The 57671-nt window shown below is 30.9% G+C and carries 48 protein-coding genes, 1 tRNA gene and 2 pseudogenes (1 of these 51 running past the window's edge); 25 read left to right on the top strand and 26 right to left on the bottom strand.

Annotated features, from left to right (window positions below; translation table 11 throughout):
* The 5 genes from accC to AC1XJX_RS10480 all read left to right on the top strand — a co-directional run.
* A protein-coding gene (gene accC, locus AC1XJX_RS10500) for an acetyl-CoA carboxylase biotin carboxylase subunit (protein ID WP_482003939.1) crosses the window boundary here: on the top strand, positions 1 to 850 show its 3' portion. 503 nt of this gene lie to the left of the window's left edge; the window shows 850 of its 1353 coding nt (coding positions 504–1353); its start codon lies off the left edge, out of view; it ends in the stop codon at positions 848 to 850.
* Between the two features lie 238 nt (positions 851 to 1088).
* Complete coding sequence (locus tag AC1XJX_RS10495; protein ID WP_482003938.1) at positions 1089 to 2201, top strand: NAD(P)/FAD-dependent oxidoreductase; 1113 nt, start codon at positions 1089 to 1091, stop codon at positions 2199 to 2201.
* Between the two features lies 1 nt (position 2202).
* Positions 2203 to 2913, top strand: a complete 711-nt coding sequence (gene mtgA, locus AC1XJX_RS10490; RefSeq protein ID WP_482003937.1) for a monofunctional biosynthetic peptidoglycan transglycosylase — start codon at positions 2203 to 2205, stop codon at positions 2911 to 2913.
* Positions 2894 to 3352, top strand: a complete 459-nt coding sequence (locus tag AC1XJX_RS10485; RefSeq protein ID WP_482003936.1) for a 3-oxoacyl-ACP synthase — start codon at positions 2894 to 2896, stop codon at positions 3350 to 3352. Before mtgA ends, AC1XJX_RS10485 begins: the two co-directional genes overlap by 20 nt.
* Before the next feature lie 8 nt (positions 3353 to 3360).
* Positions 3361 to 5613, top strand: coding sequence for an efflux RND transporter permease subunit (locus AC1XJX_RS10480; protein ID WP_482003935.1), 2253 nt, complete (start codon positions 3361 to 3363; stop codon positions 5611 to 5613).
* A gap of 1 nt (position 5614) precedes the next feature.
* On the opposite strand, the gene AC1XJX_RS10475 is transcribed toward AC1XJX_RS10480, so the two are convergent.
* The 6 genes from AC1XJX_RS10475 to AC1XJX_RS10450 form a co-directional block, all read right to left on the bottom strand.
* The gene (locus tag AC1XJX_RS10475) at positions 5615 to 6526 is read right to left on the bottom strand and encodes an ABC transporter ATP-binding protein (RefSeq protein WP_482003934.1); all 912 of its coding nucleotides are present in this window, start codon (positions 6524 to 6526) and stop codon (positions 5615 to 5617) included.
* Positions 6527 to 6598: 72 nt separating this feature from the next.
* Entirely contained in the window at positions 6599 to 8749 is a 2151-nt protein-coding gene (locus AC1XJX_RS10470) for a prolyl oligopeptidase family serine peptidase (protein WP_482003933.1), read from the bottom strand.
* A 95-nt stretch (positions 8750 to 8844) separates the two neighbouring features.
* Positions 8845 to 9834, bottom strand: coding sequence for an aspartate-semialdehyde dehydrogenase (locus tag AC1XJX_RS10465; protein ID WP_482003932.1), 990 nt, complete (start codon positions 9832 to 9834; stop codon positions 8845 to 8847).
* Between the two features lie 136 nt (positions 9835 to 9970).
* Complete coding sequence (gene mscL, locus AC1XJX_RS10460; protein WP_482003931.1) at positions 9971 to 10372, bottom strand: large conductance mechanosensitive channel protein MscL; 402 nt, start codon at positions 10370 to 10372, stop codon at positions 9971 to 9973.
* A gap of 62 nt (positions 10373 to 10434) precedes the next feature.
* Positions 10435 to 11541: an alanine racemase gene (alr, locus tag AC1XJX_RS10455; protein WP_482003930.1), complete on the bottom strand. Its 1107-nt coding sequence runs from the start codon at positions 11539 to 11541 to the stop codon at positions 10435 to 10437.
* Entirely contained in the window at positions 11534 to 12181 is a 648-nt protein-coding gene (locus AC1XJX_RS10450; RefSeq protein WP_482003929.1) for a thymidine kinase, read from the bottom strand. The genes alr and AC1XJX_RS10450 overlap by 8 nt, the downstream gene beginning before the upstream one ends.
* Positions 12182 to 12288: 107 nt before the next feature.
* On the opposite strand from AC1XJX_RS10450, the gene AC1XJX_RS10445 reads away from it, so the two are divergent.
* From AC1XJX_RS10445 to AC1XJX_RS10435, 3 genes are read left to right on the top strand one after another with little or no spacing between them, the layout of a single operon-like run.
* Positions 12289 to 13032 (top strand): hypothetical protein, encoded by a 744-nt coding sequence (locus tag AC1XJX_RS10445; protein ID WP_482003928.1) that lies wholly within the window; start codon positions 12289 to 12291, stop codon positions 13030 to 13032.
* A complete protein-coding gene (gene rsmI / locus AC1XJX_RS10440; RefSeq protein WP_482003927.1) occupies positions 13032 to 13703 on the top strand; it encodes a 16S rRNA (cytidine(1402)-2'-O)-methyltransferase in 672 nt (223 codons plus the stop codon). Before AC1XJX_RS10445 ends, rsmI begins: the two co-directional genes overlap by 1 nt.
* 9 nt (positions 13704 to 13712) lie before the next feature.
* Positions 13713 to 14057: a HopJ type III effector protein gene (locus AC1XJX_RS10435; protein ID WP_482003926.1), complete on the top strand. Its 345-nt coding sequence runs from the start codon at positions 13713 to 13715 to the stop codon at positions 14055 to 14057.
* A gap of 118 nt (positions 14058 to 14175) precedes the next feature.
* On the opposite strand, the gene AC1XJX_RS10430 is transcribed toward AC1XJX_RS10435, so the two are convergent.
* Positions 14176 to 14958 (bottom strand): toxin-antitoxin system YwqK family antitoxin, encoded by a 783-nt coding sequence (locus AC1XJX_RS10430; RefSeq protein WP_482003925.1) that lies wholly within the window; start codon positions 14956 to 14958, stop codon positions 14176 to 14178.
* 24 nt (positions 14959 to 14982) lie between these two features.
* Complete coding sequence (locus tag AC1XJX_RS10425; RefSeq protein ID WP_482003924.1) at positions 14983 to 15573, bottom strand: carboxymuconolactone decarboxylase family protein; 591 nt, start codon at positions 15571 to 15573, stop codon at positions 14983 to 14985.
* Positions 15574 to 15633: 60 nt separating this feature from the next.
* Here AC1XJX_RS10425 and AC1XJX_RS10420 point away from each other — a divergent pair, with 60 nt between their 5' ends.
* Genes AC1XJX_RS10420 through AC1XJX_RS10410 form a run of 3 tightly spaced genes read left to right on the top strand, consistent with a single transcriptional unit; the run spans position 15634 to position 19047 of the window.
* Positions 15634 to 16056: an OsmC family protein gene (locus AC1XJX_RS10420; RefSeq protein ID WP_482003923.1), complete on the top strand. Its 423-nt coding sequence runs from the start codon at positions 15634 to 15636 to the stop codon at positions 16054 to 16056.
* A gap of 30 nt (positions 16057 to 16086) precedes the next feature.
* The gene (recJ, locus tag AC1XJX_RS10415) at positions 16087 to 17778 is read left to right on the top strand and encodes a single-stranded-DNA-specific exonuclease RecJ (RefSeq protein ID WP_482003922.1); all 1692 of its coding nucleotides are present in this window, start codon (positions 16087 to 16089) and stop codon (positions 17776 to 17778) included.
* Positions 17779 to 17781: 3 nt separating this feature from the next.
* On the top strand, positions 17782 to 19047 hold the full coding sequence (locus tag AC1XJX_RS10410) for an MFS transporter (RefSeq protein ID WP_482003921.1): 1266 nt from the start codon (positions 17782 to 17784) through the stop codon (positions 19045 to 19047).
* On the opposite strand, the gene AC1XJX_RS10405 is transcribed toward AC1XJX_RS10410, so the two are convergent.
* Both AC1XJX_RS10405 and AC1XJX_RS10400 read right to left on the bottom strand, forming a co-directional pair.
* Entirely contained in the window at positions 19044 to 19802 is a 759-nt protein-coding gene (locus AC1XJX_RS10405; RefSeq protein WP_482003920.1) for a UDP-2,3-diacylglucosamine diphosphatase, read from the bottom strand. The two genes, AC1XJX_RS10410 and AC1XJX_RS10405, sit on opposite strands and share 4 nt — an antisense overlap.
* Before the next feature lie 145 nt (positions 19803 to 19947).
* On the bottom strand, positions 19948 to 20400 hold the full coding sequence (locus tag AC1XJX_RS10400) for a 6-pyruvoyl trahydropterin synthase family protein (RefSeq protein WP_482003919.1): 453 nt from the start codon (positions 20398 to 20400) through the stop codon (positions 19948 to 19950).
* A 108-nt stretch (positions 20401 to 20508) separates the two neighbouring features.
* On the opposite strand from AC1XJX_RS10400, the gene AC1XJX_RS10395 reads away from it, so the two are divergent.
* Complete coding sequence (locus AC1XJX_RS10395) at positions 20509 to 21135, top strand: 2OG-Fe(II) oxygenase (protein WP_482003918.1); 627 nt, start codon at positions 20509 to 20511, stop codon at positions 21133 to 21135.
* Between the two features lie 98 nt (positions 21136 to 21233).
* On the opposite strand, the gene AC1XJX_RS10390 is transcribed toward AC1XJX_RS10395, so the two are convergent.
* Together AC1XJX_RS10390 and AC1XJX_RS10385 are read right to left on the bottom strand one after the other, a co-directional pair.
* Positions 21234 to 22568, bottom strand: a complete 1335-nt coding sequence (locus AC1XJX_RS10390; RefSeq protein ID WP_482003917.1) for an MATE family efflux transporter — start codon at positions 22566 to 22568, stop codon at positions 21234 to 21236.
* Entirely contained in the window at positions 22565 to 23065 is a 501-nt protein-coding gene (locus AC1XJX_RS10385; RefSeq protein ID WP_482003916.1) for a GNAT family N-acetyltransferase, read from the bottom strand. The genes AC1XJX_RS10390 and AC1XJX_RS10385 overlap by 4 nt, the downstream gene beginning before the upstream one ends.
* Positions 23066 to 23123: 58 nt before the next feature.
* On the opposite strand from AC1XJX_RS10385, the gene AC1XJX_RS10380 reads away from it, so the two are divergent.
* The 3 genes and pseudogenes from AC1XJX_RS10380 (at position 23124) to AC1XJX_RS10370 (ending at position 26767) form a co-directional block, all read left to right on the top strand.
* Positions 23124 to 23918 (top strand): universal stress protein, encoded by a 795-nt coding sequence (locus AC1XJX_RS10380; protein ID WP_482003915.1) that lies wholly within the window; start codon positions 23124 to 23126, stop codon positions 23916 to 23918.
* Positions 23919 to 23923: 5 nt separating this feature from the next.
* Positions 23924 to 23997, top strand: a tRNA-Ala gene (locus AC1XJX_RS10375).
* Positions 23998 to 25322: 1325 nt separating this feature from the next.
* A pseudogene (locus AC1XJX_RS10370) lies at positions 25323 to 26767 on the top strand (SLC13 family permease).
* 47 nt (positions 26768 to 26814) lie between these two features.
* On the opposite strand, the gene AC1XJX_RS10365 reads toward AC1XJX_RS10370, so the two are convergent.
* A complete protein-coding gene (locus AC1XJX_RS10365; protein ID WP_482003914.1) occupies positions 26815 to 27657 on the bottom strand; it encodes an alpha/beta hydrolase family protein in 843 nt (280 codons plus the stop codon).
* A gap of 71 nt (positions 27658 to 27728) precedes the next feature.
* Between AC1XJX_RS10365 and AC1XJX_RS10360 the strand changes: the two genes are divergently transcribed.
* Positions 27729 to 28613, top strand: coding sequence for a carbohydrate kinase family protein (locus tag AC1XJX_RS10360; protein WP_482003913.1), 885 nt, complete (start codon positions 27729 to 27731; stop codon positions 28611 to 28613).
* A gap of 7 nt (positions 28614 to 28620) precedes the next feature.
* On the opposite strand, the gene AC1XJX_RS10355 is transcribed toward AC1XJX_RS10360, so the two are convergent.
* The 7 genes from AC1XJX_RS10355 to AC1XJX_RS10325 all read right to left on the bottom strand — a co-directional run bounded on the left by AC1XJX_RS10355 (position 28621) and on the right by AC1XJX_RS10325 (position 42025).
* Positions 28621 to 30276, bottom strand: a complete 1656-nt coding sequence (locus tag AC1XJX_RS10355) for an alpha-amylase family glycosyl hydrolase (protein ID WP_482003912.1) — start codon at positions 30274 to 30276, stop codon at positions 28621 to 28623.
* Positions 30277 to 30278: 2 nt separating this feature from the next.
* Positions 30279 to 32585 carry a glycoside hydrolase family 65 protein gene (locus tag AC1XJX_RS10350; RefSeq protein WP_482003911.1) on the bottom strand — a complete coding sequence of 769 codons (2307 nt, stop codon included), beginning with the start codon at positions 32583 to 32585 and terminating at the stop codon, positions 30279 to 30281.
* 10 nt (positions 32586 to 32595) lie between these two features.
* Complete coding sequence (gene pgmB / locus AC1XJX_RS10345) at positions 32596 to 33255, bottom strand: beta-phosphoglucomutase (RefSeq protein ID WP_482003910.1); 660 nt, start codon at positions 33253 to 33255, stop codon at positions 32596 to 32598.
* Positions 33256 to 33351: 96 nt separating this feature from the next.
* Positions 33352 to 36105, bottom strand: a complete 2754-nt coding sequence (locus tag AC1XJX_RS10340) for a PD-(D/E)XK nuclease family protein (RefSeq protein WP_482003909.1) — start codon at positions 36103 to 36105, stop codon at positions 33352 to 33354.
* Between the two features lie 75 nt (positions 36106 to 36180).
* Positions 36181 to 37551 carry an OmpA family protein gene (locus tag AC1XJX_RS10335; RefSeq protein WP_482003908.1) on the bottom strand — a complete coding sequence of 457 codons (1371 nt, stop codon included), beginning with the start codon at positions 37549 to 37551 and terminating at the stop codon, positions 36181 to 36183.
* A gap of 124 nt (positions 37552 to 37675) precedes the next feature.
* Positions 37676 to 38869: a glycine C-acetyltransferase gene (gene kbl / locus AC1XJX_RS10330; protein WP_482003907.1), complete on the bottom strand. Its 1194-nt coding sequence runs from the start codon at positions 38867 to 38869 to the stop codon at positions 37676 to 37678.
* 21 nt (positions 38870 to 38890) lie between these two features.
* Positions 38891 to 42025 carry a UvrD-helicase domain-containing protein gene (locus tag AC1XJX_RS10325; protein ID WP_482003906.1) on the bottom strand — a complete coding sequence of 1045 codons (3135 nt, stop codon included), beginning with the start codon at positions 42023 to 42025 and terminating at the stop codon, positions 38891 to 38893.
* A gap of 125 nt (positions 42026 to 42150) precedes the next feature.
* Between AC1XJX_RS10325 and AC1XJX_RS10320 the strand changes: the two genes are divergently transcribed.
* Positions 42151 to 42759 (top strand): superoxide dismutase, encoded by a 609-nt coding sequence (locus AC1XJX_RS10320; RefSeq protein WP_482003905.1) that lies wholly within the window; start codon positions 42151 to 42153, stop codon positions 42757 to 42759.
* An 809-nt stretch (positions 42760 to 43568) separates the two neighbouring features.
* Here AC1XJX_RS10320 and AC1XJX_RS10315 read toward each other — a convergent pair.
* From AC1XJX_RS10315 to purN, 4 genes are all read right to left on the bottom strand, one after another.
* The gene (locus AC1XJX_RS10315) at positions 43569 to 45467 is read right to left on the bottom strand and encodes an amidophosphoribosyltransferase (protein ID WP_482003904.1); all 1899 of its coding nucleotides are present in this window, start codon (positions 45465 to 45467) and stop codon (positions 43569 to 43571) included.
* Positions 45468 to 45556: 89 nt separating this feature from the next.
* Positions 45557 to 46483, bottom strand: a complete 927-nt coding sequence (locus AC1XJX_RS10310) for a PfkB family carbohydrate kinase (protein WP_482003903.1) — start codon at positions 46481 to 46483, stop codon at positions 45557 to 45559.
* A 199-nt stretch (positions 46484 to 46682) separates the two neighbouring features.
* Positions 46683 to 47324 carry a ribonuclease H1 domain-containing protein gene (locus AC1XJX_RS10305; protein ID WP_482003902.1) on the bottom strand — a complete coding sequence of 214 codons (642 nt, stop codon included), beginning with the start codon at positions 47322 to 47324 and terminating at the stop codon, positions 46683 to 46685.
* Positions 47317 to 47883: a phosphoribosylglycinamide formyltransferase gene (purN, locus tag AC1XJX_RS10300; protein ID WP_482003901.1), complete on the bottom strand. Its 567-nt coding sequence runs from the start codon at positions 47881 to 47883 to the stop codon at positions 47317 to 47319. The genes AC1XJX_RS10305 and purN overlap by 8 nt, the downstream gene beginning before the upstream one ends.
* Before the next feature lie 187 nt (positions 47884 to 48070).
* On the opposite strand from purN, the gene AC1XJX_RS10295 reads away from it, so the two are divergent.
* The 5 genes from AC1XJX_RS10295 to pyk all read left to right on the top strand — a co-directional run bounded on the left by AC1XJX_RS10295 (position 48071) and on the right by pyk (position 52430).
* Positions 48071 to 48304 (top strand): acyl carrier protein, encoded by a 234-nt coding sequence (locus tag AC1XJX_RS10295; protein ID WP_007647141.1) that lies wholly within the window; start codon positions 48071 to 48073, stop codon positions 48302 to 48304.
* A gap of 12 nt (positions 48305 to 48316) precedes the next feature.
* Positions 48317 to 49567 (top strand): beta-ketoacyl-ACP synthase II, encoded by a 1251-nt coding sequence (fabF, locus tag AC1XJX_RS10290; RefSeq protein ID WP_482003900.1) that lies wholly within the window; start codon positions 48317 to 48319, stop codon positions 49565 to 49567.
* Positions 49568 to 49665: 98 nt separating this feature from the next.
* Positions 49666 to 50406: a ribonuclease III gene (rnc, locus tag AC1XJX_RS10285; RefSeq protein WP_482003899.1), complete on the top strand. Its 741-nt coding sequence runs from the start codon at positions 49666 to 49668 to the stop codon at positions 50404 to 50406.
* Between the two features lie 108 nt (positions 50407 to 50514).
* Positions 50515 to 50994, top strand: a complete 480-nt coding sequence (locus AC1XJX_RS10280; RefSeq protein ID WP_482003898.1) for an IPExxxVDY family protein — start codon at positions 50515 to 50517, stop codon at positions 50992 to 50994.
* Positions 50994 to 52430, top strand: a complete 1437-nt coding sequence (pyk, locus tag AC1XJX_RS10275) for a pyruvate kinase (RefSeq protein ID WP_482003897.1) — start codon at positions 50994 to 50996, stop codon at positions 52428 to 52430. The genes AC1XJX_RS10280 and pyk overlap by 1 nt, the downstream gene beginning before the upstream one ends.
* Before the next feature lie 302 nt (positions 52431 to 52732).
* Here pyk and AC1XJX_RS10270 read toward each other — a convergent pair whose 3' ends face one another.
* Together AC1XJX_RS10270 and dinB are read right to left on the bottom strand one after the other, a co-directional pair.
* On the bottom strand, positions 52733 to 54109 hold the full coding sequence (locus AC1XJX_RS10270; RefSeq protein ID WP_482003896.1) for a S41 family peptidase: 1377 nt from the start codon (positions 54107 to 54109) through the stop codon (positions 52733 to 52735).
* A gap of 125 nt (positions 54110 to 54234) precedes the next feature.
* Positions 54235 to 55332, bottom strand: coding sequence for a DNA polymerase IV (gene dinB, locus AC1XJX_RS10265; RefSeq protein WP_482003895.1), 1098 nt, complete (start codon positions 55330 to 55332; stop codon positions 54235 to 54237).
* A gap of 84 nt (positions 55333 to 55416) precedes the next feature.
* Here dinB and AC1XJX_RS10260 point away from each other — a divergent pair, with 84 nt between their 5' ends.
* From AC1XJX_RS10260 to AC1XJX_RS10250, 3 genes and pseudogenes are all read left to right on the top strand, one after another.
* Positions 55417 to 55896: a CYTH domain-containing protein gene (locus AC1XJX_RS10260; RefSeq protein WP_482003894.1), complete on the top strand. Its 480-nt coding sequence runs from the start codon at positions 55417 to 55419 to the stop codon at positions 55894 to 55896.
* 4 nt (positions 55897 to 55900) lie between these two features.
* Positions 55901 to 56452: a YciI family protein gene (locus tag AC1XJX_RS10255; RefSeq protein WP_482003893.1), complete on the top strand. Its 552-nt coding sequence runs from the start codon at positions 55901 to 55903 to the stop codon at positions 56450 to 56452.
* Between the two features lie 296 nt (positions 56453 to 56748).
* Positions 56749 to 57671, top strand: a pseudogene (locus tag AC1XJX_RS10250) (T9SS type B sorting domain-containing protein); the annotation flags it as partial.

Below are 57671 nucleotides of genomic sequence, written 5' to 3'. Positions count from 1 at the left end.
GCGTGCTGTTTGGAAACCAGAAGATTTAAAAGCGGCATGGGATTCTGCAAGACAAGAAAGTAAAGCAGCTTTTGGTAATGATGATATGTACATGGAAAAGCTTATCGAAGAACCTCGCCATATCGAAATTCAGGTGGTTGGAGATTCTCGAGGTAAAGCGTGCCACTTATCTGAAAGAGATTGTTCTATTCAACGTCGTCATCAAAAACTTACTGAAGAGACCCCATCTCCATTCATGACAGATAAACTTCGTGATGATATGGGTAAAGCAGCTGTAAAAGCAGCTGAATACATAAACTACGAAGGCGCTGGAACCATTGAGTTTTTAGTAGATAAACATCGTAATTTTTACTTCATGGAAATGAATACACGTATTCAAGTTGAGCATCCAATTACAGAACAAGTTATAGATTTCGATTTAATACGCGAACAAATTTTAGTAGCAGCAGGTGTGCCAATTTCAGGTAAAAACTATACGCCAAAATTACACTCAATAGAATGCCGTATTAACGCGGAAGATCCTTATAATGGGTTTAGACCTTCACCTGGTGTTATTACCACGCTCCATGCTCCAGGCGGTCACGGTGTGCGTTTAGACACCCATGTTTACGCAGGTTATGCCATTCCGCCTAACTACGACTCAATGATAGCGAAGTTAATCACAACAGCTCAAACTAGAGAAGAAGCTATAAACAAAATGAAGCGTGCATTAGACGAGTTTGTGATTGAAGGTATAAAAACAACTATTCCTTTTCACAGACAACTTATGGATCATCCTGATTATATTGCAGGGAATTATACAACGAAATTCATGGAAGATTTTGTTATGGAAAAACAAAAAGAAGATTAAATATTTAAAATCCCGATGTAAGTTGGGATTTTTTTTGCGTTACCACAAGGGTCGGGCTTTCTACTATATCTTTTGTTTTTGTCATTTTTGTATATGCATGAATCGATAACCTAATCAATAGCCTACCCAGAATAGTTTTTACATTCATAAAAAACAAAAGGATGCCGATACAATCCCTAACGCAATCCAGAAATTCAATTTAAAATTTCATTATTTTTACATCAACCAATAACCAACAATGAAATTATCATACTGGGAAATAAAATCATGGCTATCCAACATACATTATACTGTAGTTGGTAGCGGAATTGTTGGTTTAAATTGTGCTCTGGCATTAAAAAATCGTTTTCCAAAAGCCAATATTTTAATACTAGAAAAAGGGATGTTACCCCAAGGCGCTAGTACAAAAAACGCTGGGTTTGCATGTTTTGGTAGCCTAAGCGAAATTATAGACGATTTAAACACACACTCTGAAGAAGAGGTTTTACAATTAATAAATAAAAGGGTTGATGGTTTAAAATTGTTAAGAGCATCATTAGGTGATAAAACGATTGATTATAAAAATTATGGTGGTTTCGAATTGTTTTTGAAAAATGAAACGTTGATACAAGATTGCTTAGAAAAAAAGGAAATGATAAATACCTTACTTAAACCTATTTTTAAAAAAGACGTTTTTACAACAAAATCGAATGTCTTTAATTTCAAAAATGTAGAGTCAACCTATATTCTTAACAAGTTTGAAGGACAAATTGATACGGGAAAAATGATGGAGGCTTTACTAAAAAAAGTATATACTAATGGTATAAAAATCTTGAATAACACCTTTGTTGAACGTTATTCAGAAGATTTAAATACAGTTAAAATTGAAACAAATGCCTTTGAGTTTTCTTCGTTAAAATTATTAATTGCTACCAACGGTTTTGCCTCTCAACAAAATATTAGTGAAGTAAAACCAGCACGTGCACAAGTGCTGATTACAAAACCTATTGATAGTTTAAAGATTAAAGGAACTTTTCATTTAGATAAAGGCTACTATTACTTTAGAAATATTGATAATAGAATTTTATTTGGAGGCGGAAGAAACCTCGACTTTAAAGGTGAAGAAACCACAGTTTTTGATCAAACTAGTTTAATTCAAAACAAATTAGAATCACTTTTAAGAACCACTATTTTACCAAATACAGATTTTGAAATAGAACATCGATGGAGTGGTATTATGGGTTTGGGTCATCAGAAAAAGGCTATTGTAAAACAACTTTCAAACAATGTTTTTTGTGGAGTTCGATTAGGAGGTATGGGAGTTGCTATTGGTAGTCTAATAGGTAAAGAGTTGTCTGATTTAATAGTTTAAAATGGTTAGAAAAGTAGTTAGGTTTTTTTGGAAATGCTTTTTGTGGTTTTTTGCAATTTCAATTGCTTTAGTGATTATTTTTAGATGGGTACCAGTACCAGTAACACCCTTAATGGTTATTAGAACCATACAACAAAAAAACAATAATGAGCCATTTGCTTGGAAACACGATTGGGAACCTAAGGGTAACATTTCTAAACATTTAAAATTAGCAGTTATATGTAGCGAAGATCAAAATTTCTTAACCCATAATGGTTTTGATGTTGAAGCCATAGAAAAAGCTATAGAGTATAATAAAAAAGGAAAAAGTACACGAGGCGCAAGTACTATTAGCCAACAAACAGCAAAAAATGTTTTTCTATGGCCACAACGTAGTTGGTTTCGTAAAGGATTAGAGGTTTATTTTACTTTTTTAATTGAAATTATCTGGTCTAAAGAGCGCATATTAGAAGTCTATTTAAACAGTATTGAAATGGGTAATGGTATTTATGGAGCAGAAGCAGCATCTCAATATTGGTTTAAAAAACCGGCAGTAAAACTTACTCAAAGTGAGGCAGCAGCTATCGCTTCTATACTTCCTAATCCGTTAAAGTATAGAGCAAATCCCGCCACTTACTATATTCAAAAAAGAAAAGGATGGATTGTTCGTCAAATGGGCTATTTCGGAACTTTAGATTTTAATAAAAAGCAAGATGAGCGAAAAAAAAACTAAGCTACAATTATATCAAGCTTGTTTAAATTTTATTGAAAATAGGTTTCAAACGGTTCAAAACACAATTAATGAAATTCAAGAATCTCTGCTTTCCGAAACCAAAAGTAGTGCTGGTGATAAGCATGAAACTGGCAGGGCGATGTTACAATTAGAACGGGAAAAAGCTGGAAATCAACTTGCAGAAATTGAAAAAATAAAACAAATACTTTCAAAAGTAAATATTCAAAACACACATAAAAAGGTTGCTTTTGGGAGTTTGGTTCATACAACTAAGTTTAATTATTTTATTGCAATTAGTGTTGGAGAAGTCATGCTTGATAATGAAAAATTTTATGCTATTTCTTCCTCAACGCCTATCGCCAAACTGCTATTAACTAAATCAATTGGTGATAAAATTCAGTTTTTAAACGATACCTTTGTTATTACAAAAATTGAGTAGTAATGGTAATGAAAAAGCTAGAACAGATTATTGATAAAATAATAAAATTTAGAATTTCAATCATTGTATTGATTTCAATTTTAATGGCTATTTCGGGGTATCAAACACTTAAAAAATTGCGTATAGATAATTCTCTTTCTATATGGTTTTTAGAAGAAGATCCTAGCTATAAAGCCTACATCGATTTTCAAGAAAAATTTGGCTCCGATGAGATTTTCATAGCGATGCTACCAGTAAAAAACGCGATTGGAAACGATGAAAAAAAGCAATTACTTAAATTACATAAAGCTATAGACAACTTACAATATGTAAACACGTCTTTTAGTTTAGCCAAAGCAAAGTATCCTATTTATGCTAACAACACAATTATTTTTGATGAACTTTATAATACTGAGAGAAGCCAAAAAGGTTTAAAAATTCTATTATCTAAGCTTCCAAATATCAGTGCTCAATTGGTGTCGGAGGATTTTAGAAATCAGTTTTTTTATATTCAGTTGAATCCAACGCCTACCATTGAAACTAAACGAAAAGATATTTTAGGTGAAATATCCGCTATCATTCAACAAAATTATGACAACTATTATTTAACCGGACCACCTGTTTTAAATGAGGCATACAGTAAAGGAATCTATAAAGAAAGTCTAATTTTTGGAGTTTTAACGGTTTTGGTTATCACATTAATGCTCGTGTTTTTGTTACCAAGTAAGCGCTATTTAATAATTTCTTTATTATCAGTAGCAGTACCTGTCTCCATATTATTTGGCATTATTACATCTTTAGGGCATGCTTTAAATATGATTTCGATGTTGATTCCAACTATTTTGATGGTTTATAGCGTTAGTGATGCCGTGCATATAATTAATATTTATCATAAAGAGGGGCTTTTAAATAAATCTGTAACAAAAATTCAATTATTAGCTGTAGCTGTTCGAAAAAGTTTTACACCTTGTTTTTATACCACACTAACTACTTTTGTTGGATATTTTGCATTGTATTTATCGCCATTACCAGCATTTAAAAATATGGGTATTTTTACCTGTATAGGTTTGGTATTAAGTTTTCTGTTGGTTTATATAATCACTATTATTGGGTTTAGTTTTATGAGCCTTAATTTTAAAGAAACAAAACCTCTTATTGCTTTTAAAAATGTTAGTCAACATGGGTTTATAGATTGGTTAAACGGGTTTACAACTCAATACAAAAACAGTATCATTATCACGTTTACTTTCATTTTGATATATGGTTTGTACTCAGTATTTCAAGTTAAGATTGATACCAATTCCCAAGACCTTTTGGCAGAAGGAAAAGAAAAACAAGATTTACGTATTGTAGAGAGTCAACTTAAAGGAAGCTCAAGAATGCAGTTAAACATTTCTAAAGTTAATGGGGGCAAAATTCTAACTAAAGAAGCGATGTCTCAGTTGGAAGATTTTCAAAAAGGACTTGAAGAAAATCCATTGATAAATGCACCTGTTTCTGCTGTGAATATTAAGTCTTTTTTAGAAAAAAGAACACCTGTGCTTTTTCAAACAGCTGTTTCAGATGAAAAGATTGAAAATATATTGGCATCGGTTGATAATAGTGATAATAGTTTTTTTAAGTTATTTTCAAATGATTTTTCTTCGGCAGGTATTACAATCAGTTTTAAAGAAATTAAAACGTCACAACTTGAACAACTTATTAGTGATATTCAAAAAGATTTTGAAGCTACATTTAATACAAAAGATTACCAATTAAAGATTAATGGGTTTGCAGTAGTTTTTGCTCAATTAAATAACTTTATACTTCAAACGCAGTTCAAATCTTTTTTTGCTGCTTTCTTTGTGGCTTTTATTTGTCTTTGGTTTTTTATCAGAAGTATAAAAACTACCTTTTTGGTATTAATCCCTAATATATTACCACTAGCTATATTAGCTATTTTAATGAGTTGGTTAGATATTCCATTAGATGTTACAACAGCTATGATAACACCCATTATGTTGGGTATTGCTATGGATGATACGATACATTTAGTTTACAAATACAGAAAAAATGAAGTTGAAACAGAAACATCTGAAAACAGAATGAATAATGCGATGCGTTATACAGGTAGCGCTTTGTTTTCTACAACTTTTGCTTTGGTAGCAGGGTTTTTAATTATTGCCTCAAGCGCAACACCATCGGTAAGAGATTTTGGATTGCTTTGTGCTGTAACTGTAGCTGTAGCTTTAATAACAGATATTTTTTATTTACCTGCCCTTTTGAAGAAGTTTGATAAGTAAATTAAGTTATCGTTTTTAAACAGATAGATTGATTTTTCTCCAATTTTGAATGATGTTGAAAAAATATTATTTTTCCATCTAAATCGGCTTCAATTAAAAAATAATGACCCTTAAAGTAGCATTGAATAACGCTTGCGTTTAAAGTAGATTTGTCAACTAATTGGATTTGATGATCGTAAATGATGTTTTTGTCTATCACATTAAATTCTCCAAAAAAAGAAGCAATTAAAGGTGTTTTTGGGTTTTCATATAAAACCTCAGGGCTATCATTTACAGCTATTTGATGCTTGTTTAAAACAATCATACGGTCTGCAAAACCTAATACATCTTCTTTATCATGGGTAGCAACAACACAAGTAATATTTTTTTCTTTTAAGTATTTAAAAACACGACGTCTTAAACTTTGTTTTTGAAAATTATCAATGTGGCTAAAGGGTTCGTCTAATAAGATAATTTCAGGTTCTCTTGCAATCGCTCGTGCCAAAGCAACCCGTTGTTTTTGTCCGCCACTTAATGTTTTTACTTTAATATCAGCAAATTCGGAAAGTTCTACAACTTCTAAAAGTTCGCTAGTACGCGCTTTTTTTTCTTCAGGGAAGAAGTTTGATAAATGTTTACCAATATTTTCTGCAACCGTAATAAAAGGCATCAAATCAAATTCTTGCGACACGTATTTCATAAAATCATAACCTATAACAAGATTATATTTAGGACCTAAAATTTCTGTTTCTTTCCAAAAAATTTGTCCATTAATTAAATCAAATTCTCCATAAATAAGATTGAGTAAAGTACTTTTTCCAGAACCACTTTCGCCAATAACAGCGAGGTTCTCACCTTGTTTCACCTCAAAAGAAATAGCTTTTAAAACAGGTGTTTTTTGATAAGAAAAGGATAGGTTTTTTATTTTTAACATAACGTTACAAAAATAGTATAAAAAAACCGCTCCTATTATTGAACGGTTTGTTAAATTAAATAACCTAATAGTTTACCCTTTAACTTTTTTATCCATTTTATTGGGTAGTTTATCAAATCCCATATTATATAATGTAAACCCTAAAATATCAGCGTGTAATTCAATGGTTTTACTTAGTGGAGTTCCAGCACCATGGCCAGCATTTGTTTCAATCCGGATTAAGGTGGGGTTGTTACCCGTTTGTTTGCTCTGTAACTGGGCTGCAAATTTAAAACTATGTGCAGGTACAACTCTATCATCGTGATCTGCAGTTGTAATTAAGGTAGCTGGATACGAAACGCTTTCTTTCACATTATGGACTGGTGAATACGCTTTTAAATATTCAAACATCTCTATACTATCATCTGAAGTTCCATAATCGTATGCCCAAGCAGCTCCAATAGTAAATTTATGATATCGTAACATATCTAAAACGCCTACTGCAGGTAATGCTACTTTTGCCAAATCTGGTCGCTGAGTCATAACAGCACCTACTAATAAACCCCCATTAGAGCCCCCTGATAAAGCTAAATAGTTTGATGAAGTATATTTATTATCTATCAAAAATTCACCTGCTGCTATAAAATCATCAAAAACATTTTGTTTTTGCATTTTTGTGCCAGCATTATGCCATTTTTTACCATACTCGCCACCGCCTCTAATATTAGCTACCGCATAAACCCCCCCTTGTTCCATCCAAACAGCATTTGGAATTCTAAAACTAGGTGTTTCACTAATATTAAAACCACCATAACCATAGAGTATGGTTGGGTTTTTACCATTAAGGTCTAATCCTTTTTTGTGGGTAATAATCATGGGGACATTAGTGCCATCTTTAGATTTGAAAAACACTTGATTACTTTCATAATCATTACTTTTAAATGATATCGCTGGTTTCCAAAATAGATCAACAGTCCCAGTTTTATTATTTAGTTTATAAATACTTGCTGGTGTATTATAATTAGTAAATGAAAAATAATCGACCTCTTCTTCTTTTTTACTCCCAAATCCCCCTGCAGAACCTATACCTGGAAGTTCAATTACTCTAACTAATTTTCCATCATATTCATACTGTATTACTTTAGAAATAGCATCAACCATATAATGCGCCAAAATATAGTTACCACTTAAAGACGCAGTAAGCACATTATTAGTTTCTGGGATAATATCTATCCAGTTTTCTGGCTTAGGATTTGATACATCTACAGAAACTACTTTTTTATTAGGTGCATTTAAATTTGTAGACAGAAATATGGTGCTTCCTATATTCTCTAGAACATAAGTATCACTTTCTAAGTGATCTAAAATAGTAATGAAATCATTATTTATATTGGATAAATCTTTAATTAATAATTTATTGCCAGACGAAGATTCTGCTGGTAAAATAACTAGATAGTTATCATCTCTACTTACATATGATCTTGTGTATAAGTATTTTTCGTTTGTTTTTCCTCCGTATACTAAAATATCTTCATTTTGAGAGGTGCCTATTTTATGATAATAGACTTTGTGGTTATTGTTTTCTTCTGAAAGATCACTCCCTTTAGGTTTATCATAACTGGAGTAATAAAAACCATCATTTTTATACCAAGAAATACCGCTAAATTTTATGTTTTTAAGTGTGTCTCCAATTACTGCTTTGGTTTCAGCATCAATAACAATTACTTTTCTCCAATCACTTCCTCCTTCAGAAATTGAATAAGCTGCTTTTTTCCCGTTTTTCGAAAAATTTAATCCACCAAGAGAAACTGTACCATCTTCAGAAAACGTATTTGGATCTAGAAAAATTTCTGGCGCTTGATCATCCTTTTTTCTGTAAATAACATTTTGATTTTGTAACCCATCATTTTTAGTAAAATATGTATAATCACCTTCTTTAAAAGGCGCACCTATTTTCTCGTAATTCCAAATTTCTGATAACCTTTCTTTTAAAGCGTCTCTAAAAGGGATGTTATTTAAATAATTATACGTGACGTTATTTTGAGCTTTTACCCATGCTTCAGTTTCTTTACTTCTATCATCTTCTAGCCAACCGTATGGATCTTTTACTTCTTCACCAAAAAAAGTGTTTAAAGAATCTGCCTTTTTCGTTTGAGGATATATTATTTTAGAAGGTGCTATATGTTGTGCCATAAAATTAGTAGTTATCATAAAAGTTAATAATTTAACATACAAACTTTTCATGATAAATGCATTTTGAATTTCTCAAAAATAAACAAAAAAGCTCCTTCAATATTAGTGAAGAAGCTTAAAGTTTCATGATTTAGTTGATAAAAGCATTAAACCAAATCATTAGCAATTAAATATTCTGCAATTTGGATGGTATTTGTAGCGGCTCCTTTACGAAGGTTGTCAGCAACAATCCACATATTTAAGGTGTTTGGTTGAGATTCATCTCTTCTAATTCTGCCAACAAAAACGTCATCTTTATCATGTGCATAAATTGGCATTGGGTAGGTATTTGTTAGTGTATTATCTTGTACAATAACACCTGGAGTTTCGCTTAATAATTTACGAACTTCAGATAAATCAAAATCATTTTCAAATTCAACATTTACAGATTCTGAATGCCCACCAGAAGTTGGTATTCTTACAGCAGTTGCAGAAACTGAAAAAGTACGATCGTTCATGATTTTTTGAGGTTCTCTAGCCAATTTCATTTCCTCTTTTGTGTACCCATTATCTTCAAAAACATCGCAATGTGGTAAAGCATTTCTACCAATAGGATATGGATAAGCCATTTCGCCTTCAATCCCTGCAATTTCATTTTCTAACTGTCTTACAGCTTTTACTCCTGTACCAGAAACTGATTGATAGGTAGAAACCACAACACGTTTCATTTTATATTTTTTATGAAGCGGGTTTAAAGCCATAACTAATTGTATGGTTGAGCAATTAGGGTTAGCTATAATTTTATCATCTTTTGTTAATTCTTGAGCGTTTATTTCTGGAACTACTAATTTTTTGGTAGGATCCATTCTCCAAGCAGAAGAGTTATCAACGACAGTAGTACCAACTTCGGCAAATTTTGGCGCCCATTCTAAAGATGTACTTCCTCCAGCAGAAAATAAGGCAATATCAGGACGCAAGGAAACAGCGGTTTCTAGACTTACAACTTTGTAATCAGTCCCTTTATAAGTTATAGTTTTTCCAACAGATTTTTCAGATGCTACTGGAATTAATTCTGTAACAGGAAAATTACGTTCTGCTAATACTCTGAGCATTACTTCGCCAACCATTCCGGTGGCACCAACTAGAGCTACTTTCATTTTATGATTATTTATAAATTTTTACGAAACAAAACTAAGTATTAAATAGTTTTTAGAATAAAAAAAAAGACCTCATTTTATTAAAACGAGGTCTTTTTAACAAGAAATAACACTAAGTTATTTAATTAACGTTTTGTTATTTTTTTAACAAATCTCTAATTTCAGCAAGTAAGTCTTCTTGAGAAGGTCCAGCAGGAGCTTCTGGTGCAGCCTCTTCTTTCTTTTTAGTTTTGTTTATTCCTTTTATAATCATAAACATTACAAATGCTACAATTATAAAATCTATTAAATTAGTTACAAAAGCACCCCATAGAACAGCTACTTCACCTTCAATAACACCATCCGCATTAGCAACACCTTCTTGAATTACTAATTTTAAATCGTTGAAGTTTGCATTAAAAATTAATCCAATTAATGGTGATACAATTCCTGCTGTGAAAGATGTTACTACTTTATTAAAAGCAGCACCCATTACAAAAGCAACGGCGATATCAACCAAGTTGCCTTTCATTGCAAATTCTTTAAATTCTTTAAGCATAATATTAAATTTTTAGTTACTGAGGGCTAAAAATAGTTAAAAAAATTAACATTTGTTAATTGTTATTTTAAATATGTGCGCTTAACACGCTGGGATATAGCTGTTATAAGTTCGTAGGATATGGTTTTTGCTGTTTCTGCGAGATTTTCAGCAGTATTGTTGGGGCCAAAAATAATTACTTCATCACCTTCTTTACAATCAATATTGGTTATGTTTACCATAATCATATCCATACAAACGTTTCCAATTATGGGTGCTTTTTCTCCATTAATAAATACAAAACCTTTACCATTTCCATAGTGCCTTCCAATACCATCTGCATGACCAATTGGTAATGTAGCTGTTTTTAAAAATGAATCTGTTTTGAAGGCTCTGTTATAACCAACAGAAGCACCTTTTTTAATAGAATGAATTTGAGAAATTATAGTTTTTAAGGTGGCTATGGGTTTAAAATTTTTATTTTCTTTTTCTGAATTTCCAAAACCGTACAGTCCAATGCCGCTTCTCACCATATCAAATTGAGCTTCAGGAAAATTTAATATGCCAGAAGTATTGCAAATATGCAGCATGGGTTTATAACCCATAGTGTTTGTGAAATTTTGAGCAATATTTTTAAAACTTTCAATTTGGTTTAAAGTAAACGTTTTTTCATTCAAATCTTCACTCGCTGCCAAATGAGAAAATATAGATTTAACTTTAATTGTTTTAGTGTTTTTTAATTTTTTAGTAACGTAATTAACATCATTCTCGGCAAAACCTAAACGGTTTAAACCTGTATTAAATTTCATGTGTATTGGGTAATTGGTTTGTTTTTCTTCAATAGCAATTTCAATAAATTCATTTAAAATTTTGGTATTATAAATACTGGGTTCTAAACAAAAATCAATGAGTTTTTTAAAATTTACAGCTTGCGGGTGCAAAACTAAAATGGGTTTTGTTATTCCGGCATTTCTCAATGTAATACCCTCATTGATATAAGCCACTGCAAAATAATCAACATTAAGATTTTGTAGATATTTTGCAATTTCCGAAGCATCACTACCATAGGCAAATGCTTTTACAACAGCCAAAAACTTGGTGTTATCTTTTAATTTTGATTTTAAAAAATCAAAATTATGTTTTAATGCTTTTAAATCAATTTCAAGAACCGTTTCTTGTGCTTTAGGCATCAGAGTCTTTTAGTTTTGGGTTAATTTCTTCAGCATCATTAACCTTCATGTTTTTAACTTTTTCGCGGGTCATCGCTTTATAATAAGCAGCTCTACTCAAGGGTTCATACTCATCAACTTCACCTAAAAGAACAAGGTTATCGCTTTTAGATTTTCTGTAGCTGTATTGTGCTAAATTTCCGGTTCTTGTGCAAACGGCGTGCACTTTAGTAATATATTCGGCAGTTGCCATCAGATTTGGCATGGGCCCAAATGGATTGCCTTTAAAATCCATATCTAAACCTGCCACAATCACACGAACCCCTTTATTAGCTAAATCGTTACAAACGCGTACAATTTCATCGTCAAAAAACTGAGCCTCATCAATACCAACTACATCACAGCCGTCTGCCAAAATAGGAATATTTGCAGCAGCAGGAACAGGTGTAGAGCGAATTTGGTTTGCATCGTGAGATACCACCATATCTTCATGATAGCGCACATCAATAGTAGGCTTAAAAATCTCAACTTTTTGCCTTGCAAATTGCGCACGTTTTAATCGGCGGATAAGTTCTTCTGTTTTTCCAGAAAACATCGATCCACAGATAACTTCTATCCACCCAAATTGTTCTTTCTGATTTACTGTATTTTCAAGAAACATTTCGTAATTTTAACACTAAAACAAAGTAATTATTCGTTTGTATAAAGGTGGCGTAAATTTATTAAAAATCAAAAGCCTAAATAGCAATAATTAAAAAATTATAAATAATGAAGAAGAAGTTAGAGTCTGAGTTAATTAGTATTGCACACAGAATTCTTAAATTAAAAGGAAAAGATGATGTTGTTAAAATGCATGCTGAGGTTTCTGCACTATACGAAAAGTTATCAGTTTTAAAATTTGCTCACAATAATTTTGAAGGCGATTTACCAACTATTGGAAATGATTCCTCGTTTTTTGGGATGTTAGATGAAGCTTTTAATAATAAAGTAAGTGATACTATTGAAGTAGAAGATAAAATATACATTAATCTTGATGAGATTGAAGATGATGGGATTATGGAACCTGTAATGAACAAGATTAAGGATATGGTATCCTATATGCCAGAAGATCTTGAGGGAATTGATACTGTTTTTGAAGAAGCTATTCCATCAAAAAAGCACCATAAAATTGATTTTGACGACATAACTGCAGGTTTTAAAGAAATGCCAGTTTTTGAGCCTATTTCTAACTTACAAAATGGTATTTCTAACGAAAAAAAATCTTTGAATGATAAATTAAAAACAGGTGGATTAAACGTTGGTTTAAATGATAAAATTGCATTTATAAAACATTTATTTAATGGAGAAAGTGACGATTATAACCGCGTATTATCTCAATTAAATACTTTAGAAACCTACCATGATGCCAAACGATTTATTGAACATATGGTAAAGCCAGAATATAATAATTGGCTTGATAAAGAAGAATTTGAAGAACGCTTTTTTGAAATTATTGAAGCAAAATTTAATTAATGAGTAAACTTTATTTAGTACCAACTCCAATTGGTAATTTAAAAGATATGACCTTTAGAGCTGTTGAGGTTTTAAAAGAAGTAGATTTAATTTTAGCTGAAGATACTCGAACTTCAGGAAAACTTTTAAAGCATTTTGAAATTTCAACGCATATGCACTCCCATCACATGCATAATGAGCATAAAACCGTTGAAAACATCATCCAAAAGATTAAAAGTGGCACCACTGTTGCTTTAATTAGTGATGCAGGAACGCCTGCCATCTCAGACCCTGGATTTTTATTAACCCGTGCCTGTATTGATAATGATATTGAAGTTGATTGTTTGCCTGGAGCCACGGCATTTGTACCTGCTTTGGTTAATTCTGGATTTCCAAATGATAAATTTGTATTTGAAGGTTTTTTACCTGTTAAAAAAGGAAGACAAACGAGATTGTTACTTTTAGCAGAAGAAACTAGAACCATTATTTTTTACGAAAGTCCACATAAATTAGTTAAAACTTTAGGGCATTTTTGTGAGTATTTTGGGAACGATAGACCAGTATCAGTTTCAAGGGAATTAACAAAACTTTTTGAGGAAACCATTCGAGGAAGCTCTAAAGAAGTTTTAGAGCATTATACTAATAAACCACCAAAAGGAGAGATTGTAATTTGCGTTGGTGGGAAGAAATAAATTATATTCATGAACTTAGAAGGATTTAAAAAAAAATTGAAAAGTACACCAAATAGCATCCAGTTTGAGGATACTATATCTGTAATAGAATCTTATTATAATTTTATCCCAACAGCTTTTAAAAATGGTGAATTAAAAAACGAAATTGGTCAAAATTCTGGATCTTGTAAGTTGTTTTCTTTTGCAAAATTGCAAAATTTCACAAAAGATGAAACTTTATCCTGTTTCGGTAAATTTTATTTTGATGAAGTATTAAACGACCCGAATGGAACAGGGCATCAAAATATTAGAAACTTCATGAAAACAGGATTTGAAGGTTTGGTTTTTGATGGGACTCCGCTTATTGAGAAATAAAGTTAAAGTTGGCTCAATTTAAATTTTTGGTGTATTTGTGACTATAAAAGAGATAAATATCCTTTTGTTAACTTAATACAGACATTAACTACACAGTTAATAAATTACTACAACCAAATTAAAATTCCCCAAAAAGTTCTCTATATTTTAATGCTTCTTGAGGGTTTTCTTTTAAGTTTATTCGTTTTATTTCATCTCCGTTTTCGTCGCGTTCAATTATAAAAGTATCATCACCATCCATAAGCATTTGAATAAATAATTTTAAGAAGCCATCTTCATTATAAAATTTTGTAGCCTCAAAATTGTCATATGTAGAGGATATTGTTTCAGAATACACCTTTCCGCCTTTAATATATTGGGTTATCCTTTTCACTTCTTTAATAAACATTTGAGATTCTATATTACCAATAACGTCATAGTTTACAGATTCAATAACGTTTTCATTTTTAATTTTAGATTCAGATTTAAGTTCTCCACTTTCAAAGTATCCTAAACTTTTACCGTATTTGATCCCGTTTTTGAAGGTATTAAGTGTTTTCAATTTTCCCGATAATGAATAGATTTTCTCTTCGCCATTTAGTTTTCCATTTAAATAAATTGCCTCAGAAAAAATTTCAGAATTATCATGTAAAACAATACTTGTACCGTTTAAAATTCCATTTTCAACTTTAAATTCTTCCCATTTTTTAAATTTATCACCTACCACATAATAGCCATTTAATGGTTTTCGAGTTTCATTATCTCGGTAAACACTTATGCCATTGTAAGAATCTATGAAATATGAGTTCTTTTCTATTAATGTAAAATTCAAGAAATCATCAGCTACTTTTTCTTTACAGTTTAAAAGTGTTATAAATGGTATTGAATATATAAAAATGAGTAATGTTTTTATAAATTTCACTTTAGCGTTTTTTTTAATATCATTTTAAATGTGCTTACCCTTTTCCCAACCATGTTTTCCTAGGTACTGTTCGCCACTTTCAACCGCACCATTTTCAATGGAAGTTCCCATACTATCATTCCACCTATTCAAATAACCAAAAAGTGAAATAACCCCAAGCATTTCTACAATTTCCCCTTCATTCCAATGTTCGTATAAGCGCTTTTTAATGGTTTCATCAACGCCATTTGGCACTTGACTAGCATGTAAGGAAAAATCCAATGCAACACGTTCGGCTTCATTAAAAGCAGGATGTGTTTTGTATTCCCAAATATTATCAAGTTGTTCTTGCTCTGCACCATAGCGTTCGGCAGCTCTTATCGCATGTGCTTGACAATATCTGCAACCTGTAGCATTACTAGAAACCCAAGCAATCATCCGTTTTAAAGCTGATGTTACTCTGCCTTCATTAGACATCACAGCTTTATTCAAGTTAATAAAAGCTTTGCTTATTGCAGGTCTGCGTTGCATAGTTAAAACCGAGTTTGGGCAAAAACCTAATGTTTCATTAAAGAATTCTGCCAACTCTTTTGTTTCTAAATCATGGTCTGCAGATAATGGTGTTACTAAAGGCATATTTTGTTTTTTAAATAGTATTTTTGAATCTACAATGTAACAAAAAAATTTTCAATAAAAATGACAAATCACATTACTACAACATGGTTAGGCGGCATGAAATTTGAAAGTACCAATCCATCAGGACACAATTTATTTATTGATGCAGGTGAAGAAATTGGCGGGAAAGGTGAAGGCTATCGCCCAAAAGCTTTAATGTTATCTGCTTTAGCGGGTTGCTCTGGTATAGATGTGGGTATGCTTATAAAAAAAATGAAGCTAGCTGTAGATGATTTTAAAATTGAAATTGATGCTAGTTTAACAGAGGAACACCCAAAATACTATAATAACGTAGCGATGCATTTTCATTTTTATGGAAATGATTTAGATGAAAAAAAACTACAAAGAACTGTAGATTTATCAGTAGAAAAATACTGCGGTGTTATGGAAATGTTTAGACAGTTTGCAGCATTAACTATCGAGACACATTTTCATAATAAATAACATTAAAAATTTATTTCTCAAATAGATTTTATGCGCTGGACATTAAAACCAAAACCAGAAAACAAAAAAGTTGAAGCTTTACAAAAAGCACTTCAAGTTGATGCTACAGTTGCTACCTTATTGTTAGAGCGTGGTATTGAAACTTTTGATGATGCAAAACGTTTTTTCAGACCTAGTCTAGACGATTTACACAATCCATTCTTAATGAAAGATATGGATAAAGCAGTCAATAGAATTGAAGAAGCCATCAAGAATGAAGAAAATATTTTGGTTTATGGTGATTATGATGTAGATGGCACTACCTCAGTAGCACTTATGGCATCATACTTAAAAACAAGAACAGAACGTATTGCAACTTACATTCCAGATAGATATGATGAAGGCTATGGTATTTCTTTTAAAGGTATTGATTTTGCTCAGGATAATGATTTCTCCTTAATTATAGCTTTAGATTGTGGTATTAAAGCCCTTAATAAAGTTTTATATGCCAAAGAAAAGGGTGTTGATTTTATTATTTGTGATCATCACAGACCCGGAGACTATATTCCGCAAGCTGTTGCTGTTTTAGACCCAAAGCGAGAAGATTGTGAGTATCCTTATAAAGAACTTTGTGGTTGTGGTGTTGGTTTTAAACTCATTCAAGCATTAGCTTTTAATGAAGGAAAAACCATTGAAGAGTTGGCAAGTTATTTAGATTTAGTAGCTACGGCTATTGGTGCTGATATTGTTCCTATTACAGACGAAAACAGGGTTTTAGCATATTTCGGACTTCAAGTTATTAATGAGAATCCGCGCATGGGCATACAGGCATTAATAGCTCAAGTAAAGAAAAAAGAACTTACAATAACCGATGTTGTTTTTATAATAGCCCCCAGAATTAATGCTGCTGGACGCATGAAACATGGCAATTATGCAGTTACGCTTTTAACAGAAACAAATCCTGATTTGGCTAAACAATATGCAGCTGAAATTGAAACTTTTAATACCGACAGGCGTGAAACAGATAAGCAAATTACAGAAGAAGCTCTTAAACAAATTCAGCAGCAAAAAGAACAGGAACGTTTTACTACTGTTGTTTACAATGAAACTTGGCATAAAGGTGTTATTGGTATTGTGGCTTCTAGGTTAACGGAAACCTATTATAGGCCAACTTTGGTTTTTACTAAAAGTGGAGGAGAACTAGCTGCTTCGGCACGTTCTATTTCTGGGTTTGATGTCTATAATGCTTTAGAAGCTTGTAGCGAGCACATTGAACAGTTTGGAGGTCACAAATACGCGGCAGGTTTAACACTAAAAGAAGAAAATTACGAAGTGTTTAAGCTAGCTTTTGAAAATGAAGTTTTTAAATCCATTGACAGAAAATTACTTTCGCCAGAGATTAAAGTAGATATGCAGATTAACTTAAACCAAATTGATGATAAATTGATGCGTATTTTAAAACAATTTAGTCCTTTTGGTCCAGGAAACATGACCCCTGTTTTTATGACGGAAGATTTACAAGATACGGGTTATGGTAAATGTGTAGGTGAAGACGAATCGCATTTAAGAATTACTGTTAAACAAGGAAATTCTAATAGTTATGTTGGTATTGGTTTTGGCATGGGCGATAAGCTTTCAATTGTAAAAGATCACAAAAAATTTAAAGCTGTTTATTCTATTGATGAAAATGAATGGCAAGGTAATGTATCATTTCAATTAAAATTAAAAGATATTAAAGCTTAAGCTATGGCAAAAAAAGACCCTTACGCAGCACTGCGAATCAAAGAATTCAATATTTTTTTATTGGTTCGTTTTGTATTAGTTTTTGGTTGGTCTATGCAATTTATTGTTATAGAATGGCAAGTTTATAGCTTAACAAAAGACCCATTATCGCTTGGGATTATTGGCTTAATGGAAATTATTCCTGCTTTTACTATGGCTTTATTTGCAGGTCATATTGTAGATCAAAAAGAAAAACGAAATTTATTAGCGTTATGCATTGCTGCCTTTTCTTTAATAAGTTTAGGACTGTTTTTGTTAACCTGGGATAGGGTAGTTACTGATTGGTCTACAACTACCATTTTATATGCTATTTATGGACTTATTTTTTTTGGTGGATTTTTACGTTCTTTTTTCGGACCCACTATTTTTTCTTTGGTAGCTTTAATTGTTCCAAAAAAAATATATCCAAATGCGGCAACCTGGAATAGTTCTACATGGCAAATGGCATCCGTTCTAGGTCCTGCTTTTGGTGGATTTTCAATTGGATGGATTGGTGTACATTGGTCTTTATGCATTATTTTTGGCTTAGTACTTTTGTCATTTTTTATTTTATTAAAAATAAAACGCAAGCCTATTTTGAACCCAAAAATAGGGGAGTCTGTTATAGCCAGTTTAAAAGAAGGTGTGAGTTTTGTATTTAAAACAAAAGCTATCTTAGGAGCAATGACACTTGATATGATTGCTGTTTTATTTGGGGGTGCTATTGCGCTTTTACCGGTTTTTGCACAAGATATTTTAAAAGTTGGAAGTGAAGGTTTTGGAGTACTTCGAGCTGCACCTGCTGTTGGTGCTTTTTTAACCATGTTAGTAACGGCTTACATTCCTATAAGTAAAAATGCGGGTATGAAATTATTAGCGGCTGTTTTTGGTTTTGGTGTTTGTATTATTGTTTTTGGGATATCTTCTATTTTTTGGATTTCTTTACTTGCATTGTTTTTTAGCGGGATGACAGATGGTGTTTCTATGGTAATTCGTCAAACTATTTTGCAGATAAAAACACCCGATCATATGCGTGGTCGCGTATCTTCTGTAAATTCTATGTTTGTTGGTTCATCAAATGAGCTAGGCGCTTTTGAAAGTGGTTTAACAGCAAAGTTAATGGGAACAGCTACTGCTGTTGTTTTTGGAGGCACCATGACTTTAATTACGGTAATAACTACGGGTCTAGTATCTCCTTCTTTTAGAAAATTAGATTTAAGCAAAGATTTAGAAGACCACGAAAGGGATTAATTTTTAAATTCCTTTAATTGCAAATTTTCACCATCAAAAACTGCGTAGGTGTAATAGGTTATCCAATCGCCAAGATTGATATATTTTGATTTTTTGTTGAGTTCTATATCTAAAGGTAAATGTCTATGCCCAAAAATAAAGTAATCCCGATGTTGCACTTTTAATTTTTCTTTGGAATATAGCACCAGCCATTCATTATCTTCACCTAAAAACGTAGCATCATCATAACCAGAAATGAGTTTGTTTTTAACGGATAAATATTGTCCAATTTGCATACCAATATCTGGATGCGCCCATCTAAATAACCACTTAAATATTGGGTTTGTAAACACTTTTTTCATGCGTTTGTAGCCTTTATCAAAAGGACCTAAACCATCTCCATGACCAATAAAAAATGTTTTATTATTGAATGTGAACTCTTCTGGTTTGTGGTAAACAGGAATGTTAAGTTCATCTTCAAAATAACCATTCATCCATAAATCGTGATTACCAACAAAATAGTAAATAGGAATTCCGGAGTCGGTAATTTCTGCAAGTTTGCCTAAGGTTCGTGTAAATCCTTTTGGAACAACTGTTTTATACTCAAACCAAAAATCGAATAAATCTCCTAAAAGAAAAATAGCGGCAGCATCTTGCTTAATATTATCTAACCAAGCGATAAATTTTTTTTCGCGAGGTTTAGACGCCTCAGAGGTTGGTGCTCCTAGGTGGTTATCTGAAGCAAAATATATTTTTTTCCCTTTTGGAATTTGCATGTTGTAAATATAAATAAATTAGCCACAAATACACGAATATTATCTTGATAGCAAACATTGCAGATAGTTGCGTTAGGGATTGAGCAATTGTTGGAGCACCTTGAAAAGTGCGACTTGCGAAAGCCCGACCTGATAAGGTAACGCCCTAAATATTATCGTGCGCATACCACTCTGCAAAAGAGCTTTCGGTTTCTTGAAGTTTTAAAGAAAAGAGTGTTATGTGTGGTGGTAAACGTTTTTTAATTTTTTTAGCAAAATCAATAACCATCATTTCACTCGTTGGTTGGTAGTCTACAAGCAATACATTATGACCGCGATCTTCAAGCTCTTTAGCCAACTCAACATGTGGTGTATTTTTATTAAAAACCGTTGCATGATCAAAAACGTTTACTATTTCTTCTTTTACTATATGTTTTAAGTCAGAAAAATCGATAACCATACCATACTTTACATGGTTTGTATCGGCTATGGGTTTTCCAAATACTGTTACAGATAGTTTGTAACTATGCCCATGCACATTTTTACATTTACCGTCGTAGCCATAAAGGGCATGTCCAGTTTCGAAAGAGAATAGTTTTGTGATTCGAATACCACTCATAGATTAAGATTTAAATTACAAAGATATTGATTTTGTTTAACGAAACTGTTTTTAGATTACATTTGCGCACTTTTATCTACTATAGATAACAGGTTTTTATGGTTACTTATGAATCATCTATTTGAGGCTATTGATTTTGTTGAAAATCCGCTGTACGAAAAAATTATTTCGGATATAGCAAAACAAAAATTTAGTATTTCCGACGCCTTTTTTTCTGCTGAAGAAGTTGATTTACTTAGAGCATCGCTTACACAAAGGCATGAAGAGGATGGTTTTAAAAAGGCTGCGGTAGGTAATAGATTGAATGAAACGATTGTAAAATCGATAAGAGGCGATTTAATTTTATGGATGGATGAGGCTAATGCTAATTCAAGCGAAGGTTTATTTTTTAATAAGATAAATAACTTAGTAAGTTACCTAAATAAAACGTGCTTTTTAGGGATTTTACATAAAGAATTTCACTACGCTATTTATCCAAAGGATACGTTTTACAAAAAGCATATTGATACTTTTCAAAATGACGACCGACGTAAATTATCGTTTGTTTGTTATTTAAATGAAGACGGTTGGTTGCCAGAAAATGGTGGCGAGTTGGTTTTGTTTTTAGAGGAAGAAAAAATAATTTATCCGTTGCCTGGAAGGGTAGTTGTTTTTGAAAGCCAGATTATAGAACACGAAGTAAGACCTGTAAATACAGAGCGATTAAGTATAACAGGGTGGTTAAAAACGCGCTAATTTAACGTTTTCTATTACGGTTATAAAAGTATATAACGATTAAAAAGATAGCAAGTAAAAGGAATAATCTGTTTCCCATGATTTTTATTTATTTAAAGTTAGTGTTTTTTGGTTAGAGGCATATAAATTTTTCTAAACTTTATGATTAACGGGATACCTCTTGCTATAATCCAAACGGTTAGCGCTATAAAAATGGCATATAGTTTATAATCCAAATAATCCAACCAAAATAAGATAGGTAAGAAGATTAAAAATGTTGAGAAAAGTAAAATATTTCTGAGATATTTCATTTTACCCATGCCTTTAAACATACCATCAAAAATAAAGGTAATGGCACATAAAGGCTGCATTATTAATATAATAAAAAACACTTCGTAAAAAGCACTTAAAACTTCAGGTTCGTTTGTAAAGATCGTTCCTATTGGAAAGTAAAAAACTGCCCCTATAAGGGCGTTAATAACTCCTAAAATAACACCATATTTAACAAGTTTACTGCTCAATTTAATAAGCACATCATATTCTTTTCCACCCAACATTTTTCCTGAAAGAATGTTACCAGCACTAGCATATCCATCAAGAATAAAAGCTCCTAAAAACCATAAATTTATTGCAATTGTGTAAGCTGCAATATATTTAGCTCCATAACTAGTTGCAAAGGCACTTGCAAAATACAAGGTTACATTAAGGGCTATAGTTCTAATAAAAAGGTTAAGAATCATTAAGATAAAACGATTTATTTCTTTATTAAAAGGAAAATTCAATTTTAATGGTATAATCGTTTTTTTTAATAAAAAATAAGCAGATAATAGAGCCATTATAAATTGAGAAAAAACACTGGCGTAAGCAGCCCCTTTTATATTTAAGGCTGGGATAAAATTGGGTATACCATAAACTAGAATAACGTCTAAAATAATATTTAATACTGCTCCTATTATAGCAATTATCATCGGATAATAGGTGTTTTGTAAACCTCTAAAGGCTCCAAAAACCCCCATTGTAAATAAAGTAAAAGGGAATCCAAAAACACGAATTTTGTAATAATCAACACAATAATTCAAAATTAAATCTGAAGCGTTGTAGAGTTTAAAAATACTACTGGCAAAAGGATAGGTAGCAAGTATGATTAAAACACTTAAAGATGTTATGATAAAGATAGCTTGTGCAGGTAGATTTTTAATTTTTTCAATTTTATTTGCCCCAACATATTGCGATACTATAGAGGAAATGGCACTTCTCGTTTGTCCTAAAACCCAAATAAGCATGGATAAAAATGTGGTAACAATGCCAACAGCAGCCAAAGATTCTGTGGCATTAAATGAGATGTTTCCAACAATAGCAGCATCAGTTAATGATAAAATAGGTTCTGATATACCCGCTATTAATGCAGGAATTGCTAGTTTGTTTATATTTTTAAAACTTATATCTGTAATCAAAATACAAGTTCATAACAAAAAAAGGAATAGTTGCTTTGTCTTGGAAAATAAATTTCTCCTAAACGTTTGTAACCTCTAAGTTCATAAAATTTCACATTTCTTGAGTTTTGTGAAAAAGTATCAAGCCTTATTGAAGCAAACTGATTGTTTTTTGCATAATTTTCAGCATAATCCATTAGTTTTTGAGCATATTCTTTCCCTTGTTGTTCGGGGTGAATTGCTAAGCGATGTATGTATATATTATTGAAATTTGGAGTCATCCAATTTATGGGAATATATTCTTCATCCATAAAAGTAGAGATAGTTATACAGCCAATAACAGTGTTTTTTAATTTTAAAACATAAAGTTCATCACGATTAAAATCATGAAGAAAAGCTTGTTTATTTGGGTAAAACTCGTTCCATTGAAAAATATTTTTGCTAATCATATAAGCAGCACAGGCTTTGGTAATTTCTAATAGTTTGTCAATATCTACAACAGTTGCTTTACGTATCATTTAAATGTTTTACTTTTGTCTCAAATTTATTATAAATTTATCTTTAAATTTTACAGATATGAAGAATATTTTAGTTCCTGTTGGCTCTTCAAAAAATGCATTAAGCCATTTACAATATGCTGTAGATTTTGCAGAATCTATGGGCGCTAAACTTTTTGTAGTACAAGTTTACAACGTATATACAAAGGCTGGTACTATGATTAAGGTAGACCATATAATTGAGAGAGAAAGTTTGGCTTATTTAAACGAATTAGTTTCTAAGTTAAACACAAAAAATGTTGATATCACAGTAAAAGTTTTAAAGGGGAAGCTAATTGATACTCTAGAGATGGCTTGTAAAGCGGCGGACATAGATTTAATTTTAATTGAACCTAGAACAAACTCTGTTAATGATGAGGTGTTTTTAGGAAAGACATCAGGAAAAATCATAAAACAAACCCAGTTACCATCTCTTATTGTCCCTGAAGGTTATACTTTCAGACCTGTTAATAATATTTTGTTTGCTATAAAATCGGCAATAATTAAAAATAATAAAGCACTTACTACTTTAATTTCTGTAAAAGAACATTTTAGGGCACCTGTAAACTTACTATTAGTTAAAACACCTTATTATAATGATGGAGATTTTGATTTAAAAACGGATATTAAAGCTGTAGTTGATACGGTAACCGAAACAGAAAACGCAACTACTTTTCAAGGTGTATTGCAGCATTTACAGGCATTCAATCCAGATATGCTATGTGTAGTGAGGCGTAAAAGAGGTTTTTTTACTAAAAAATGGGAGAATAATGTTATTCTAAAAAAAGATTTTTCGAGTAACATTCCAGTTTTAGTTTTAAGAGGCATGAAATAAATAATGGGGATGTAGCTCAGTTGGCTAGAGCGCTTGACTGGCAGTCAAGAGGTCGTGGGTTCGAATCCCATCTTCTCCACTTATATTAGAAAGGCTTTCAAAATATTGAAGGTCTTTTTTAGTTTTAATTAATAAAATAAATAGTAATTAATAGTAAATATATTTTCTAAACAAGTTCTCTTTATTAATTTTTAAAAAAAAAGAGTGAAGCATAATGAGAATCTCCACTCTTAATAGTTTAGCTATTAACATTAATAATATTAAATCATTAAAGATTTTTAAATATAAATTTTAATCTTTAAAATTTTATTTTATTTTCGATTTAATGCGTTAAAGTATAGATAGAATTCAATAAAGTATAGATAGTTAGTTAATTATACGCTTTTTTTTAAAAAACCATGAGATATATTTAGAAACTTTTTAATTAAATAGAATCATAAATATGTATTTAATAAAATAACACTTATCTATATTAAGTGGTTTTTTATCTACATTTTACAGTTATAAAAATAAAAAAAGTAAGTCAGATATTATTTAACTTTAAATTTGTACTTAAAATATAATATCATGAGTTTTTTAAAAATTAATATTGATGAAATTAATTCAATTAAAACTATAAATAATAATTATAAGAGTAATTTTAAAATTGCTCTTGTTTGGTTTTTTCTAACAGTAGTTTCCGCTTTTTTTATTTCAACCTTACTAAGCTTTTTGTTTTAAAGCAATAACCACTTTCTTTTTAAGATTAATTTTAGTTACTTGATAAAATATAATAAACAATACAAAGACGACGACGAAGTACTTTTTACAGCCAAAGACAATCTTAAAATTGGTTTTACTCTTGTTGTTATTATTATGTTGACGACAGTTTTGTTTAATTGTTTGTTTTCTTAGAAGAATATAATTTTCCTTTAGATATAGTATTTATTGCTTTTTTGATAAATTTAATAGTAGTATTATTTTAATCAAGTATATTTCAGGTGTTCGCTTAGAAACATCAATTATCTGTTTTGTATTATATGTTGAAAAACTAATAGTTTTAATTAACTGACTAGAAACAGAATAAATATAAGCTGTTTAGGTTTTTGCTTTGCTATTATAAAATACTACCTGATTTAAAGGCTTGGTATATGTTTATCAAATGTATTTAGTGAAAATAAATAATTCGAATAGAAAGTACCATATAAAAATGATCTTAATTATCCCGGACTAAGACAAAATAATTTTGCAGATATATAAGGATTAAATAGATTAGCAAGAGCAAATTATTTTTATGATAAAGGACTAAATTTGACCAAATCAAATAATCTTGATTTAATTGGCAATTTCACATCTACTATAATGTTAGTTATGATTTTGACATTGTCATAAAAATGTAATAGCCATATTTAACAGGTAATTTTTATGAATATTTCTAAAAAGAAAATTGGTTTATTTTTAGGTCCCATAGCTTTTCTGTTGATTACACTCTTTTTTCATCCAGAAGGATTAAATAAAGAAGCTAATTCAGTTTTGGCATCTTCTCTATGGATAGCAATTTGGTGGATTACGGAAGCTATTCCTATAGCCGTTACTGCTTTACTACCTATTATTTTATTTCCTTTATCTAGCGGAATGGGTTTAAACGAAACAACGACCTCTTATGGGCATAAATACGTGTTTCTTTATGTTGGTGGTTTTATTTTGGCTATTGCTATAGAAAAGTGGATGTTACATAAGCGGATTGCATTAACTATTATTAAAATTGTTGGAACTAACGTTATTAATATTATTCTAGGATTCATGATTGCAACAGCTTTCTTGTCCATGTGGATATCTAATACAGCTTCCGCAGTAATGATACTTCCAGTGGGGATGGCTATAGTTTCACAACTAAGAGATAATCCCAATACTTTAGAAGACGAGAATTTAATTTTTGGTAAAGCTTTAATGCTTTCTATAGCTTACAGTGCATCAATAGGTGGTATGGCAACTTTAATTGGGACACCTCCAAATTTGGTTTTAGCAGGAGTTGTAAAGCAAACATATAATATTGAGATTTCTTTTTCACAATGGTTTATTTTTGGTTTTCCAATAGCTATTGTGCTTTTATTTATTTGTTGGGTTTATTTAACACGGGTTGCTTTTAAGTTTAAGCAAAAGGAATTTCCTGGAGGAAGTCAAGAAATTAAAAGACAACTAAAGGCTTTAGGTAAATTTTCATATGAAGAAAAAATAGTTTTTCTTGTTTTTATATTAACTGCTTTTGCTTGGATAACAAGATCTTTTTTAATCAAAAGGCTTATACCTCAAATAGATGACACTATTATAGCTGTTTTTTTTGCGGTACTTTTATTTTTATTGCCTTCAAAAGAAAAGGGTGTAAAAATCATGAATTGGGAAGATGCTGTAAAATTGCCTTGGGGTATTGTGTTATTATTTGGAGGTGGTATGGCTTTGGCTCTTGGGTTTGAAACAAGTGGTTTGGCCGTTTGGATTGGTGCGCAAATGACTTCTTTAGAGTCTTTGCATATTTTTTTTTATTATTAATTTTAATTACATCAGTTAATTTTTTAACTGAAATCACCTCAAATTTAGCAACAACTGCCATGTTGTTACCTGTGCTGGTTTCTTTAGCTACCGCTATTGGAGTTCATCCCTATTTTCTTTTAGTTGGGGCTACTTTAGCAGCCTCATGTGCCTTTATGCTTCCGGTTGCCACTCCTCCAAACGCAGTGCTATTTGGGTCTGGATATTTAAAAATTGAGGATATGGTAAAAAAAGGGTTTTGGATGAATATTATTTCAATTATATTATTGACTCTAGTTGTTTATTATGTACTTCCATTAGTCTGGGATTTAAATAATTAGTAACCAAAAATCATATATTTTATTTTTCATATTTAGATATTTTTTGGCTAATTTGTAATAAAAACTATAGTTTTTTCAACAACAATTTTTAGATGCTTTGGTAAAGTATCTTTTTCCCATGGATGAGTAGCTCCAAAAACATGGTTTGCGCCTTTTATAATTTTAATTTTGCTATTAGAGTTCCGTTCATGTAGTTTATAAGCTTCATCAATTAAAACGCTAGTATCTGCATCTCCGTGTAAAATTAAATAAGGGATTTTTAAATTTGAGACGGCACGTTTTATAGTTAATCGCGTTTCATTTAGAATAAAGTCTTCATAAAATTGATAAAAGTGGGGCATCTGTTGTTTTGTTCTCCCGTTTAAAATATATTTAACACCATCATCTTTCCACTGTTTTAAATCGCCTGCAGTTGAAGTTCTTTTACCAAAATCGTAAACACCTGCAAGACTTATTACTTTTTTTATTCGTTTATCTTCTTCGGCTTTAATTGTTACTATACCACCAGCTCTACTATGTCCAATTAAGTTAATATTATTAATATCTGCTTCAGGTTTTATTTTTGGGTTTGTTTGTATCCAGTTAATTACAACGTGTAAATCATCCAATTCTTTGCTGTAATTATTATTTCCAAAAGCTTCTAAATCTGGAAAATCAATAGGTTGTTCTAGAGTTCCTCCGTTATGAGAAAAATTAAATTTTATAAAATAATAACCAGCTTCAGCAAACGCCTTTGCCATTAAACCCCAGGCGCCCCAATCTTTAAAACCTTTGTATCCATGGCAAAATATAATAATGGGTTTTGGGATTTTGTTTTCAATATAAAAAATATCTGTAAGTATAGGTTTACTAAAATTACTTTCAATAATTATGTTTTTTAAGATGGGCATTTTATATTATCCTTTTGTTTAAATTTAAATATTTTATCTTTAAAATTAAATAAACTAACATAAATTTTCATATGACAAAAATTACCTGTTTTGGAGAGGTTTTATGGGATATTTTTCCAAAACAAAAAAAAATTGGTGGCGCACCATTAAATGTAGCTAGCCGATTAAAATCATTTGGTAATGATGTTACCATGATTAGTGCCATTGGTAGTGATGATTTAGGTGAAAAATTAATAGATTACCTTACGGAAAATGATATTAATACAACTTACATTCAAACACTAAACAATTACAAAACTGGTGAAGTAAAGGTTATTTTAAATGAAAAAGGATCGGCTACTTATGAGATTATGTATCCACGTTCTTGGGATAAGATAAGCTTAAATCAAGATTGTAAAGAAGTTGTAAAAAATGCTGATGCCTTTGTTTTTGGTAGTTTAGTTGCAAGAGACGCTATTTCAAGAAAAACACTTTACGAGCTTTTAGAAGTTGCTAAATATAAAATTTTTGATCTAAACCTTAGAACGCCTTATTACACAAAAGATGTTTTAATCTATTTGATGGAAAAAGCAGATTTTATAAAATTTAATGATGATGAATTATACGAGGTAAGTAAGTGTTTAGGTTCTAGATACAATTCTTTAGAACAAAATCTCAAATTTATAGCAGCCAAAACAAACACTAAACATATGTGTGTTACTAAAGGTTCTCATGGAGCTGTTTTGCTTTATAATGACTGTTTATTTTATAATAGTGGTTTTCTTGTTGAAGTAAAAGACACAGTAGGAGCTGGTGATTCCTTTTTAGCATCACTTATAAGCCAATTATTAAACAAGACAGAACCACAAAAAGCGATTGATTTTGCATGTGCCGTTGGTGCTTTGGTAGCACAAAGCGAAGGTGCAAACCCAAAAATTTCATTTTTGGAAATAGAAGTGTTTATGAATCCTGATTAAAAATAAATTAGTTAGTTTTTTCTAATAAAACAATATCAAAATCAGAGTTTATTATGACTTTACCATTTTTAACATGAGTTGAAATTCCAGAATACACATCCAGTAAATCATCTCCATCTTTAAATAGTTTTGAGACGTCAATTGTTTTTTTACCTTCTGGTAAATACAACCCAACTACAACCAAATCTTCAAAATTATTAGTTGAGTAGCTTCTGTAAAAGGTATAAGGCTTTTCTGTTATCATTTGATGAATTCCTGCACCAATGGCTGGATGGTTTGCTCGAAATTGTCCTAATTTTTGCCAATGGTGTAAAATAGCTTTAGTTTCGGGGTTATTTTGAATAGCATCCCAATTCATATTAGAACGTAGGGTTGCATCTCCAACGGTCTCTTCAACAATTAAAGATCGTGCAGACTCATCACCGTAATAAATTTGGGATGTTCCCGGGCACAATAATAATATGTTGGCTGTTTCAAAAGGTTTATCTCTTGCTGCATCAAACGGTTGTCCATCATCATGAGAACTTAAATAGTTTAAAACCCCATATTCTTTTAATTCTGTATTTAAAATGTCTCTATGGGTTTTAAACACCTGCTCAATTGGTCTTTGTGCAGCACTTGATTTTAGTTCAAAATTTATAAGACTTTGAAAAGCATTTTCAAAATAATTTACTTTTTTATCGCCTAAGTCGAAAAATTTCCCTGAACTGATGTTGTAATTATACACTTCTCCAACTAAATAGAAATCGTTATCATCTAAAACTTTTTCAGGATTATTTTTTTTGTAATTGTTAAATGCAAAATCACATTCTTTTTTAAATTCTTGCCAAACAAATTCTTCAGTATGTTTAACAGTATCAACGCGATAACCATCAATACCAAATTCTGTAATATAATCTGTTAGCCATTTCATAATATAAAAACGAGGCGCTCTAGGGTAACCTGTTCTTGCAAAAAAATCATCTAATTCTTTCATTTCTTGTTCGTGCCTACCTTCAAGAATCCATTTAACTTCAAGGCTAGGAGGTAGCTTTACAGCGTCATTACGCTCAGTTTTTATATCAGGCAGGTTATCAACCAAAGTGCACGTCGTGGTAGTTTCATAAGATTTAAAAGTACAAGTAGGCTCTGTTCTTACCCAATCTTCTGGCCAAACCGGATCTTTATCTGTTACAGGACCAGTGTGGTTTATAACAGCATCTAACAATACTCTAATACCATTTTGGTGTGCTATTTCAACTAATTCATGTAAATCTTCTTTGGTGCCAAAATTAGGATCTATCGCTGTCCAATCACTAGCCCAATACCCATGAAACCCATAACTAACACCTGTACCTTCGTCTGTAAACCCATGTATTTGCTCTACAATAGGGGTCATCCAAATAGCATTAATACCCAAATCTGTAAAATAGCCTTCTTTTATTTTTTGGGTAATTCCTTTGATATCTCCTCCTTCAAAACCACGTAGTTTTCCAGTTTCAGAAACTCTATCAAAATTTATATCATTAGTAGTATCGCCATTATTAAACCTATCCGTTAATAAAAAATAAATGTTAGCACTTTCCCAAATAAAAGGTGTTTTAGATATTTCTTTTACAACGTCATTTTTGTTATTACAACTTAATATCATTACACTTATAAATAGCATTATAAACCTTTTCATTTTTAGAGTTTTAATTGATTACTTGGATTGATATTTAGTAATAGGTTATTTAGATAAATTTGTAAAGGTTGTGTTCCTTCCAATTCGAAATCTGTTTTGTTTTTTGAAACATAGACTTTTAATACTTGATTTCTAAAGTTTATTTTAAAAGAGTAAGCATTCCACTCTTTTGGGATTTTAGGCTCAAAATATAAGGTGTTATTTTTAACACGCATACCACCAAAACCCTCTACAACACTCATCCATGTTCCTGCCATAGATGTTATGTGTAAGCCCTCTTCAACCTCTTTGTTATAATCATCTAAATCTAAACGAGAGGTTCTTAAATAAAAGGCGTAAGCTTGTTCCATCCTACCTAATTTTGCTGCTTGTATGCTATGAACACAAGGTGATAAAGAACTTTCATGAACTGTAAAAGGCTCGTAGAAATCAAAATGGCGTTCTAATTCTTCAACTGTAAAGTGTTCTTCAAAAAAGTAAAACCCTTGTAGAGTATCTGCTTGTTTTATGTATGGAGAGCGTAAAATTCTGTCCCAACTCCATTTTTGGTTAATTGGTCGTTGTGATTTATCAAGATTAGCTACTGTAATTAAATTTTTATCTAAAAAGCCGTCTTGTTGGAGATATACCTTATGTTTTTCAGAATAAGGGAAATACATCGCATCTGCAACCGTTTTCCAACTATTTAATTCAGAATTTGAAAGCTTTACTTTATTTTTAATTCTGGTAAAATCTGAAGAAAATTCAGTCTCCATTTTTGTGATGTTTTCTAAAGTGTAATTTATACACCATTTTGCTATGTAGTTGGTATAAAAATTATTATTCACATTATTTTCATATTCATTTGGACCTGTAACACCTAGGATAACATACTTGTTTTTATTTGTTGAAAATGTTGCACGTTGATGCCAAAAACGAGCGATACCAATAAGAACTTCTAATCCTTTTTCTGGAATATAACTGTAATCTCCCGTGTATCTGTAATAGTTGAAAATGGCAAATGCGATAGCACCGTTTCTATGAATTTCTTCAAATGTAATTTCCCATTCGTTATGGCATTCTTCCCCATTCATTGTAACCATTGGGTATAATGCAGCGCCATTTGAAAATCCTAATTTTTCAGCATTTTCAATAGCTTTTTCCAAATGATTATATCGATATTCTAAAAGATTACGAGCTACTTGTTGGTCTTTTGTTGCCAAATAAAAAGGAATACAATAAGCCTCAGTATCCCAATAAGTACTTCCACCGTACTTTTCACCAGTAAATCCTTTTGGACCAATATTTAATCTTGAGTCTTTTCCTAAATAGGTTTGGTTTAGTTGAAAAATATTAAATCGGATACCTTGTTGTGCTTTTACATCACCAGAAATTGTGATATCTGCCATTTCCCAAATGTTTGCCCAAGCTAGTTTTTGGTCTTCTAATAATTGTTCGTATCCTTTTTTTGTAGCACTTTCTAAAACGTTTTTAGCAGCTAAAACTAATTCTGTTTTGTTATAATTTCTATCTAAAGTATATCCACCAAACTTATTAATAGTGTAAGTTTCCCCTTTTTTCACTTGATATAAGTAACTGAATGAAATATTATTAGTTTTAGTTTTAATAGTTGGTTCAATTAAAATAGCTTCACTATTAATAAAAACTTTCGATTCCATAAACGTACAAGTATAGAAATCCGTTTTCATGGTTTTAGCTTCTATAAAAGCTTGTTGATTATTATGCGTTACATTTAAAGTATCCCAAAATTTATCATCCCAATTGGTGTCTTCATTGGTTATTCCTGAGTCTAGGTAAGGGTTAAATATAATCTCTGCATCACTATTAATTGGTGTAATTTTATATTCAATAGCGCCAATTTCATCTAAATTTAAACTTAAAAAGCGTTTTGTATTTACAGTAATAACAATGTCATTCTTTAAAGTAGCTTTAAAACTTCTTGATAACCAACCTTCTTTCATGTTTAGTTCTCTTTTAAAATCCTCCACCTTATTACAAGTAAATAAATCTAAAGATTCACCATTTACATTAACATTAATTCCAATCCAATTTGGTGCGTTTAATACTTTTGCAAAATATTCTGGATAACCGTTTTTCCACCATCCAACGCGCGTTTTATCAGGATAGTAAACTCCTCCTATATAACTACCTTGAAATGTATGTCCTGAATATGTTTCTTCAAAATTAGCACGTTGCCCCATGGCACCATTGCCAATACTAAATAAACTTTCTGAAGATTTTATCCGATTTACATCAAAGCCTTCTTCTATAATAGACCAATTATCTGGTTTTATATAATCTTGATTCATTTTTTAAATATTATTTTTTTGAAAGAAATTCTTCAAAGAAATTTTCTGGTATTTCTGTTAAGTTGTTAAAATTATAGTTGGCCTTGTGCAGTGTGTTTTTATCTCCTATTCCCACTGAAATCATATTTGCTTTGTTAGCAGCTTCAACACCTGCAATGGCATCTTCAAAAACAATACATTTTTCGGGTAACAGATTGAGTTTTTTAGAACCTATTAAAAAAACCTCAGGGTCTGGTTTAGCTTTTGATACGCTATTACCATCAACAATGTCAGTAAATCTTTCAAGTAAATTAACTTGTTTTAATATTAAAGGTGCGTTTTTGCTAGCAGAGCCTAAAACATATTTAATGTTTAATGAATCTAAAGTATCTAATAATTTTTCAGTTCCGGGAAGAATTTCTTCAGGCCCCATTTTGTTAATATAATTAAGGTAATCTTCATTTTTACTGGTCAAATAGTTTTGTTTTTTATCTTCTGACAAGCTTATTCTTCCAATGTTCAGTAAAATCTCTAATGAATGCACTCGGCTAATACCTTTTAATAACTCGTTATGAGCTTCTGTAAACTCAAAACCTAGCACATCTGCAAGATTTTTCCAAGCTAAAAAATGATATTTTGCAGTATCAACAATTACACCATCTAAATCGAATATTACGCCTATTTTGCTCATAGATTATAATTAATATAAAATTACATATTTGTTATTGATAAAAAAATAATTTGAAACCACAGTTATTAAATATCCTGCAATATTAATAAAATTGGCTTAAACTTCTTTTTCAGTAAAATTAATTTTTTGGTTGCAAATTTCTGAGATAAGTTTTTTAAGTTGGATGCTAAAATCGTTTAAAGTTTCTTGAGTAATTATAGAATCCTTATTTCTGTTATTAGCATTTTCTTTTTTGGAAAACTTTAAGAATCCAGAGTTTAAATTTTTAAACGAAATAATGCCAGCTTCTATTGGGAGGTTTATTTTTTTCGATTTGGACATCATATATGCATAACAAAGCACTTGAAAGCTTTTACTGAATTTCTTGTAATCGGTATTTATATCTTCCCAATTAACAATTTCTACTTGGTTGGGTAATACACTTCCTGTTTTGTAATCAATTATCCGCAGTAAGCCATTATATTCATCAACTCTATCAACTTTACCTTTTATTTTAACTGGAAAATGAAGTTCTTGAAAATCAATTTCAACTTCGTTATTAGCTTCAATAGCAATAATTTTTATTTGATTACCTGCATTTAAATCCTCAATTTCTAAATCTAAAAAATTTGATATGTACCGTTTAGCAATTTCAAAAATAATTAAGTTTTTTCCTTTAGTTATATCACCTTCTTTATATTCATTTTTAAAGTGAAATAAAACCATGTCGTTAATACGAGTTTTAAGTTGTTCAAGTATTTCAATAGTTAAAAACTTGCCAACTAAAGGTTCGTAAAATGTTTCAAGGGTGTTGTGTACAACAGTTCCTAAGGTATTTGTAGCTATAGATTCTTCAACCTCATTGTGTTCTTTTATTTTTAATATTTTTTGATAATAAAAATCAATAGGGTTTCTTATATAATTGGTTAAAGATGATGGAGAAAACCCTTCTTCTGCTATTTTAATAATTTGCTTTTGTAAAGCATCTGTTTTCCTAATTTCATTAAGTCGTACATTTATTATTGGAACTTTGGGTGTTATTATTTGATGTTTAATTTTATGAATTCCTTCTAATTCTAATTGTGTAATAAATCTACTTTTTTCACCTCCAGTTAATACATCGGCTTCTGTATTGTAAAGGATATAAATATTTTTTGCTCTTTGTAATAAATGATAAAAATGGTAGGTATAAACAGCGTCCTTTTCTTTATAAGTTGGTAAGTTATTTTCTAATTTAACATCAAAAGGTATAAAAGAGTTGTTGGTTTTTCCTGATGGCAAAATACCTTCATTTACTGATGATATGATAACGGTTTCAAAATCTAAAACGCGAGATTCTAACATTCCCATTATTTGTAAACCTTGTAATGGTTCACCTTGAAAATCTAATTTATTATTACTTAATAGCTCTTTATATATCGAATAAAGAGCAGACATATTTTTGATATGATTGTATTTTGTGTTTAGTCTAATCAGCTCATTAAAAAGCTCATTAAAACGAAATGTATATTCTAATGATAGCAAATTAGATGTCTTGTTCACATCCAAATGGTGTTTGATTAATAATATTAATTCTGAACAATTACTTAAAGTGTTTTCAATTGAATTTCCCCAGTTAGAAAATAGTAATTCTATGATATCTGTTCCTTTTTTATCCGTTAGTTCTATCAATTTGTTTTTGGATAAATAAACTAAATTATTTGAATCAATTTTTTCAATTAATTTAGAAGATAAATCGATACCATCTAAATAAAAAAGGGGTCTAATAAACTCATGAGATAAAATGTTAACTAGATCTCTGTAGTAGAATGAGTTGGTAGTTTTGTGTAAATGAAACAAAGCATCAAAAAGTGTAGCTAACGGAATAGACTTCAAGGGAAATCCCATAGTAATATTTAGCGCATCAATTGAGTTAGGTAGTGAATTTAGGACGGGTATTAAAAGGTTTTCGTCCCCTAAAACCACTGCTGTATTTTGTAAATCAGGATTATTTTTTTGTAAATCAGATAGAATGGAACCTATCTGTTTAGCTTGTCCTACATTTTTTGGAATCCCAAAAATTGAAATACTTTTTTCTTCCGAATAATATTTACCTAACCAGTTGAAAGTATTTTGATTAAAAAAGGGCCATTTTTGATGCTGTCTAATAAACAAACCTGCATCGTGTTTAAGATTAGTAATGAAAGTCGTATCAATATCCCAATAAATTTTGGCTAAATCGTTTAGAAGCAATTCTTGAATTATCGTTTCTTCAGCAGAATTTAAAGCATTAAAACCTAAAAACACATGAAGTTTTTTAGGATTGTTTTCTATGTAAAACTGTAAATTTCCAACTGCTTCTCTATAAACTAAACCTTGGTATCCTATCCTTTTATTTATCAGGGTTTCTGTAAACTTATTGTAATATTGATGAAGTTTTTTCCAAAAGGATAAATAGTTTTTGACAAATTCTGTTTTATTTTCCTCTAACGACCAATGCTTTAAATCTTGAATGGCAGTCAAATAATTAAAAATATTTTCTTGAGGAATAAGATAGCGGTCTATTTCATTAAAATCCTGAAGTAATATTTGACCCCATTTAGAAAAGGAATCAAAAGAATCCAGATTTTCTTTTTTTGTTAAAGTGCTATAGGTATTATAAAACTCAAATAAAAGTTCTGTGTTAGATAATGCTTTTAGTTGCGATAGTTCCTCAACAAACTCTTCAATGCTAATAATTTCAGGTGAAAAGATTGTTTGCTCAGTTACTTTTTTAAGTTCATGTTTTAAAAACAATCCAGCTCTTTTACTAGGTAATACAAATACTATGTCTGAAAGAGTAGCATTACTATTTTGTAAATTTTTTAGAACATCAAAAATAAAAGTTGTCATTGTATAAAAATAAAAAACGCTTCGGATATCCGAAGCGTTTTTTGTAAACTTATTTTTTAAATTAAACCGCTAATATTATTTAGCTAAGTTAATTTCTACACGTCTGTTGTTAGCTCTACCAGTTTTAGTATTGTTAGTGTCAATTGGTTTAGATTCCCCGTAACCAAGAGCAGATAATCTGAAAGCATCAATACCATTTTCAATTAAATATTCTTTAACTGAATTAGCTCTAGAATCAGATAATCTTTGGTTTAAAGTTTCGCTACCAACACTATCAGTATGTCCTTCAACTGTAAATTTAGCATTAGGATACTCTTTAAGTATTACAATAATATCAGCTAATACTTTAGCAGATTGTTCTTTAATTGTTGATTTTCCAGTATCAAATAAGATAGTTTTAGCATACTCATTTAAACTTTTTTGAACTTCTGCAGAAACTTCAGGACAACCATTATTAGCAACAGTACCCTTAACATTTGGACATTGATCATCTTTATCTAATACACCATCACCATCAGCATCTGGCCAAGGACAACCTTTATTAGCAGCTGGACCAGCAGTACTAGGACAAGCATCATCAGCGTCGGTTACACCGTCACCATCAGCATCAGGACAACCAGCTAAAGCTTTTAAACCAGCAACTGTAGGACAGTTGTCATCTTTATCAGCAATACCATCACCATCAGTATCCGGACATCCATTCATTTCAGCTAAACCAGCCTCATTTGGACAAGCATCTTTACTGTCTTCAATACCATCGCCATCAGTATCAGGACAACCGTTAAAAGCTTCTAAACCAGCAACTTCTGGACAAGCATCATCTTTATCATAAATACCATCACCATCAGTATCAGTTCCACCAAATTTGATAGAGATACCAGCTGTGTGTTGGAAATGAGATTGTAAATAATCTTCAAAAGCATGTTTGTAAGCTGTTTGAATCGTTAAACCAATATTTTCGTTAAACCAAACGTTTAATCCTAAAGTTCCGTTTAAAGTACCAGCTCCAACTTCATCTACCCAAGTGTAACCACCACCAATTCCTAGATAAGGATCAAGTGTTTTACCTTTTGTAAAGTTATATTTAATAGTACCATCTACTGCGTAATATGATAAGTCATCAACTGGTATAGCATCAGAAGTACCAGGTACTTCTCCCCATTTATTAATTTTATTCAGAGATCCAGCAACACCAAGTGAAAAGCCATCACCCATGTATTTAGATACAGAAATTGTAGATAATGAAGGTAAAATGTTGTAGTTTCCAGTATCAAAAAATTTACTAAAAATAGTTTCACTAAATGGAATTCCAGTACCAGATGGATAAGCATCCACTGCATTAGCTCCAATGGTAATTTGCCAAGGGTTGTTTTCGTCTTGCGCATTAGCGTTGCTATAACCAAGTACAAGCAACATAGCGAACAATAATCTGCTAAGATTTTTCATATTCAAAAGTTTAATTTTTAAGTGTTAATTGAAAACAAAAGTAAGTTGTTAAATGTTATTAACAAAGACAAATATATAAAAAAAATGGTAAAAATGGTTTATTCATCGATAGTTCAGAATGAATTTAGATAATTTTAAGCGTTTTACCAACCTTAGTAAAAGCTGATATAGCCTTGTCTAAATGGGCTTTTGTGTGTGCTGCCGATAGCTGTACTCTAATTCTTGCTTTTTCTTTTGGGACCACTGGAAAAAAGAATCCAATAACATAAATCCCTTCTTTAAGAAGCATATTTGCCATGTTTTGTGATAGTTGTGCATCATATAACATAACTGGAACAATGGCAGAATCGCCATTAATTATATCAAAACCAGCTTCTTTCATCCCTTTTTTAAAATAATTTGTGTTCCATTCTAAAGTGTCTCGTAATTCGGTATTGTTGGAAAGCATTTCAAAAACTTTTATAGAAGCGCCAACAATAGCAGGGGCCAATGAGTTTGAAAACAAATAAGGTCTTGAGCGCTGGCGTAACATATCAATAATTTCCTTTTTGCCAGTTGTGTAGCCACCCATAGCACCTCCCAAAGCTTTGCCAAGTGTACCCGTAATAATATCAATTCTATTTAAAACACCCTTATCTTCAAGGGTTCCTCTTCCTGTTTTTCCTATAAAACCAGCGGCATGACATTCATCTATCATTACTAAGGCATCATATTTATCTGCTAAATCACAAATCTTATCAAGTGGAGCAACTAATCCATCCATTGAGAAAACACCATCTGTAACAATTAATTTGAATCTGGCGCCATTTTCGTTTGCTGAAATGAGTTGTTTTTCAAGGTCTGCCATATCATTATTTTGATAACGATATCTTACAGCTTTACATAATCGAACGCCATCTATAATGGAGGCATGATTTAGTGAATCTGAAATTATAGCATCCTCCGCTCCAAGTAATGGCTCAAAAACCCCACCGTTTGCATCAAAAGCAGCTGCGTATAGTATGGTATCTTCAGTCTCGTAAAATTCGGCAATCTTTTGTTCTAAGTCTTTATGAATATCTTGAGTTCCGCATATAAAACGTACCGAGCTCATTCCAAAACCATGAGTATCCATGGCATCTTTTGCGGCTTGAACTACTTCAGGGTGTGCGGACAGTCCTAAATAGTTATTGGCACAAAAATTTAAAACAGTTTCGCCAGTATTTAATGTTATTTCAGCTCCTTGTGCCGATGTTATAATACGTTCTTCTTTATAAAGTCCGTTATTTTTTATGTCTTCAAGCTCTTTTTTTAGATAATCTTGCAGTTTTCCGTACATATTATTGTGTTTTATGCAAATTTAAACATCTTTAACTCTTATCTCATTGTTTATGTAAACAAGAATTTTATTTTTTACTTTTAAATTCATTTCTTCCAAAACATCTTGATATAATCGTAACTGTTGTTCATGTTTTTTATCTTCTACACCTGTTTTGTAATCTATAATTATAGCTTCATTATTTTTAATTATAACTCTATCAGGTCTTAAAATCATATTATTTTTTGAAATTATATCTCGCTCATTATATAAGGTGTAATTTGTAGAGAAATAATTTTCAAGTTTTGAATGAGTTACTATTTCAAATATTATCGGTTTTAACAAGTTTGCTTGTTTTTCATTTATAACAGAAGAACTTATAAAATCATTAATAACAAAATCTATATCATCTTTTGTTTTAATTTTTGACATGATATTATGTATGAGATTCCCTTTCTCTATAGCTTCTTGTTGATGAGTATCCCAAAGTGATCCAGATTTTGTAACCACCCTAATATTGAGCGATTCTTTTGAAGTTGATATAAATTGATTTTGAAATGTTGATTCGTTTGATGATTTATTACTTGTTTTGAGTTTTTTTTGACTACCAAAACTATAGTTTGAATTGGTATCATTCCAAACCCCTAAATGCTTTAAGTAATTAATAAAAAGCCCCGAGTATTTTTTTGCGTTTGCTTCACCTTTATTAGAAAGATCTTTTTTTGAAATAATATATAATTGTTCAACAGCACGTGTTAATGTTACATATAATAGATTAATATTATCTAATTCTAATTCTGATTGATGTCTGTTAAATATGTTTTGTCCTTCTTCACCAAAATTTTCAAAATCCTTATTATAGTTTAAGAGTGTATGTGTAAATCCTTGATATTTTTCTGAATCTAATTTAAACCACTCTTTAGGTTCTTTTTCTCTGTAAATTTCTAAATCTGCAAAAGGAAAAATGACAACAGGGAATTCTAATCCTTTTGATTTATGAATCGTCATAATTTGAATAGCATTTTGACCTTTTGGCGAGATGATACTTAAACTTTCCTTTTTCTTGTTAAAATATTCTAAAAACCCAGAAATATCCGAGCCTTTTTTTTGTGTAAAATCTAAAACGATATCTAAATAAAACTGGATGTAAGCATTGGAAGTTTCAATTAAATTAAAAGTTCTAACAATGGTTTCAGCTAAATCGTATAGCGGAAGTTTTAATAAGTTATCAGTTTTAAAAAAAACATTGTAAGTTTCTATACTTTTAAATAGTTTAGATAACGACAAATTAAGATATTCATTAAAAAAAGCATGTTTATCTTCAATCTTAAAAAGTGTAGTCAAATAATTTAAAACTGAAATTTTTATTTCGTTTTTTTTTGGCTGAATCAAAAGTTCTAAAATATTATTTATAAAAGCAACTTCTGGCGCATTATAAATGAGTAAAGTTTCAGAAGATATGATTGGAATTTCATGCTGACTTAAATAATTAGCTATAGTTACGCCTTCTTTTTTCTTTCTAACTAAAACACAAACATCTTCCAAATTATAACCATTTTGTAAACAGGAGTTTATTGTGTTTAAAACGTGTTCAGAAAAGACCTCATTTGTGTCCTCTTCCTTTTCAATATTTAAAAAAGATATGTTTACGAAACCATTTTCATTTTTAGTAATGATTTGTTGGGAGTTTTCGTAAAGATTTTGATAATCGTTATTTTTAAAAACTTGGTTTGATAAATATTTAAAAAAGCCATTATTAAAACGAACTATTTCTTTAAAACTTCTATAATTAGCAGGAAGATTTATAATTTGTTGTTCTACAAAAGGGAATGGTTTAACACGTTTATTAAATAGATTAATAAATTGTTCTGCTTTACCACCACGCCACCTATAAATAGCTTGTTTAGCATCGCCTACTAACATAGCGCTTCCAGTTTCTGCAGAAAGTGCATTACCAAAAAGAGGTTTTAAATTTTCCCATTGCATTACCGAGGTATCTTGAAACTCATCAATAAAATAATGTTTAAATTTTTCACCAATACGTTCGTAAATAAAAGAGGTAGGTTGTTCTTTTATTTCGTTACTAATGATAGTATTAAATTCTGAAATTAGCATTTTATTTTGCGCTTCTTTTAAAGAAATCAATTCTTTATGTATAGCATTTATAACTGAAAGAGGAGTGATGTTTCTATAAAAATTTTTTAAAAGTTTAAGATAAAATGTTGTTTGTTTTGTTTGGTAAAAAGTTTTAGCTATTTCTGGTTGTATTTGATTAATTATGGATGCAATATCGTTTTTTACTCGTGTTGGATATAATCTTGAGTTTTCAATATCTTCTTGCCACTTAGTCTCAAAATTCAGATTAAAGTTTTTGACGGATAATTTTTGAAAATGTTTAGGCAAATAACTTCCTGAAAAATCATCAAATTGTAAGCCAGCTTGTTCAATTAAAGTTAGTGAGTTTTTTGCTTTTTCAGAGATATCAGTTTCAGCATTGCTAACTTCTATTTTTAACCAGGCTTTTAGAGTTACAAAATCGTTTAAACTTTTACCTTTAAGATTTTCAATAAAAGGAATGTCGTTTTCATTAATCAATAATTTCGCAATTTTATTAAAATCAAAAGTAATGTCCCAACTTCTATCATCATCAGCTTTTTCAATGGCAAAATCAACTAAAATATTTGTGAGTTCTTTGTCAGTTCCAGCTTTTGCAATAAGGCTATCAACAGCTTCATTTAAAAGCGAATCTTGATCTAATTCTACCTCAAAATTTATAGGTAATTTTAAATCATGAGCAAAAGTTCTAATCAGTTTATGGGTAAAACCATCTATAGTTGAAATATCAAAAGCTGCATAATTATGTATTATTGTATTAAGTAATTTACCTGCTTTTTTGTGGAGTACTTCAGGTTCTATGTTTAATTCTTCCGATAGTGCTAAAAACATCTCATTTGGATTTTCCAAAACACTTTTATCGGCAAATGTTTTTAGCATCTCAATAATACGGTTTTTCATTTCTGCAACTGCTTTATTTGTAAAAGTGATTGCTAAAATATTTTTAAAATGAAAGGCGTTTTTTGAAGCTAACAAAATCTTCAAATACTCCTTAACAAGTGTAAAAGTTTTTCCGCTACCAGCAGATGCATTATAAATTGTAAATGGAGAATTTGTTTGCATACATTTAATTTGGATACAAGATAAAAACTATCAATCATATCATAACAATTTATTATTTTTTATTGCAGTCATTTATGCGTAAATTTGAGAAGAAATTAAATATTAATATTTTAAAACATAAAATTATGGCTTTCGAATTACCGAAATTAGGATATGCTTATGACGCTTTAGAGCCTCATATCGATGCAAGAACTATGGAGATACATCACTCTAAACACCATGCTGGTTACACTAATAACTTAAATAACGCTATTGCAGGAACTGATTTAGAAGGAAAATCTATTAATGATATTCTTGCAAATTTAGACATGAATAATGGTGCAGTTAGAAATAATGGTGGAGGGTTTTATAACCACTCATTATTTTGGGAAGTGATGAATCCAGAAGGGAATGGCTATTTATCTGGAGAATTAAAAGATGCTATTGAAGCAGAATTTGGCTCAAAAGAAGGTTTTATGGATGCTTTTTCAAAAGCAGCTGCAACTCGTTTTGGATCTGGTTGGGCTTGGTTATGCGTTCATAAAGGAGGTAAAGTTGAGGTATGCTCAACTCCAAATCAAGATAATCCATTAATGCCAGGAGTTGGTTGTGGTGGTATGCCAATTTTAGGTATCGATGTTTGGGAACACGCTTATTACTTAAATTATCAAAACCGCCGTCCAGATTATATCAATGCGTTTTTTAGTGTAATTAACTGGAATGAAGTTGAAAAACGTTATGCAGCGGCTAAATAAAACTTTCTAAATATATTTTAAAACCCACTTTTACAGTGGGTTTTTTTTATGGAGTTACCCTAGGGTCGGGTTTTCCATTGCTATCCCTTAAGTAAAAAATATTAGCAGAAAAAGCAATGTTTTTAAAGCAGAAAAAGTAATGTTTTAAAATAGATTAGTATATGATACTTCTTTTTTTTAGAATTCATAAAATGAAAAAGGTGAACGATAGTTCACCTTTTTGCCCCAAATCTACCATAAACTTAACCTACTTATGTTATGGTGGTGTAAACATATAATGGCTTAGCAATGTTTTAAAATATTTTAGTCAAACGACTAATATATTGGCTTAAAAGGGATTGAGAAAAATAACTAGTTAGCAAAAGAATTATTGATTTGAAAAATAAAGAATTCAAAAATTATTTCATAAAAAAAGACGAACAGAAGTTCGCCTTTTTTTGCCCCAAATCTACCATGAACTTAACCTACTTATGTTATGGTGAGACCAAATATATGATGACTTAACTTGGTTTAAAAATATTTTAGTTAAACGACTTATATATTAGCTAAAAAGAGGTTTTGTATATGGTTTGTAATAATGAAAATTTGAAAATGGAAAGGGTTATAAAAAAAAATTATTTCATAAAAAAAGGCGAACAGAAGTTCACCTTTTTTTGCCCCAAATCTACCATGAACTTAACCTACTTATGTTATGGTGCAACTAATTTATACGTATTTTTAACAGTAAGATTATTTTTTAGACAAAAAGCATATTTATCGGACAAAGTGTTATTTGTAAAAAATTAATAAGAAAATTATTAAATTAATAATTAATAAGCCCGTTCTTTATTTCCTTCATAAAAGTTTATAAAAGCTCTATTTACAACTCGGTTTCCTCCTACCGTTGGATAATTTCCAGTAAAATACCAATCTCCTAAATGTTTTGGACAAGCTTCGTGTAAATTTTCAACAGTTTGGAATATAATTTTCACCTCAGCTTTTATGCTTCTATCACTTAATAATTCTGATATTTTATCTGAAATTTGTTCGTCAGTAAAAGGCTCATAAACTTCTTTTACAAAATTTTGTACTAATTTATCTTCAAGCTCAGTTTGTTCCATACATTTTTTATAGACATCCTCTATAATATGATATTTATTGTTATCATTTAATAATGCTAATGCTGCTCTAAAGGCCACTAAACTTTCAAGGTTTGCCATATCAATACCATAACAATCTGGATAACGTATTTGAGGTGCTGATGATACTACAATAATTTTTTTAGGATTTAAACGATCCAGCATTTTTAAAATGCTCTTTTTTAAAGTTGTTCCTCTTACAATACTATCATCTATAATAACTAGATTATCTTTCGGCTTTATTACACCATAAGTTACATCGTAAACATGTGCTACCAAATCATCTCTACTACTATCCTCGGTTATAAAAGTTCTAAGTTTAACATCCTTTATAGCAATTTTTTCAACACGTATTCTTTCAGATAAAATTTCTGTAACTTTTTCTGCAGAAATGTTTCTTTTGCCACTTAAAAGCGTTTTAGTTTTTGCTTTATTTAGTTCAGATTCTGCAGTTTCTACCATTCCAAAAAATGATGTTTCAGCTGTGTTTGGAATATAAGAGAAAACGGTGTTTTTTGTATCATTATTAATCGCTTCTAAAACTTTAGGCATTAATAATTTACCCAGCATTTTACGTTCTTGATAAATTTCGGCATCACTTCCTCTAGAAAAGTATATACGCTCAAAGGAACAGGCTTTACGTTCTAATGGTTCAAGAATTTTTTTAATAGCTACTTTACCTGATTTTTTTGTGATAATCGCATGGCCAGGGGTTAATTCTTTTACATCTTTAAAATTTACATTAAATACGGTTTGAATTACAGGGCGTTCTGAGGCAACTACTACAATTTCATCATCCTGATAATAATAAGCAGGACGAATACCTGCAGGATCTCTTAAAACAAAAGAGTCACCATGACCTATAAGTCCTGCCATAGCATAACCACCATCCCAATTTTTAGCAGCACGTTTTAATATTTTAGCAACGTTTAATCGTTCAGCAATTTGAGGAGAAGCCTCTCTTTTATTATAGCCTTCTTTTTTTAAGTCTTTATATATTTTACTAACGGCATCGTCTAGAAAATGACCTATTTTTTCCATAATGGTTATGGTATCGGTGTATTCTTTAGGATGTTGCCCTAATTCAATTAAATTACTAAAAAGCTCTTTAACATTTGTCATGTTAAAGTTTCCAGCCATAATTAAATTTCTATGCATCCAGTTGTTTTGCCTTAAAAATGGATGTACACTCTCTACGCTATTTTTGCCAAATGTCCCGTATCGTACATGACCTAAAAGCACTTCGCCTATATAAGGGATATTCTTTTTTTGGGCAGCTACATCATTAACGTAATCAGGATGTTCTTCAAACTCTTTATTAATTCTATCATTAATTTGAGCAAAAATATCTTGAATAGGTTGTTGCGCAATAGAGCGTACTCTACTTATGTAACGCTCCCCAGGTTTAACGTTAAGCTTAATACTAGCAAAGCCTGCGCCATCTTGTCCGCGATTATGTTGCTTTTCCATCATGAGATACATTTTGTTTACGCCATAAAATGCACTTCCGTATTTTTCTTTATAATACTCTAATGGTTTTTTAAGTCTTATGAGTGCAATTCCGCATTCATGTTTTAAAGCATCGCTCATTGTTGTATTGTTATTTTAAAGTGTTCCAAAATTATATTTTTTGGATTTAGTTTTAAATAAAAAACGCGCTCATAAAAGAGCGCGTTTTTTTATGATAATTCAATATTAAATTGCGTTAGTTGTTTAAATTGTTGCATGCGTTTAAGAACTTCATTCTTTTCTAAATTTATCATGCGCTCTGTTCCAAACTTCTCTACACAAAAAGAGGCTAGTGTCGAGCCATAAATAACGGCGTTTTTCATGTTTTCAAATGAATAGTCTTCCGTTTTAGTAAGATAACCTGCAAAACCACCTGCAAAAGTGTCACCAGCACCAGTTGGATCAAATACTTCTTCTAAAGGAAGCGCAGGTGCATAAAACATATGGTCATCATGAAATAATAAGGCGCCATGTTCCCCTTTTTTGATAACTACATATTTTGGTCCCATTTCATGAATTTTTCTAGAAGCTACAACTAACGAGTATTCTCCAGTTAATTGTCTAGCTTCTTCATCATTAATAGTTATAACGTCAATTCGTTTAATAACATTTAATAAATCATCTAAAGCGCAATCCATCCAAAAATTCATCGTATCTAAGACAACTAACTTTGGTTTGATAGTCATTTGATCTAACACGCCTAATTGAACAATTGGATGTAAATTACCAAGCATTACAACGTCTGCGTCTAGATAATTATTTGGTACAACAGGATTAAAATCTGCTAGCACATTTAATTCTGTAACTAGGGTATCTCGGGTATTCATATCGTTATGGTATTTGCCACTCCAAAAAAACGTTTTGCCATCTTTAACGATTTCGATACCTGAAATATCTATCTTTTTACTAGATAATATGTCTAAATATTCTTGAGGAAAATCGCCACCAACAATAGAAATAGCAGCAGCGTCTACATTAAAATGTGATGCAGATAAACCAATAAAAGTAGCAGCACCACCAAGTATTTTATCCGTTTTTCCGAAAGGTGTTTCAATAGCATCAAAAGCTACGGTACCAACAATAACTAATTTGCTCATAAAGCATTATAAAATTTGCTGCAAATATAGGTTTTTTAAATGCTAATTCAAGCATAATTTTTTTGCTAAAAGGCGCAATTATTTATTTTCCAATAACAATGTAACTTTTTAAAAGCCATCGTGTCTGATTATTAAATGCTATTATCAAATCGAAAATAATAGGGGATGAATTAATTTTTATCTCTTAATTTTTTTTAAATTATTTTCTTCCAAAATCTGCAGGAATTTCTCCCCAAGCTTTGGTTTCCCATTTTACAATGGTAGTTGAATAGTTGTTTTCTTTTAACCATTTTATGGCACGATCTACCAAATCAAAAACCGGTTTATTTTTATCGTTTCGCTCTAATTTTGTATTACAAGTTTTCTTTTTAACCCAGCTTATAGCCGTTTTAGAATCGGTGTATATAATATGATTTCTGTTATTTTTTTTTAAAAGTGCTAAACCATGAACAATAGCTAAAAACTCGCCAATGTTATTAGTGCCTTCTTCAAAAGGACCTTGAATAAAAAGTTGTTTTTTAGATTTGGTATCAACACCTCTATATTCCATTTTTCCGGGGTTTCCACTTGAGGCAGCATCTACCGATATAGAATTATAATTAGGCAGCCCAATTTTTTTTAATTGCTCAACAGATAATTCGCTTTTAAAAGCTGTTTTCTTTCCTATATAATCAAAATAATTACGTTTTAAAGCCTCTTTTGCAGCAACAAACGTTTCGAACGATTTGTAATGAGCACCTTCAAAGTTTGTAATTTGCGCTTTGCAATCGTCCCAAGTTTCAAAAACACCTGTACGGTGTCCCTTCCAAACGGTATAATATTTTTTCTTTTTTTTACTCATTTAAAAGTCTATCAATCACTTTTGGAAAATAGTCCATCTCTAATTCATGAATTTTTAGTGCTACATCTTGTGCTGAATCAGTATGAGTCACATCGCATTTTGCTTGAAAAATAATAGCGCCTTCGTCATAATGTTGGTTTACATAATGAATGGTAATGCCTGTTTCTTTCTCATTATTTGCAACAACAGCTTCATGTATATGCATACCATACATGCCTTTTCCGCCATATTTTGGCAATAATGCTGGATGTATATTGATTACTTTTTTTGGGAATTCATTTAAAATATTTTCTGGAAATTTCCATAAAAATCCTGCTAATACAATTAAATCGGGGTTTGAAGTTTTTAAAATACTAAGAATATCATCAGTTTCTGTAAATGCAATTTTGTTGAAAGATAATGCACTAACATGTAATTTTTTAGCACGGTCTAAGACTTTGGCATGCGGATTGTTAGTTAATATTTGAATAACAGATGCATGATCACTGTTGTGAAAAAACTTAATTAAATTTTCAGCATTAGTTCCACTTCCGGACGCAAAAATTACAATACGTTTCATATACAAACTATCAATGTTAATATTATTCAAAAACAAAAAAAAGAATAAATATTAACAATTAGAAGGTAAAATTGAAATACTTCAATGTTATTTTAGTAAATTACATTCACATTTTTAAATTAAAGATGTGTTTTAAAATAAAGTTTTTTATTTTTGCCAACTAATTAAAACTTAAAATTAAAAGATTATGTCAGACATTGCATCAAGAGTAAAAGCGATTATCGTAGACAAATTAGGAGTTGATGAAAACGAAGTTGTTACTGAAGCTAGCTTCACAAACGATTTAGGAGCAGATTCATTAGACACTGTAGAATTAATCATGGAATTCGAGAAAGAATTCGATATCCAAATTCCAGACGATCAAGCTGAAAATATTGCAACAGTTGGTCAAGCTATATCATATATAGAAGCTGCAAAATAAGCAATACACTTTATGGAATTAAAGCGAGTTGTAGTCACAGGATTAGGAGCTTTAACACCTATTGGTAATACCAAAGACGAATATTGGGATGCCTTAATAAGTGGTAGAAGTGGAGCTGCGCCTATAACATATTATGACACTGAAAAGTTTAAAACTAAGTTTGCTTGCGAACTAAAAGACTTTAACGTTACAGATTTTATAGATAGAAAAGAAGCACGAAAAATGGATAAGTTTGCCCAATACGCTATGGTTGCGGCAGATGAAGCTATCGCGGATTCTAAATTAAATCTGGATGATGTCAATAAACTACGTGTAGGTGTTATATGGGGTGCAGGAATTGGTGGTTTAGAAACCTTTCAAGATGAAGTTTTAAACTTTGCCGCAGGTGATGGAACCCCAAGGTTCAATCCATTCTTTATTCCAAAAATGATTGCGGACATTGCTCCAGGTAATATTTCCATAAAATACGGTTTTATGGGTCCTAATTACACGACAGTTTCTGCTTGTGCTTCATCAGCAAACGCTATGTTTGATGCTTTAAATTCTATTCGTTTAGGGCATTGCGATATCGTTATAACTGGTGGTAGCGAAGCAGCAGTAACTATAGCAGGTATGGGTGGTTTTAATGCCATGCATGCACTTTCTACAAGAAATGAATCTCCAGAAACAGCTTCTCGTCCTTTTGACGCAACCAGAGATGGTTTTGTTTTGGGTGAAGGTGCAGGAGCTCTTGTTTTAGAAGAGTATGAGCATGCAAAAGCAAGGGGTGCAAAAATATACGCTGAGTTTATTGGAGGAGGATTATCTTCTGATGCTTATCATATGACTGCTCCACATCCAGAAGGCATTGGTGTTATTGCTGTAATGAAAAACTGTTTGGAGAATGCTGGGGTAAAACCTGAAGATGTAGATCATATCAATACACATGGTACTTCAACACCATTAGGTGATGTTGCTGAATTAAAAGCAATTTCAAAAGTATTTGGAAGTCACGCTAAAAATATAAATATAAATTCTACTAAATCGATGACAGGACATCTATTAGGTGCTGCAGGAGCTATTGAAGCTATTTCGGTTATATTGGCCATGGAATATGGTATTGTTCCTCCAACTATTAATCATACAACTGTAGATGAAAACATTGATTCTGAATTAAATTTAACCTTAAATAAGGCTCAAAAGCGAGATGTAAAAGTTGCTATGAGTAATACATTTGGATTTGGCGGACATAACGCTTGTGTATTATTCAAAAAATTAGATTGAATCCCGAATGAAATAAACCATAACGATAAATTAATTTTTACAGTAAAATGAAACATGGTTTATTACATCTGACATTAATTTAAGATATTTATTATCAGATGAAAAACATTCGTAACATATTAAATTCCCGTTTTAAACGCAACGGGAATTTTTTTATGGAATTAAATAAAATTCTTGGATTTAAACCAAAAGACGAAAAATTCTATAAAAAGGCTTTTACGCATCGTTCGATGAATATAAAAGACAGTAAAGGAAATTCTTTTAATTACGAAAGATTAGAGTTTTTAGGAGATGCCATGTTAAGTTCTGTAATAGCATCTCATTTATATCTTGAAGTTCCCAGTGGTGATGAAGGCTATTTAACCAAAATGCGATCTAAAATTGTAAGTAGAGAGCATTTAAATGAATTAGGAAAAGACTTAAAGCTAATAAATTTGGTTGAAAGTAAAATTCCACAAGGCCAATTTGGAGATAATATTCATGGTAACTTATTTGAAGCTTTAGTTGGAGCAATTTTTTTAGATAGAGGTTATAAATACTGCGAAAAGTTTATTTATAATCAAGTAATTATACCATATGTAGATATTGAAACTCTAGAAGGTAAGGTAATAAGTTATAAAAGCTTATTGATAGAGTGGTGCCAAAAAGAGAAAAAAACTTTTGGATATAATGTTTACGAAGATACTGGTAATGATGAAGTTAGGCATTTTTCAGTAAAACTTTCAATTGATAATAAAGTTATTGCAAAAGCCAGAGCCACGTCAAAGAAAAAGGCAGAAGAAAAAGCTTCAAAGCGCGCTTTTTTTGTTTTCCAAAACAGAATCTCAAAAACAGTTTAAGCCTTTAATTAACTACAACGTTTTAGTTATCTTTCTTATTAAGATTAGCATAAACTTAAGAAATCTCAACATTTTATATATTATATTTACGAAAGTTTAAAATAAGCTATGGCTGTTCACAAACTTAATTTCGATGAAGCTTTTGATGAGGTTGAATTCACCCTTATCGCAATGCATTGTTCGCTTGAAGATTACAGATTAGCCTATCTTTTAAATAAATATTTAGGCATAGCGCTTAAAAGAAAACCCATAGATTTGGATTATAAAAAGAGCCAAGCATCTTATTCAATTTATGAATGGGAAGACCATAAACACTTAACAAATTGGAATTTAGTGTCGAATATTTGTAAAACACAAACTATTCAAAAAGCTGATAATAATTCGTTATTCAATACTCAAAAAACCAAAACCTATTATTTATTGCCAGAACATAAAACAGTGAATTACTTTTTAAAAATAGATAGTGAATTCAGTTTTAATAAAGAAAAATATATTTTAGATAATATACTTAAAATACAACAAATAGTTACAGCTTACAGTATAGATTCTAATAAATTACAATCAAAAGAAAATTTAATTTTTAGCTAATGTCAATAACAAAAAAAACCAAAATAGTAGCAACTCTAGGGCCAGCTACAAGTACTAAAGAAGTTTTAAAAGGCATGCTTGATGAGGGCGTAAATGTTTTTAGAATAAACTTTTCTCATGCCGATTATAACGATGTTAAAGAACGTATTAAAATGATACGTGATTTGAACGATGAATATGGTTATAATGCAGCCATTTTAGCAGATTTACAAGGTCCAAAACTTCGAGTAGGTGTCATGAAAGAAGAAGTTGTTGTAAATCCTGGAGATGAAATAATATTTGCAACAGGAAAACGATTTGAAGGCACAAAAGAACGTGTTTACATGACCTATGATAGGTTTCCTCAAGATGCTAAACCAGGGGAACGGATTCTTTTAGATGACGGAAAATTAATTTTTGAAGTAGTTTCTAGTAACAAAAAAGATGAGGTAAAAGCTAAAGTAATTCAAGGCGGACCATTAAAATCTAAAAAAGGGGTAAACCTTCCTAATACAAATATCTCACAACCAGCTTTAACCGAAAAGGATATTGAAGATGCTATTTTTGCAATAAAAGAAGAAGTAGATTGGTTTGCATTATCGTTTGTTCGACATGCAGAAGATTTAATACAACTTAGAGATTTAATAGAAAAACACAGCGCCTATAAAATTCCAATCATAGCTAAAATTGAAAAACCAGAAGCTGTAGCAAACATTGATAAAATTGTAGCACATTGCGATGGTTTAATGGTAGCACGTGGTGATTTAGGAGTAGAAGTTCCTGCACAAGAAGTACCACTTATTCAAAAAGAATTGGTTTTACGCGCAAAGAGAGCTAGAATTCCGGTAATTATTGCAACTCAGATGATGGAAACCATGATTACTAGTTTAACACCAACAAGAGCAGAAGTAAATGATGTTGCAAACTCAGTAATGGATGGTGCAGATGCAGTAATGCTTTCAGGCGAAACATCAGTTGGTAAATACCCCATACAAGTAATTAAGCAAATGGCAGACATTTTAAAGAGTGTCGAAAATTCAGAACTTATAAAAGTACCACAATTGCATCCGCATATTCGTACCAATCGTTACATTACAAAAGCTATCTGTTATCATGCCGCTAATATGGCTAATGAAATTAATGCAACAGCCATTTCAACATTAACAAATAGCGGTTATACAGCCTTTCAAATTTCATCATGGAGACCGTTGTGTCATATTTTAGTTTTCACATCTAACAAACGTATTTTAACACAATTAAGTTTGCTTTGGGGTGTTAAAGCCTTTTTCTACGATAGTTTTGTATCAACCGATGAAACTGTAGTTGATACCAACCGAATTGCAAAAGCAGAAGGCTATGTAACTAAAGGCGATATGGTAATTAGTTTAGCATCTATGCCAATGGCAGAAAAAGGTATGGTAAACACACTTCGAGTTAGAGAAATAACAGGAGATTAATTCTTTTAAATTATAAATATTTGAGCGTTACCCTTTTTGTAAACTAAAAAGGGTAACGTTTTATCTTTTTTTGTACCTCAAAAAAGGATGCCACGTAAATTGCTAACGCAGGTATTTGCCAGCTTATTTTTTAAATAAAGGGAGTTTTAATTTTTGGAAGGGTTCGTTTAACGTTTAGTATATAAAAAGCAGGCGATTTTCAAGCACCAAACTTTCAGGTAAGCACAAAGTGTGATACTAGCCAAGAGCTTTGCATTTATTACTGTTTCACCTATTTTTTTATATACATTGTTGTACGTTCGCTATTTTTCTTCAAGATTATTAAGAACAATATTTATCCAATCTTCTTCTTTATAGGATGACAAATCAACATTAGGAGAAATGCCAATACTTTCAAAGTCTTCGTTTTGCTGAAATATCATTTTTTTTGTTGTAATAACTATCCAAATATTTAATTCAGGAATTTCAATGGGCATCCAATCACCATATGAAACTGCTCCCATTGTATTTTCTCCAAATGTTTTTACTTTCTCAGAATATGACGAAGTAAGAATAAAGCCTTCGGCTGAACTTGCTGTATTTCTGTTAAATATTACTCCAATTTTTTCGAGAAATCCACTGGACAAGGAAATAGTGTCCTTTTCCATTTCAATTGGTGTAAATATGCCTTTATGTTCTTTTAAGAATTGAACGTATTTTAATTCGTCAATACTATCTTTTTCAGTTTCAGCATATTCATACTTTGTTCTATCGTAATACTCCAAGTTGTCTTTACTTACCCAAACAGAGCCATAATAAGGCTGCTCAACAATTTCTGAATCAAGTATGTATGGTAAAATTGATTTAAAGGCATCAAATCCACCACCACCATTATTTCTAACATCAATGATTAAGTTCCTTTTAGAATTGATAAAGTGCTTATTTAAAGTAATTAAACTGTCTATCTTATGAGTTTGTGATAGGTCGAAAGATGGTAGTTTTAAATAATTAGTGTTTACCGTTAATTCTTTAAATACTAGGTTATTTGTTTGGAAACTACTATTTTCAGTGTTATCGGTTTTGTTTCTATAAAAATTTAGATAGCGACCAATGGATAAAACCGAATCTGAAACAGTCACATCATAGACCTTAGGAATAAGGTTTTGTCTCCAATAAATGCACTTTAGGTTTTGGTTCTCATCTTGAAAAAATTCAATCTTAACTTGTCCCTTTTTCCAAAAAGGTTTGTAGCCCTTCTGTATTATTGCTAACCATTTCGAGAAACCATTAACAGATGGAGTTATTTTAATACTAAAACTTCCATCTTCAAAATACCAAAGACCTTCAAATTCATTTAATGAATTTTTTCTTGATTTTATCTTTTTTTGAAAGTGATCTTGTGCAGAAAAATGTTCGTCATAATAAATGAAAGAATGTTCATCTCTAAAAAAATCCAAATAAATAGATATTAGTCCGATACAATCTCTTTTATTATCTATCTCTTTTGATAGCGTATTCATCTTATTTTTGTAAATATCATAAACATCTTTTCGATTAGACTCAATAACTTGATGTTGATAAGAGGCTTGGTTTTTCTCTACTTTTTCTTGAAGAAAAGTTATGTTCTTCAGACAATCGCAATCTTGACCGAATAAGTTTAACGAAAATATAAGTGATACTGTGATAAAAATATTTTTCACATTTCTTGTTTTTAGTGACACACAACGTCAAGATATGAAATCGTTTTAATAATTTATATCAGATGCTAAACTAAGTTATATTTTTTTCTCACAAAGTCAAGTAATACTATAATCTTTTTCTCGGTTTAGAATCCAAATTTTAATTGAACACTCACACTTTTTTGCTCTAGAATTTTTTTAGTTTCAGTATTTAAATTTGATAACGATATACCTAATAAACGCACAGAGTTGCTCAGTTTTTCTTGGTACAATAAATCTTTGGCAGTATCTAAAATAATATGTTTATCACTAATATAATAAGGCAAGGTTTTACTTCGGGTATGCAAAGTAAAATCACTATACTTTATTTTCAAGGTTACCGTTTTTCCAGCAACTTTACTTTTGCTTAATCTTCTAGAAACTTCTTCGGCAATATGCTCTAGTTTTTCTAACATAAAAATCTCAGAAGATAAATTTTCACTAAATGTTCGTTCTGCAGCCAAACTTTTTCTAATACGGTTTGGCTTTACTTCACTGTTGTGTATGCCTCTTACTACATAGTAATAATACCTACCAGATTTCCCAAAGTTTTCATCTAAGAACTTAATAGATTTTTGTTTTAAATCTAGTCCAGTAAAAATCCCTTTTTGATACATTTTTTCTGCGGTAACTTTACCAACACCATAAAATTTCCGAATATCTAACTGCTCTAAGAATTGAATAACCTCCTCAGGGTTTACCGTTTTTTGTCCGTTAGGTTTATTATAATCACTCGCTACTTTTGCAATAAATTTGTTGATGGATATACCAGCAGACGCTGTTAAACCAACTTCATTAAAAATACGTTCTCTAATTTCTTTGGCTATAATTGAAGCACTTGGGTTACCTTTTTTGTTTTTGGTTACATCTAAGTAAGCCTCATCCAATGATAGCGGTTCTACTAAATCTGTATAATCATAAAATATATTTCTAATTTTTTTTGATATTTCAGCGTACCTCTCAAAATGGGGGCGTACAAAAATTAGATCTGGACATAATTTAGCTGCTAAATTTCCAGCCATCGCACTTTTTACACCAAATTTTCGCGCTTCATAACTAGCAGCACTTATAACACCACGTTTACCACTACCACCAACAGCTATAGGTTTCCCTTTTAGTTCTGGGTAGTCCATTTGCTCAACAGAGGCATAAAAAGCATCCATATCTACATGAATAATTTTTCGTAATGGTAAATCGGTTAACATACTGTAAATTTAGACAATAATTGCATTTTTACATGACTAATAGTAACTTTGGAAAGGCTTTTTAAAATAATTAAGGACTAATTAATGATAGAAATAGAACGTAAATTTTTAGTAAAATCAGATGCTTATAAAAAGCAATCTTTTAAAAAAACTAGAATTATTCAAGGTTTTTTAAATTCTCATAAAGAAAGAACAGTTAGAGTTAGAATAAAGGATGAAACAGGATTTTTAACAATTAAAGGGCAGTCTTCTAAAAATGGATTATCACGTTTTGAATGGGAAAAAGAAATTTCATTATTTGAAGCAGAAGCGTTACTAAAACTTTGTGAAACAGGGAATATTGATAAAATAAGATATGAAGTATCTATTAAAAATCATACTTTTGAAATTGATGAGTTTTTTGGAGACAATGAAGGATTAGTGGTTGCAGAAGTAGAATTAAGCCAAGAAAATGAAATTTTTGAAAAACCTGATTGGTTGGGTAAAGAAATAACGGGAATTATAAAATATTATAACTCCCAGTTAAGCAATCGGCCTTTTAAATTTTGGAAACATAAACAATAAATCCATGAGAAAAATTGTAATCATATATACTTTAGCTGTATTATGTATAGCTTGTAAAGATGAATCAAAAAAACCATTGTCTAATATTGAAGAGGATCTTATTTATTCAAAAGAAAACCCATCCGAATCAATTGCCTCTTTGCAAACCGAAGTCATAGAGCAAATAAAAACCAAGAAAAAAATTAAGGAGGAACTTACATCCAAAGGGTTTCAAATATTTGATTATGTTGATAAAAAAACTTTGGATACAATTATCATGCAACAATACTATATTGCGTTTTTAAGAAAAGGACCAATTACGGGCCAAAATGAAGAGGAGACTGCCGATTTACAAAAAGAACATTTATCACATCTTGAAAAAATGTATGAATTGGGTTATGCTGATATTTCGGGTCCTTTTGGTGATAACGGAAACATAAGAGGTATTACTATTTACAACGTTCCAACCTTAAAAATGGCAGATAGTTTAGCAAATGCGGATCCGATGGTAAAAGCGGGTAGGTTACAAATAGAAATGCATCCTTGGTGGGCTGCAAAAGGTTTTTCACTACGTTAAAAATTTCTAATCATTCTAGATTAATTTTAAAAGGCGTATGGTTTTTGTATGGGTGCAGTTCGTCTAATGTAATTTTTGGTTACTATACTTTTTATTAATATAGCGTTCTCAAATTAGCCATTATTTTAATTTTTTGAGTTCTAAATTTATTCACTATCAATAAAATTTTTTTCATACTTAGCCTTTTTGTTTGTTTTTTTACTCAAAAAGCTCAAGCCCAATTAGGTTTTTGTTCAGGAAATTCTGGAGATCCTATTTTTACAGAAGACTTTGGAACGGGATCAATAAACAGTTCTTTGCCCCCAGGAACCACAACCTATACATATGCCTCTTCTGGTTATCCAGATAATGGTGAATATACCGTAAGGAACAACACCTTGTCAAATGGTTTGGATTGGCATCAATTATCACAAGATCATACACTTGGAGATACCAACGGGAAATTCCTTATTGTTCAAGCAGATCAAGTTGCTGGAGAGTTTTACAGAACTACTGTCTCTGGTCTTTGTGAAACAACTACATACGAATTTTCTGCATGGGTAGTCAATCTTGTTATAGCTAATAGTTTTTGTTCTTCTCAACCTGGAGGCACTATTCCAATTAATGTACGCTTTGAGATTTGGGATAGCACCGATTTAAATAGATTAACATTTGGAGATACAGGAAATATTGTTGAAACTTCCACCCCAAACTGGCAAGAATTTGCTTTAGTTTTTCAAACTTTAGCAGGACAAGATGAGGTAATTTTAAAAATGATTAATAATGGTCAAGGTGGTTGTGGAAATGACTTAGCCATAGATGATATTGAATTTAAATCTTGTGGAGATACTGTTGATGTATCCGATTCAAACAATGATACTACAGTTAGTTTATGTAGTTCCCAAACACCATTCAATACAATATTAACAGCTACGCCAGATGGAGTTGTTTACAGTTCTCATTTTTATCAATGGCAGCAAAGTACAGATTTAGGTGTCACTTGGTCAGATATTATAGGAGAAACCAATCAAACCCTATCCATTTCAGTTTCAAATACTACATACTACAGAGCTAAAATTGCAGAAGTTGCAATTAATTTAAGTAATTCCAATTGCGTTTCATTTTCAAATGAATATCAATTAGATATTACGCAATTACCAGCGCAACCTGTATTAGCCTGTTGGGAAACAGCTACGATAAACAATGCAACTTGTTCATGGGATGTTACCGGCACACAACC

It is taken from the genome of Flaviramulus sp. (genome assembly GCF_982512915.1).
Note: the sequence above shows the minus strand (reverse complement) of the source record. Positions and strands in the feature narration are given on the sequence as shown.

What these genes read in the sequence shown, in the direction of transcription:
- AC1XJX_RS10495 (WP_482003938.1), top strand. Translation starts at nt 1,089, where the DNA reads ATGAAATTATCATACTGGGAAATAAAATCATGGCTATCCAACATACAT.
- mtgA (WP_482003937.1), top strand. Translation starts at nt 2,203, where the DNA reads ATGGTTAGAAAAGTAGTTAGGTTTTTTTGGAAATGCTTTTTGTGGTTT.
- AC1XJX_RS10485 (WP_482003936.1), top strand. Translation starts at nt 2,894, where the DNA reads ATGAGCGAAAAAAAAACTAAGCTACAATTATATCAAGCTTGTTTAAAT.
- AC1XJX_RS10480 (WP_482003935.1), top strand. Translation starts at nt 3,361, where the DNA reads ATGAAAAAGCTAGAACAGATTATTGATAAAATAATAAAATTTAGAATT.
- AC1XJX_RS10475 (WP_482003934.1), bottom strand. Translation starts at nt 6,526, where the DNA reads ATGTTAAAAATAAAAAACCTATCCTTTTCTTATCAAAAAACACCTGTT.
- AC1XJX_RS10470 (WP_482003933.1), bottom strand. Translation starts at nt 8,749, where the DNA reads ATGAAAAGTTTGTATGTTAAATTATTAACTTTTATGATAACTACTAAT.
- AC1XJX_RS10465 (WP_482003932.1), bottom strand. Translation starts at nt 9,834, where the DNA reads ATGAAAGTAGCTCTAGTTGGTGCCACCGGAATGGTTGGCGAAGTAATG.
- mscL (WP_482003931.1), bottom strand. Translation starts at nt 10,372, where the DNA reads ATGCTTAAAGAATTTAAAGAATTTGCAATGAAAGGCAACTTGGTTGAT.
- alr (WP_482003930.1), bottom strand. Translation starts at nt 11,541, where the DNA reads ATGCCTAAAGCACAAGAAACGGTTCTTGAAATTGATTTAAAAGCATTA.
- AC1XJX_RS10450 (WP_482003929.1), bottom strand. Translation starts at nt 12,181, where the DNA reads ATGTTTCTTGAAAATACAGTAAATCAGAAAGAACAATTTGGGTGGATA.
- AC1XJX_RS10445 (WP_482003928.1), top strand. Translation starts at nt 12,289, where the DNA reads ATGAAGAAGAAGTTAGAGTCTGAGTTAATTAGTATTGCACACAGAATT.
- rsmI (WP_482003927.1), top strand. Translation starts at nt 13,032, where the DNA reads ATGAGTAAACTTTATTTAGTACCAACTCCAATTGGTAATTTAAAAGAT.
- AC1XJX_RS10435 (WP_482003926.1), top strand. Translation starts at nt 13,713, where the DNA reads ATGAACTTAGAAGGATTTAAAAAAAAATTGAAAAGTACACCAAATAGC.
- AC1XJX_RS10425 (WP_482003924.1), bottom strand. Translation starts at nt 15,573, where the DNA reads ATGCCTTTAGTAACACCATTATCTGCAGACCATGATTTAGAAACAAAA.
- AC1XJX_RS10420 (WP_482003923.1), top strand. Translation starts at nt 15,634, where the DNA reads ATGACAAATCACATTACTACAACATGGTTAGGCGGCATGAAATTTGAA.
- recJ (WP_482003922.1), top strand. Translation starts at nt 16,087, where the DNA reads ATGCGCTGGACATTAAAACCAAAACCAGAAAACAAAAAAGTTGAAGCT.
- AC1XJX_RS10410 (WP_482003921.1), top strand. Translation starts at nt 17,782, where the DNA reads ATGGCAAAAAAAGACCCTTACGCAGCACTGCGAATCAAAGAATTCAAT.
- AC1XJX_RS10405 (WP_482003920.1), bottom strand. Translation starts at nt 19,802, where the DNA reads ATGCAAATTCCAAAAGGGAAAAAAATATATTTTGCTTCAGATAACCAC.
- AC1XJX_RS10400 (WP_482003919.1), bottom strand. Translation starts at nt 20,400, where the DNA reads ATGAGTGGTATTCGAATCACAAAACTATTCTCTTTCGAAACTGGACAT.
- AC1XJX_RS10395 (WP_482003918.1), top strand. Translation starts at nt 20,509, where the DNA reads ATGAATCATCTATTTGAGGCTATTGATTTTGTTGAAAATCCGCTGTAC.
- AC1XJX_RS10385 (WP_482003916.1), bottom strand. Translation starts at nt 23,065, where the DNA reads ATGATACGTAAAGCAACTGTTGTAGATATTGACAAACTATTAGAAATT.
- AC1XJX_RS10380 (WP_482003915.1), top strand. Translation starts at nt 23,124, where the DNA reads ATGAAGAATATTTTAGTTCCTGTTGGCTCTTCAAAAAATGCATTAAGC.
- AC1XJX_RS10365 (WP_482003914.1), bottom strand. Translation starts at nt 27,657, where the DNA reads ATGCCCATCTTAAAAAACATAATTATTGAAAGTAATTTTAGTAAACCT.
- AC1XJX_RS10360 (WP_482003913.1), top strand. Translation starts at nt 27,729, where the DNA reads ATGACAAAAATTACCTGTTTTGGAGAGGTTTTATGGGATATTTTTCCA.
- AC1XJX_RS10355 (WP_482003912.1), bottom strand. Translation starts at nt 30,276, where the DNA reads ATGAAAAGGTTTATAATGCTATTTATAAGTGTAATGATATTAAGTTGT.
- AC1XJX_RS10350 (WP_482003911.1), bottom strand. Translation starts at nt 32,585, where the DNA reads ATGAATCAAGATTATATAAAACCAGATAATTGGTCTATTATAGAAGAA.
- pgmB (WP_482003910.1), bottom strand. Translation starts at nt 33,255, where the DNA reads ATGAGCAAAATAGGCGTAATATTCGATTTAGATGGTGTAATTGTTGAT.
- AC1XJX_RS10340 (WP_482003909.1), bottom strand. Translation starts at nt 36,105, where the DNA reads ATGACAACTTTTATTTTTGATGTTCTAAAAAATTTACAAAATAGTAAT.
- AC1XJX_RS10335 (WP_482003908.1), bottom strand. Translation starts at nt 37,551, where the DNA reads ATGAAAAATCTTAGCAGATTATTGTTCGCTATGTTGCTTGTACTTGGT.
- kbl (WP_482003907.1), bottom strand. Translation starts at nt 38,869, where the DNA reads ATGTACGGAAAACTGCAAGATTATCTAAAAAAAGAGCTTGAAGACATA.
- AC1XJX_RS10325 (WP_482003906.1), bottom strand. Translation starts at nt 42,025, where the DNA reads ATGCAAACAAATTCTCCATTTACAATTTATAATGCATCTGCTGGTAGC.
- AC1XJX_RS10320 (WP_482003905.1), top strand. Translation starts at nt 42,151, where the DNA reads ATGGCTTTCGAATTACCGAAATTAGGATATGCTTATGACGCTTTAGAG.
- AC1XJX_RS10315 (WP_482003904.1), bottom strand. Translation starts at nt 45,467, where the DNA reads ATGAGCGATGCTTTAAAACATGAATGCGGAATTGCACTCATAAGACTT.
- AC1XJX_RS10310 (WP_482003903.1), bottom strand. Translation starts at nt 46,483, where the DNA reads ATGAGCAAATTAGTTATTGTTGGTACCGTAGCTTTTGATGCTATTGAA.
- AC1XJX_RS10305 (WP_482003902.1), bottom strand. Translation starts at nt 47,324, where the DNA reads ATGAGTAAAAAAAAGAAAAAATATTATACCGTTTGGAAGGGACACCGT.
- purN (WP_482003901.1), bottom strand. Translation starts at nt 47,883, where the DNA reads ATGAAACGTATTGTAATTTTTGCGTCCGGAAGTGGAACTAATGCTGAA.
- AC1XJX_RS10295 (WP_007647141.1), top strand. Translation starts at nt 48,071, where the DNA reads ATGTCAGACATTGCATCAAGAGTAAAAGCGATTATCGTAGACAAATTA.
- fabF (WP_482003900.1), top strand. Translation starts at nt 48,317, where the DNA reads ATGGAATTAAAGCGAGTTGTAGTCACAGGATTAGGAGCTTTAACACCT.
- rnc (WP_482003899.1), top strand. Translation starts at nt 49,666, where the DNA reads ATGAAAAACATTCGTAACATATTAAATTCCCGTTTTAAACGCAACGGG.
- AC1XJX_RS10280 (WP_482003898.1), top strand. Translation starts at nt 50,515, where the DNA reads ATGGCTGTTCACAAACTTAATTTCGATGAAGCTTTTGATGAGGTTGAA.
- pyk (WP_482003897.1), top strand. Translation starts at nt 50,994, where the DNA reads ATGTCAATAACAAAAAAAACCAAAATAGTAGCAACTCTAGGGCCAGCT.
- dinB (WP_482003895.1), bottom strand. Translation starts at nt 55,332, where the DNA reads ATGTTAACCGATTTACCATTACGAAAAATTATTCATGTAGATATGGAT.
- AC1XJX_RS10260 (WP_482003894.1), top strand. Translation starts at nt 55,417, where the DNA reads ATGATAGAAATAGAACGTAAATTTTTAGTAAAATCAGATGCTTATAAA.
- AC1XJX_RS10255 (WP_482003893.1), top strand. Translation starts at nt 55,901, where the DNA reads ATGAGAAAAATTGTAATCATATATACTTTAGCTGTATTATGTATAGCT.